The sequence below is a fragment of the Photobacterium sp. GB-50 genome (assembly GCF_003026755.1).
Taxonomy (GTDB): domain Bacteria; phylum Pseudomonadota; class Gammaproteobacteria; order Enterobacterales; family Vibrionaceae; genus Photobacterium.
The window spans coordinates 1-57,671 of record NZ_PYNX01000006.1 but is presented as its reverse complement, the minus strand read 5'-3'; the positions used below and the strand labels follow the sequence as shown (position 1 = coordinate 57,671).

At 37.3% G+C, this 57,671-nt stretch carries 57 protein-coding genes (1 of these 57 running past the window's edge); 33 read left to right on the top strand and 24 right to left on the bottom strand.

What is annotated here, in order from left to right; all coding sequences use genetic code 11:
* Together choW and choV are read left to right on the top strand one after the other, a co-directional pair.
* Positions 1 to 49: the 3' end of a choline ABC transporter permease subunit gene (choW, locus tag C9J41_RS10235; RefSeq protein ID WP_006645056.1), read on the top strand. The gene continues 794 nt to the left of window position 1, outside the view; only the last 49 of its 843 coding nucleotides appear in the window; the start codon falls outside the window, past its left edge; its stop codon occupies positions 47 to 49.
* Positions 50 to 51: 2 nt separating this feature from the next.
* Positions 52 to 1,233, top strand: coding sequence for a choline ABC transporter ATP-binding protein (choV, locus tag C9J41_RS10230; protein WP_107292251.1), 1,182 nt, complete (start codon positions 52 to 54; stop codon positions 1,231 to 1,233).
* Between the two features lie 52 nt (positions 1,234 to 1,285).
* Here choV and C9J41_RS10225 read toward each other — a convergent pair whose 3' ends face one another.
* Both C9J41_RS10225 and C9J41_RS10220 read right to left on the bottom strand, forming a co-directional pair.
* Positions 1,286 to 3,172, bottom strand: a complete 1,887-nt coding sequence (locus C9J41_RS10225; RefSeq protein ID WP_107294523.1) for an FAD-dependent oxidoreductase — start codon at positions 3,170 to 3,172, stop codon at positions 1,286 to 1,288.
* A 311-nt stretch (positions 3,173 to 3,483) separates the two neighbouring features.
* Positions 3,484 to 4,401 carry a LysR family transcriptional regulator gene (locus C9J41_RS10220; RefSeq protein WP_107294522.1) on the bottom strand — a complete coding sequence of 306 codons (918 nt, stop codon included), beginning with the start codon at positions 4,399 to 4,401 and terminating at the stop codon, positions 3,484 to 3,486.
* Positions 4,402 to 4,488: 87 nt separating this feature from the next.
* Between C9J41_RS10220 and C9J41_RS10215 the strand changes: the two genes are divergently transcribed.
* A complete protein-coding gene (locus C9J41_RS10215; protein WP_107208507.1) occupies positions 4,489 to 5,139 on the top strand; it encodes a CatB-related O-acetyltransferase in 651 nt (216 codons plus the stop codon).
* 69 nt (positions 5,140 to 5,208) lie between these two features.
* On the opposite strand, the gene C9J41_RS10210 is transcribed toward C9J41_RS10215, so the two are convergent.
* Positions 5,209 to 6,615 (bottom strand): amidohydrolase, encoded by a 1,407-nt coding sequence (locus C9J41_RS10210; protein WP_107294521.1) that lies wholly within the window; start codon positions 6,613 to 6,615, stop codon positions 5,209 to 5,211.
* A 317-nt stretch (positions 6,616 to 6,932) separates the two neighbouring features.
* Between C9J41_RS10210 and modA the strand changes: the two genes are divergently transcribed.
* The 3 genes from modA (at position 6,933) to modC (ending at position 9,714) form a co-directional block, all read left to right on the top strand.
* Positions 6,933 to 7,703 carry a molybdate ABC transporter substrate-binding protein gene (gene modA / locus C9J41_RS10205; RefSeq protein ID WP_107208509.1) on the top strand — a complete coding sequence of 257 codons (771 nt, stop codon included), beginning with the start codon at positions 6,933 to 6,935 and terminating at the stop codon, positions 7,701 to 7,703.
* Positions 7,704 to 7,933: 230 nt separating this feature from the next.
* On the top strand, positions 7,934 to 8,623 hold the full coding sequence (gene modB, locus C9J41_RS10200; RefSeq protein WP_107208510.1) for a molybdate ABC transporter permease subunit: 690 nt from the start codon (positions 7,934 to 7,936) through the stop codon (positions 8,621 to 8,623).
* Positions 8,623 to 9,714 carry a molybdenum ABC transporter ATP-binding protein ModC gene (modC, locus tag C9J41_RS10195; protein ID WP_107208511.1) on the top strand — a complete coding sequence of 364 codons (1,092 nt, stop codon included), beginning with the start codon at positions 8,623 to 8,625 and terminating at the stop codon, positions 9,712 to 9,714. Before modB ends, modC begins: the two co-directional genes overlap by 1 nt.
* Positions 9,715 to 9,780: 66 nt before the next feature.
* On the opposite strand, the gene C9J41_RS10190 is transcribed toward modC, so the two are convergent.
* Together C9J41_RS10190 and C9J41_RS10185 are read right to left on the bottom strand one after the other, a co-directional pair.
* The gene (locus C9J41_RS10190) at positions 9,781 to 10,791 is read right to left on the bottom strand and encodes a DUF2955 domain-containing protein (RefSeq protein WP_107247153.1); all 1,011 of its coding nucleotides are present in this window, start codon (positions 10,789 to 10,791) and stop codon (positions 9,781 to 9,783) included.
* A gap of 62 nt (positions 10,792 to 10,853) precedes the next feature.
* The gene (locus tag C9J41_RS10185) at positions 10,854 to 11,921 is read right to left on the bottom strand and encodes an HlyD family secretion protein (RefSeq protein ID WP_107294520.1); all 1,068 of its coding nucleotides are present in this window, start codon (positions 11,919 to 11,921) and stop codon (positions 10,854 to 10,856) included.
* Between the two features lie 117 nt (positions 11,922 to 12,038).
* Here C9J41_RS10185 and C9J41_RS10180 point away from each other — a divergent pair, with 117 nt between their 5' ends.
* A complete protein-coding gene (locus tag C9J41_RS10180) occupies positions 12,039 to 12,902 on the top strand; it encodes a LysR family transcriptional regulator (protein WP_107208514.1) in 864 nt (287 codons plus the stop codon).
* A 29-nt stretch (positions 12,903 to 12,931) separates the two neighbouring features.
* Here C9J41_RS10180 and C9J41_RS10175 read toward each other — a convergent pair whose 3' ends face one another.
* From C9J41_RS10175 to C9J41_RS10145, 7 genes are all read right to left on the bottom strand, one after another.
* Positions 12,932 to 13,684, bottom strand: coding sequence for an alpha/beta fold hydrolase (locus tag C9J41_RS10175; protein WP_107294519.1), 753 nt, complete (start codon positions 13,682 to 13,684; stop codon positions 12,932 to 12,934).
* 19 nt (positions 13,685 to 13,703) lie between these two features.
* On the bottom strand, positions 13,704 to 14,780 hold the full coding sequence (locus C9J41_RS10170) for a DUF2817 domain-containing protein (protein WP_107294518.1): 1,077 nt from the start codon (positions 14,778 to 14,780) through the stop codon (positions 13,704 to 13,706).
* Between the two features lie 83 nt (positions 14,781 to 14,863).
* On the bottom strand, positions 14,864 to 15,139 hold the full coding sequence (locus tag C9J41_RS10165) for a hypothetical protein (RefSeq protein WP_107294517.1): 276 nt from the start codon (positions 15,137 to 15,139) through the stop codon (positions 14,864 to 14,866).
* Positions 15,140 to 15,281: 142 nt separating this feature from the next.
* The gene (locus C9J41_RS10160) at positions 15,282 to 15,965 is read right to left on the bottom strand and encodes a DUF4336 domain-containing protein (RefSeq protein ID WP_107208518.1); all 684 of its coding nucleotides are present in this window, start codon (positions 15,963 to 15,965) and stop codon (positions 15,282 to 15,284) included.
* 137 nt (positions 15,966 to 16,102) lie between these two features.
* Entirely contained in the window at positions 16,103 to 17,008 is a 906-nt protein-coding gene (locus C9J41_RS10155; protein WP_107208519.1) for a DMT family transporter, read from the bottom strand.
* 312 nt (positions 17,009 to 17,320) lie between these two features.
* The gene (locus tag C9J41_RS10150) at positions 17,321 to 18,604 is read right to left on the bottom strand and encodes a sodium:proton antiporter (protein ID WP_199187082.1); all 1,284 of its coding nucleotides are present in this window, start codon (positions 18,602 to 18,604) and stop codon (positions 17,321 to 17,323) included.
* 286 nt (positions 18,605 to 18,890) lie between these two features.
* Positions 18,891 to 19,613, bottom strand: coding sequence for a glycerophosphodiester phosphodiesterase family protein (locus C9J41_RS10145; protein WP_107208520.1), 723 nt, complete (start codon positions 19,611 to 19,613; stop codon positions 18,891 to 18,893).
* A gap of 346 nt (positions 19,614 to 19,959) precedes the next feature.
* On the opposite strand from C9J41_RS10145, the gene C9J41_RS10140 reads away from it, so the two are divergent.
* The 3 genes from C9J41_RS10140 to C9J41_RS10130 all read left to right on the top strand — a co-directional run bounded on the left by C9J41_RS10140 (position 19,960) and on the right by C9J41_RS10130 (position 22,827).
* Positions 19,960 to 20,538, top strand: a complete 579-nt coding sequence (locus C9J41_RS10140) for a nucleoside triphosphate pyrophosphohydrolase family protein (RefSeq protein ID WP_107208521.1) — start codon at positions 19,960 to 19,962, stop codon at positions 20,536 to 20,538.
* Between the two features lie 87 nt (positions 20,539 to 20,625).
* On the top strand, positions 20,626 to 21,972 hold the full coding sequence (locus C9J41_RS10135) for an MATE family efflux transporter (RefSeq protein ID WP_107291084.1): 1,347 nt from the start codon (positions 20,626 to 20,628) through the stop codon (positions 21,970 to 21,972).
* Positions 21,973 to 22,008: 36 nt separating this feature from the next.
* Positions 22,009 to 22,827: an alpha/beta fold hydrolase gene (locus tag C9J41_RS10130; RefSeq protein ID WP_107208523.1), complete on the top strand. Its 819-nt coding sequence runs from the start codon at positions 22,009 to 22,011 to the stop codon at positions 22,825 to 22,827.
* Between the two features lie 94 nt (positions 22,828 to 22,921).
* Here C9J41_RS10130 and C9J41_RS10125 read toward each other — a convergent pair whose 3' ends face one another.
* Complete coding sequence (locus C9J41_RS10125) at positions 22,922 to 23,731, bottom strand: alpha/beta fold hydrolase (protein ID WP_107294516.1); 810 nt, start codon at positions 23,729 to 23,731, stop codon at positions 22,922 to 22,924.
* A gap of 380 nt (positions 23,732 to 24,111) precedes the next feature.
* Here C9J41_RS10125 and C9J41_RS10120 point away from each other — a divergent pair, with 380 nt between their 5' ends.
* Positions 24,112 to 24,567 (top strand): helix-hairpin-helix domain-containing protein, encoded by a 456-nt coding sequence (locus tag C9J41_RS10120; RefSeq protein ID WP_107208525.1) that lies wholly within the window; start codon positions 24,112 to 24,114, stop codon positions 24,565 to 24,567.
* A gap of 90 nt (positions 24,568 to 24,657) precedes the next feature.
* On the opposite strand, the gene C9J41_RS10115 is transcribed toward C9J41_RS10120, so the two are convergent.
* On the bottom strand, positions 24,658 to 25,761 hold the full coding sequence (locus C9J41_RS10115) for a nucleotidyltransferase family protein (RefSeq protein ID WP_107294515.1): 1,104 nt from the start codon (positions 25,759 to 25,761) through the stop codon (positions 24,658 to 24,660).
* A 258-nt stretch (positions 25,762 to 26,019) separates the two neighbouring features.
* On the opposite strand from C9J41_RS10115, the gene cobU reads away from it, so the two are divergent.
* The 8 genes from cobU (at position 26,020) to C9J41_RS10075 (ending at position 33,205) form a co-directional block, all read left to right on the top strand.
* Positions 26,020 to 26,574 (top strand): bifunctional adenosylcobinamide kinase/adenosylcobinamide-phosphate guanylyltransferase, encoded by a 555-nt coding sequence (cobU, locus tag C9J41_RS10110; protein ID WP_107208527.1) that lies wholly within the window; start codon positions 26,020 to 26,022, stop codon positions 26,572 to 26,574.
* Positions 26,575 to 26,589: 15 nt separating this feature from the next.
* Positions 26,590 to 27,216: a histidine phosphatase family protein gene (locus C9J41_RS10105; protein WP_107247160.1), complete on the top strand. Its 627-nt coding sequence runs from the start codon at positions 26,590 to 26,592 to the stop codon at positions 27,214 to 27,216.
* A 35-nt stretch (positions 27,217 to 27,251) separates the two neighbouring features.
* Positions 27,252 to 28,718: a cobyric acid synthase gene (locus C9J41_RS10100; protein ID WP_107294514.1), complete on the top strand. Its 1,467-nt coding sequence runs from the start codon at positions 27,252 to 27,254 to the stop codon at positions 28,716 to 28,718.
* Between the two features lie 729 nt (positions 28,719 to 29,447).
* A complete protein-coding gene (locus tag C9J41_RS10095; protein ID WP_107208530.1) occupies positions 29,448 to 29,927 on the top strand; it encodes a hypothetical protein in 480 nt (159 codons plus the stop codon).
* A gap of 325 nt (positions 29,928 to 30,252) precedes the next feature.
* Positions 30,253 to 30,858, top strand: coding sequence for a histidine phosphatase family protein (locus C9J41_RS10090; RefSeq protein WP_107208531.1), 606 nt, complete (start codon positions 30,253 to 30,255; stop codon positions 30,856 to 30,858).
* Between the two features lie 506 nt (positions 30,859 to 31,364).
* A complete protein-coding gene (locus C9J41_RS10085) occupies positions 31,365 to 31,640 on the top strand; it encodes a hypothetical protein (RefSeq protein ID WP_105062330.1) in 276 nt (91 codons plus the stop codon).
* Between the two features lie 189 nt (positions 31,641 to 31,829).
* The gene (locus C9J41_RS10080; RefSeq protein ID WP_107208532.1) at positions 31,830 to 32,759 is read left to right on the top strand and encodes an SPFH domain-containing protein; all 930 of its coding nucleotides are present in this window, start codon (positions 31,830 to 31,832) and stop codon (positions 32,757 to 32,759) included.
* Positions 32,756 to 33,205, top strand: coding sequence for an NfeD family protein (locus tag C9J41_RS10075; protein ID WP_107208533.1), 450 nt, complete (start codon positions 32,756 to 32,758; stop codon positions 33,203 to 33,205). The genes C9J41_RS10080 and C9J41_RS10075 overlap by 4 nt, the downstream gene beginning before the upstream one ends.
* Positions 33,206 to 33,240: 35 nt before the next feature.
* On the opposite strand, the gene C9J41_RS10070 is transcribed toward C9J41_RS10075, so the two are convergent.
* Complete coding sequence (locus C9J41_RS10070) at positions 33,241 to 34,524, bottom strand: winged helix-turn-helix domain-containing protein (RefSeq protein ID WP_107208534.1); 1,284 nt, start codon at positions 34,522 to 34,524, stop codon at positions 33,241 to 33,243.
* Positions 34,525 to 34,843: 319 nt separating this feature from the next.
* A complete protein-coding gene (locus C9J41_RS10065) occupies positions 34,844 to 35,296 on the bottom strand; it encodes a DUF3069 domain-containing protein (RefSeq protein WP_107208535.1) in 453 nt (150 codons plus the stop codon).
* Positions 35,297 to 35,531: 235 nt separating this feature from the next.
* Between C9J41_RS10065 and C9J41_RS10060 the strand changes: the two genes are divergently transcribed.
* The 5 genes from C9J41_RS10060 to C9J41_RS10040 all read left to right on the top strand — a co-directional run bounded on the left by C9J41_RS10060 (position 35,532) and on the right by C9J41_RS10040 (position 39,607).
* Positions 35,532 to 36,506, top strand: coding sequence for a diguanylate cyclase (locus tag C9J41_RS10060; protein ID WP_107208536.1), 975 nt, complete (start codon positions 35,532 to 35,534; stop codon positions 36,504 to 36,506).
* Between the two features lie 187 nt (positions 36,507 to 36,693).
* Positions 36,694 to 37,353, top strand: coding sequence for a YceH family protein (locus C9J41_RS10055; protein WP_199187080.1), 660 nt, complete (start codon positions 36,694 to 36,696; stop codon positions 37,351 to 37,353).
* Positions 37,354 to 37,477: 124 nt separating this feature from the next.
* Positions 37,478 to 37,786: a GIY-YIG nuclease family protein gene (locus tag C9J41_RS10050; RefSeq protein WP_107247164.1), complete on the top strand. Its 309-nt coding sequence runs from the start codon at positions 37,478 to 37,480 to the stop codon at positions 37,784 to 37,786.
* Between the two features lie 179 nt (positions 37,787 to 37,965).
* The gene (locus C9J41_RS10045) at positions 37,966 to 38,505 is read left to right on the top strand and encodes a YaeQ family protein (protein ID WP_199187085.1); all 540 of its coding nucleotides are present in this window, start codon (positions 37,966 to 37,968) and stop codon (positions 38,503 to 38,505) included.
* Between the two features lie 436 nt (positions 38,506 to 38,941).
* The gene (locus tag C9J41_RS10040; protein ID WP_107247165.1) at positions 38,942 to 39,607 is read left to right on the top strand and encodes a YdcF family protein; all 666 of its coding nucleotides are present in this window, start codon (positions 38,942 to 38,944) and stop codon (positions 39,605 to 39,607) included.
* Positions 39,608 to 39,745: 138 nt separating this feature from the next.
* Here the strand turns inward: C9J41_RS10040 and C9J41_RS10035 are convergent, their stop codons facing one another.
* Positions 39,746 to 40,102, bottom strand: a complete 357-nt coding sequence (locus tag C9J41_RS10035) for a YibL family ribosome-associated protein (RefSeq protein WP_006643799.1) — start codon at positions 40,100 to 40,102, stop codon at positions 39,746 to 39,748.
* A 281-nt stretch (positions 40,103 to 40,383) separates the two neighbouring features.
* Here C9J41_RS10035 and C9J41_RS10030 point away from each other — a divergent pair, with 281 nt between their 5' ends.
* Positions 40,384 to 40,701 (top strand): DUF4144 family protein, encoded by a 318-nt coding sequence (locus C9J41_RS10030; RefSeq protein ID WP_107247166.1) that lies wholly within the window; start codon positions 40,384 to 40,386, stop codon positions 40,699 to 40,701.
* Positions 40,702 to 40,775: 74 nt separating this feature from the next.
* On the opposite strand, the gene C9J41_RS10025 is transcribed toward C9J41_RS10030, so the two are convergent.
* The gene (locus C9J41_RS10025) at positions 40,776 to 41,654 is read right to left on the bottom strand and encodes an AraC family transcriptional regulator (protein WP_107208542.1); all 879 of its coding nucleotides are present in this window, start codon (positions 41,652 to 41,654) and stop codon (positions 40,776 to 40,778) included.
* A 283-nt stretch (positions 41,655 to 41,937) separates the two neighbouring features.
* Here C9J41_RS10025 and nagE point away from each other — a divergent pair, with 283 nt between their 5' ends.
* Positions 41,938 to 43,419 (top strand): N-acetylglucosamine-specific PTS transporter subunit IIBC, encoded by a 1,482-nt coding sequence (nagE, locus tag C9J41_RS10020; protein ID WP_107208543.1) that lies wholly within the window; start codon positions 41,938 to 41,940, stop codon positions 43,417 to 43,419.
* A 150-nt stretch (positions 43,420 to 43,569) separates the two neighbouring features.
* On the opposite strand, the gene hemB is transcribed toward nagE, so the two are convergent.
* Complete coding sequence (hemB, locus tag C9J41_RS10015) at positions 43,570 to 44,562, bottom strand: porphobilinogen synthase (protein WP_107208544.1); 993 nt, start codon at positions 44,560 to 44,562, stop codon at positions 43,570 to 43,572.
* Between the two features lie 205 nt (positions 44,563 to 44,767).
* Between hemB and C9J41_RS10010 the strand changes: the two genes are divergently transcribed.
* The 3 genes from C9J41_RS10010 (at position 44,768) to C9J41_RS10000 (ending at position 46,881) form a co-directional block, all read left to right on the top strand.
* On the top strand, positions 44,768 to 44,947 hold the full coding sequence (locus C9J41_RS10010) for a delta-aminolevulinic acid dehydratase (protein ID WP_107247169.1): 180 nt from the start codon (positions 44,768 to 44,770) through the stop codon (positions 44,945 to 44,947).
* Positions 44,944 to 45,789, top strand: a complete 846-nt coding sequence (locus C9J41_RS10005; RefSeq protein ID WP_107294513.1) for an acyltransferase — start codon at positions 44,944 to 44,946, stop codon at positions 45,787 to 45,789. Before C9J41_RS10010 ends, C9J41_RS10005 begins: the two co-directional genes overlap by 4 nt.
* Before the next feature lie 252 nt (positions 45,790 to 46,041).
* Complete coding sequence (locus C9J41_RS10000) at positions 46,042 to 46,881, top strand: hypothetical protein (protein WP_107294512.1); 840 nt, start codon at positions 46,042 to 46,044, stop codon at positions 46,879 to 46,881.
* A gap of 756 nt (positions 46,882 to 47,637) precedes the next feature.
* On the opposite strand, the gene C9J41_RS09995 is transcribed toward C9J41_RS10000, so the two are convergent.
* Both C9J41_RS09995 and C9J41_RS09990 read right to left on the bottom strand, forming a co-directional pair.
* The gene (locus C9J41_RS09995) at positions 47,638 to 47,931 is read right to left on the bottom strand and encodes a hypothetical protein (protein WP_107207234.1); all 294 of its coding nucleotides are present in this window, start codon (positions 47,929 to 47,931) and stop codon (positions 47,638 to 47,640) included.
* Positions 47,932 to 48,081: 150 nt separating this feature from the next.
* Positions 48,082 to 48,987: a DMT family transporter gene (locus C9J41_RS09990; RefSeq protein ID WP_107294511.1), complete on the bottom strand. Its 906-nt coding sequence runs from the start codon at positions 48,985 to 48,987 to the stop codon at positions 48,082 to 48,084.
* Between the two features lie 134 nt (positions 48,988 to 49,121).
* Between C9J41_RS09990 and C9J41_RS09985 the strand changes: the two genes are divergently transcribed.
* Positions 49,122 to 49,532, top strand: a complete 411-nt coding sequence (locus C9J41_RS09985) for a hypothetical protein (protein WP_146144064.1) — start codon at positions 49,122 to 49,124, stop codon at positions 49,530 to 49,532.
* 1,022 nt (positions 49,533 to 50,554) lie between these two features.
* The gene (locus C9J41_RS09980; protein WP_107207231.1) at positions 50,555 to 51,817 is read left to right on the top strand and encodes a dicarboxylate/amino acid:cation symporter; all 1,263 of its coding nucleotides are present in this window, start codon (positions 50,555 to 50,557) and stop codon (positions 51,815 to 51,817) included.
* Between the two features lie 220 nt (positions 51,818 to 52,037).
* Here the strand turns inward: C9J41_RS09980 and C9J41_RS09975 are convergent, their stop codons facing one another.
* Positions 52,038 to 52,877 (bottom strand): SDR family oxidoreductase, encoded by an 840-nt coding sequence (locus C9J41_RS09975; protein ID WP_107287586.1) that lies wholly within the window; start codon positions 52,875 to 52,877, stop codon positions 52,038 to 52,040.
* 345 nt (positions 52,878 to 53,222) lie between these two features.
* Here C9J41_RS09975 and C9J41_RS09970 point away from each other — a divergent pair, with 345 nt between their 5' ends.
* Complete coding sequence (locus C9J41_RS09970) at positions 53,223 to 55,019, top strand: GTP-binding protein (protein ID WP_107294510.1); 1,797 nt, start codon at positions 53,223 to 53,225, stop codon at positions 55,017 to 55,019.
* A 165-nt stretch (positions 55,020 to 55,184) separates the two neighbouring features.
* On the opposite strand, the gene C9J41_RS09965 is transcribed toward C9J41_RS09970, so the two are convergent.
* A complete protein-coding gene (locus C9J41_RS09965; protein WP_107294509.1) occupies positions 55,185 to 55,988 on the bottom strand; it encodes an arylamine N-acetyltransferase in 804 nt (267 codons plus the stop codon).
* A gap of 159 nt (positions 55,989 to 56,147) precedes the next feature.
* Here C9J41_RS09965 and C9J41_RS09960 point away from each other — a divergent pair, with 159 nt between their 5' ends.
* Positions 56,148 to 56,663 (top strand): GNAT family N-acetyltransferase, encoded by a 516-nt coding sequence (locus C9J41_RS09960; protein ID WP_107207227.1) that lies wholly within the window; start codon positions 56,148 to 56,150, stop codon positions 56,661 to 56,663.
* Positions 56,664 to 56,729: 66 nt separating this feature from the next.
* Here C9J41_RS09960 and C9J41_RS09955 read toward each other — a convergent pair whose 3' ends face one another.
* The gene (locus C9J41_RS09955; RefSeq protein WP_107294508.1) at positions 56,730 to 57,581 is read right to left on the bottom strand and encodes an SIS domain-containing protein; all 852 of its coding nucleotides are present in this window, start codon (positions 57,579 to 57,581) and stop codon (positions 56,730 to 56,732) included.
* Positions 57,582 to 57,671: the final 90 nt, after the last annotated feature.

Sequence of the window (57,671 nt, the reverse complement as noted above, 5' to 3'; positions counted from 1 at the left end):
GATCATTTTAGACCGATTATGTAAAACCCCAGCACAGAAGGAGCTGTAATCATGAATGCAATAACGATTAACAATCTGGATGTGGTGTTTGGCGATAAACAGCAACAAGCCTTAGCGTTATTAGATCAAGGAAAAAGCCGTCAACAAATTATTGATGAAACAAACCAGGTGGTTGGAGTAAATAACGTTAGCCTGCAAATCAAAGAAGGCGAGATTTGTGTACTAATGGGCTTGTCTGGTTCGGGGAAATCAAGTCTATTACGCGCAGTTAATGGGTTGAACGATATAAGTCGTGGCGAACTATTGATTAAAGATGGTGAACAAACCGTAGATTTAGCGAACTGCTCAAAAGCCCAGTTACAGCATCTTCGTACTCATCGCGTTTCAATGGTATTTCAAAAATTTGCCTTAATGCCATGGCTAACCGTGTTAGATAACGTTGCTTTTGGACTTGAAATGCAAAATGTCCCGAAGAAAGAACGCCATCAGCGCGCAAGAGAGCAGTTAGAAATGGTGGGGCTGGCTGAATGGGAAGATAAATACCCATCAGAGTTATCGGGCGGGATGCAGCAGCGGGTGGGTCTTGCACGTGCATTTGTTATGGATACCGATATTTTACTGATGGATGAGCCTTTTTCAGCACTTGATCCGTTAATCCGTGCGCAGTTACAAGATGAATTATTAGCACTGCAAAGTAAGCTAAATAAGACGATTTTGTTTGTCAGTCATGATTTAGATGAAGCACTTAAAATCGGTAATAATATCGCGATTATGGAGTCAGGGGAGCTGATTCAACACGGAAAACCGGAAGAAATCGTGCTCAATCCGAAAACAGATTATGTGCGTGATTTTGTCGCACATACTAATCCGTTAAATGTCTTGAAAGGACGCTCATTAATGACGCCATTAACCGCGTTAGAGCAACGGGGAAATACTTATAAAGTGTGTGATGCTGATGAGCTTTGGATCGCCCAAAATGAGGATACGTTGTCTATCGTGAATGAAGGTAATCTTGATTGCCTTTCATGGCAAATTACAGATGCTATTCCAAGCCATATAAATGATTCCACTATAGTGATGGTCAGCCCTGATATTAGTATGCGAGATGCCATTGAGCTGAAGCGACTGAATAATAAACCATTACTTATGGTTGAAAATAATCAATTGATTGGGGTGTTACATAACAAAGATGTTTATAACGCGCTGCTAGGTGATTTTCAGCTAGCGTCTTAATGAAAATCGGTCAACAAAGACGATATAAAACGTCATTGTTGACCGTGATTTTTTAGTTCGCTAAAGGTACGGCACGGTTGATAAACAATTTACGATCAACTTTATAATCTGTTGCATAGTGACGAAGTTTACAGTCGTTGCCTTCATCACAACCACAACTTAAACAACGGTTAGCTTCATCAATAGCGGCTTGCTGTGATAGCCCCGTTTCAACTTCATTGAAGCTCAAATGACGCTGTGCCAGTGTTAGCTCTGGCATTTTAGCGCGTAACACTTTAGCTAGGGCGTGATTTAACATCTGTTCGGTTTGCTTAGCGTTATCTCCAGTGGCAATACTTGCCATAACACGTTTTAACTTTTCAATATGTTCAGGCTGAATAAGATGACTTCTTTCAACATTGCGAGATCGGAATGACTCGGTATAGAGTTTTTCCATGGTGCCACCAAAGAACTCATCAATCCCTTTTGCCGCTTTTCGCCCATCAGCAATCGCTTCAATCGCTGTTGCTGGCCCTCGACGAAAATCACCAATAGCGAAGATATTTTTAACCCCAGAGTGCATCGTTGTTTCATCAACATTGATGGTGTTCCAGCGACTAAATGAAAGTTCGATATCTTCGTTAGCAATAAAGCTGGTATCGGTTTTTTGCGAGACAGCAGCGATAACGGTATCAAAGTCTTCAACAAAATATTCGCCGGTTGCTTTTGGTGAGCAACGACCAGAGGCATCAGGTTCGCCCAATGCCATTTTTTCAAGTTTTATCTGACAAACATGACCATTGTCATCTGCAATATTTTCAGCAGGATTGGTTAGAAAGTGAAATTTAACACCTTCGTGCTCTGCTTCTTCAATTTCATAGGTTTCAGCTGGCATTTCATCACGCGTACGGCGATAAATAAGTGTGGTATCTGCGCCTAAACGTAATGCAGAGCGGGCGCAGTCAATTGCAGTGTTACCACCGCCAATGACCGCGACTTTTTTACCAATAGTATATTGTTTATCGAGTGTCTGATCTTTTAAGAAATCAACACCAAGATAACAGCCTGCTAAATCACTACCGGTATACTTCATCTCACTGGCTTGTGATGCTCCAATCGCTAAACAAACAGCATCAAATTCTTCACTGAGCGAAGAGAGGGTAAAGTCTTCACCTAACTTTTTATTGGTTTCGATACTCATGCCGTTACGACACATAATATCGATTTCTTTATCTAGAATATCTTTAGGTAAACGATACTCAGGAATACCGTAACGTAGCCATCCACCGGCTTGTGGCATCGCTTCATACACAGTGACGTTGTAACCTTCATTGCTAAGGAAATAACCACAACTTAAACCGCCAGGTCCTGCACCCACAATGGCAATACGTTTACCTTTATCGTCTTTTTTGATTGGGGTGTAGCTATTTAGTTTTTCAAGGTCAATGTCAGCGGCGTAACGTTTCAATTGACGGATCGCGAGTGGTTCATCGACTAAGTTACGCTGGCATTTTGCTTCACAGAAAGCAGGGCAAACACGACCAATAGAAAGTGGCATAGGTAATGTTTTCTTTATTACTTCTATGGCTTTTAAGTGTTCATTGTGAGCGATAAAGTATAAATAGGATTGGATATCAACGCTTGCTGGACAGGCAATCTGACAAGGCGGTACGCTGCAGTTGGTATTGGCGCGTTGTAAAATTCGCTCTAAATTGCACTTTCGAATATTTGACAATAATTGCGATGAGGTAGTGACGACCATTCCATCAGTAGGTTTAACTTTGCACGCTTTCACAATCCCTTTACCTGCGATTTCAACATCACAAAGTGCGCATTCATCTGTGAATGTGTCTATGTCGCAGAGTGATGGGATCTCAATACCGCATTGTTTTGCTGCTTCTAATAAGTTTTGATCTTTGTCGACTTGATAGCTATTGCCATCAATATTAATAGTAACCATTAATTGCCTCTATTGTTATTTATTTACTGGGCAGCAAGATTGCTTGGTTATTTGCAGTTAATGATTATGTGAGAAAATTGAATATATTTTTGAAAAGATAAATAAGTAGGGTAAAAGTTATTTATCACTCAGGTGTATTGCGAAGCAACAGCATTGAGCAGCTATTGTATTCACTTTTTATAATCACTATACAAATCTTCTTAATTATATCCTATGCCTTTTTCGAATAGAATATGGGTGATTAAGCGTTGTCAGGCCAATATTAGTATTTTAAAGGCCGTATTCTTCTTTTTATTTCTTTCAATCTATTTTTAATTCTCATTTTTTTTATCAAATTTTTGACGAATAAAATTAACAAATAGACTTGTACGTTGGGCAAGATGTTTACGTTTAGGATAAAGGATATATAAAGGCAAACGATTAGGTGTAAACCAATCAGGTAAGATATTAATAATATGTGTTCGTTTATCACTATCTAAGTGACTGAGCGCCATTTCATCAAGCATAGCAATACCACAGCCTTTGATCATAGCCTCGGTCATGACGGTGACTAGGCTAAAACTCATGGCAGGTTTAAGGATAATATTTGTCTTTTCTTGTGTTGTTTGATTAATAAAGAACCATTTATCGAGCGTGAATTCGCTATTTCTATAAATAATGTGGTGATGATCGCGCAAATCCAATGGATGAGTAATCGCTGGATGATCTGCTAAGTAGCTTTCATGAGCGAAGGGTTGGCACTGAAGGTGGCGGATATAATGACCGACATAGCCTTCTGGTGGCGTCTCGGTGAAATAAATGGCGACATCAAAACCTTGCTCTATTAGATCTAATGGGGTTTCAGTAAAAGCGACTTCTAATTCAATGTTTGGATGACTCAAATTGAAATCGGCAAGATGTTCACTTAATAGCATCGAGCCAAAAGAAGCAGACGCTGCGATACGAAGTTTGCCATAAACCGAATTAGTGACATCTAATCCTTCGTTTATGGCTTCTGCATGAGCAAACAGTGCTTTTACTTGCTTATAAAATTCAAGCCCATCATAGGTGAGGTTAAATTGGCGAGTTGTTCGCTGTATAAGCTGAGTATCGAGTAGTGCTTCGAGTTGGCGCAACTGTCGACTGATATGCGCGCTTGAGCAATTCAATCTTAGCGCTGCTTTTGCAATGCTTTTTTCTTCACATAACGCCAAATAGATGGGTACGTAACTTAGCCACTTTATTTCCATATGGTAATTATTAATCTCTTAATGGTCACTTCTGGTAAGAATAAAGAACAATTAGACTAACTGCAATGAATCAACAGGACGTTTAATATGCAGTTTGAAACATGGCTTGAAAGCCAAAAATTAAAAGACACGATTACTAACCCCAACATAGAAGTTGGTGATTACAGTTATTATTCTGGTTATTACCACGATAAATCTTTTGAAGATCAAGCAGTACGCTATTTGCTTGGCGATAAGCCAACCAAAGAGGTTTGGCAAAGCGGTATGTTTGGCGAAGTGGATAAGCTGATCATTGGTAAATTTTGCTCTATTGCTTCTGGCGCGACTTTTATGATGGCGGGTAATCAAGGACATCGTATCGATTGGATTTCAACCTTTCCCTTTGGTAATGATTTTGGTGAAGATGTGCCCAGTGGTTTTAAGCGAGCAGGCGATACCGTGATTGGCAATGATGTATGGATTGGCTCTGAAGCGATGATCATGCCTGGAGTAAAAATTGGTAATGGTGCTGTAATTGGATCAAGGGCGGTGATCACCAAAGATGTTGAGCCTTATAGCGTGGTTGTAGCGAATAATCATGTGGTGAAACAGCGATTCACGGCAAAGCAAATTGAGATGTTGACTGAAATGCAGTGGTGGAATTGGTCAGAGCAGCAACTGAAACAAGCGATGCAAGTTATGTGTAGCGGTGATGTCGAGCAGCTTTATGGATACTATCTTGAAAACATTAAGCGTTAGCCACTTTTATACTAAGAATTGCAATAGGGCAGCTGATACTGCCCTATAAGATGAGATAAAAGATGTTAATTACTGTACGATTTCACCGCTTTCAATAACGGTTTGACGTACTTTATCTGCAAACTGCAGCGCCTCTTTACGAATGTTATCTTCATTAACAGTCAGTACGTTTCTGTTTTCCATAATCACTTTACCGTCAACAATCGTATGCTTTACGTTCGTTGCGTAAGCAGAGTAAACCAGTGCTGAATATGGATTATAGACAGGTACCATATTTGGCGCTTTGGTATCAATAACGATAACATCTGCCAACTTACCGACTTCTAAAGAACCAACTTTATCTTCAATATGGAGTGCACGAGCAGCACCGATCGTTGCCATTTCAATTACATTTTTAGGTGGCATGGCTGCACGATCTTTATTAACTAACTTATGTACTTTTGCAACTTGGTTAAACTCATCGATAGTACTTAGCGTATTGCCTGACATTGGACCATCAGTGCCTAAGCCTATACGTAAGCCGTCATTAAACATTTGTAATGCTGGTGATACACCTTTTGCTGATTTAATGTTTGCACTCATATTATGTGCAATACCCACATCGTACTTTTTCAAGATAGCGATATCTTCTGCGTTTGCATCAATAACGTGTGCTGCGACTAAGTTCTCGTTTAGTGCGCCAATAGACTCCATGTATTTTACAGGAGATAGGCCACCAGAACGTTTTGCAATAACCTCGCGCTCACGATCTGATTCAGCCAAGTGCATCATCACTGGAACATCGTATTTCATCGAAAGTTTGGCAATAGTTTGCAGAGTTTCTGTTGAGTTGGTGTATGGGCCATGTGGCGCAAATGCCATTGTGATACGTGGGTGATCTTTATATTCATTAATCAGTTTTTCTGCGTATTTAATGCCATCTTCCGGTGTTTTAGCACTTGCTACAGGGAATTGAATAATGGTTTCACCTAAAATCGCACGCATACCAATTTGATCTACGGTTTTAGCTACTTCGTCTTCAAAGTAATACATGTCAGCGTAAGTTGTTACGCCACCTTTCACCATTTCAACGTTACCTAATTGAGCACCGATACGTACCATTTCACGTGATACCAGCTTTTTTTCTAATGGGAAAATGTAACGGTGAAGACGATCTGGTACATCATCTGCTAATGAACGGAAAACAGTCATAGATGCATGAGTATGGGTATTAATAAGACCTGGCATCACAATATCGCCATCAGCATCGATTGTTTTTACTGATTTATACTCATTAATGTCTGAGCCATCAGTAACAGCGACAATTTTATTATCTTTAATTGCAATTAAACCGTTATCAAAAATCGTTTTTTCACGATCCATGGTCAGTATTTGACCATTCTTGATTAATAGATCAACATTTTCGATCGCAAAAGCAGAAGCGCTTGGAAGAGATAAAGTTGCTAATGATGCAGCAAGTAATGTTTTCTTTAACATCGAGTATCACCGAAGGAAGGTATTTTTCGCAGATAATACTGAGTAATTTTTTATTGAAAATAATAATTTAAGTTATTACTTTTAATTGTGATCAAAATCGCTATAGTCGGGGATGTTTATGCCTATAAGCGATAATAAAAGGCATGTAATCGTTTGCTATTGGAAGGTGAGAGAATTAATTACTTTTCATATGACAATAAAAAGTGATGTTGAAGACAGATATATTGTAGTTTAAACACTAAATTTCTATGACACAGATAATACTTGAAATAACCGATATGTAGTTTACTATACATCGAAATATTAGGAGCATCGTCATGACACGTAAATTAGCTTTCGCAACAGCAGCGTTACTCTCAACACTCTCTTTTTCATCTTTTGCTGCTGATAGCAACATTACGGTATTTGCGGCTTCGTCATTAACCAATGCGTTAAATGACATTGCAGCTAAATATCAAAAGGAGACTGGGGTTAAAACCACGCTTTCATTCGCTTCATCTTCAGCGCTAGCGCGGCAAGTTGCACTTGGTGCACCAGCAAATATTTATTTATCAGCTAACGAAAAGTGGATGGATTATGTAGAGCAGCAGGGCGCGGTCATTGATAATAGCCGTGTCGATGTTCTAAAAAACAGTTTAGTGATGGTTGCGCCTACTGATTATCCACAAAATAATATCAAGCTAACAGCAAGCTGGGATTTATCTAAAGCCTTAGACGGTACACGTTTAGCGGTGGGTAATCCGGCAAATGTTCCAGCAGGACGTTACGCTAAGCAATCGTTAGAGTATCTAAAATTATGGCAGCAAGCAGAGCCCTTATTGGCAATGGCGAATAACGTACGCTCGGCATTAGTGTTAGTTGAACGCGGCGAAGCGAAACTTGGAATTGTATATAAAACCGATGCAGAGATTTCTAAAAAAGTAAAAATCGTTGCGACTTTCCCTGCTGATTCACATAAGCCAATTACGTATCCAATGGCATTAGTCAAAGGTAATGCGACGCCTGCGGCAAAAGCGTTTTATGAATACTTACAGCATGACGAAGCCAAAGCTATTTTTAAACAATATGGTTTTGGTTTTGTTAATTAAGACAAAAAGTTAGGTAATAAATCAATCATATTATGGTTAAACGACGTTATAGATAAAACGAGGCACTGAGCACTTCGCTCCGTGCTTTTTTGTTTATTTATAGAGCAACTACGAAGTTTTATACACATCGTTACTGACTATGACGCAATGATTACTTATGCTATCGCTATTATTACGAATCTCATGCAGAAAAGAGCATGGGTTTAGATTGAAACACAGGATTGTTCGCTTTGCTCACTGATTATGAATTACAAGCGTTATTATTAAGCCTTAAAATTTCAAGTGTTGCTGTGCTATTTAGCCTTCCTTTGGGTATTGCTTGTGCTTGGTTATTGGCTCGTCGAGATTTTTGGGGTAAATCATTATTAGATGGTTTCATTCATTTACCCCTTGTTTTACCTCCTGTTGTGATTGGTTATTTATTGTTAATTTCAATGGGAAGACAAGGCGCCATAGGCAAATGGCTTTATGAGTGGTTTGGCTTTAGTTTTAGCTTTAGTTGGCGAGGGGCAGCTTTAGCGGTTGCCGTGGTCTCTTTTCCATTAATGGTGCGTTCTATTCGCCTTGCCTTAGAAGGGGTCGATAAAAAGCTCGAACAAGCTGCTCGTACACTAGGCGCATCCCCCCTACGTGTATTTGTCACCATTACGTTACCATTAACGATCCCTGGTATTTTAACAGGCACAATTTTAGCCTTTGCTCGTGCTCTAGGTGAATTTGGTGCAACGATTACCTTTGTTTCTAATATTCCTGGTCAAACTCAAACGATTCCATTGGCAATGTATTCCTTTATTGAAACTCCAGGGGCTGAAAGTGAAGCGGCCCGTTTATGCGTGGTCGCGATCGTGATTGCCTTGTCTTCATTATTTGCTTCTGAGTGGCTAACACGGCTTGCTAGAAAACGGTTGGAAGTGATGTAATGACAACTAATAAACGATTAAAAATTAAATTTAAACAACAGTTGGGTGATTTGTCGCTAGATGTTGATCTCGATGTGCCCATGAAAGGGATCACTGCGATCTTTGGTCGTTCAGGAGCAGGTAAAACGTCGTTAGTGAATGTTCTTTCGGGCTTAACAAAGCCAGATAACGGGGTTATTAAGCTTGGTGATAGAACCCTTTATAGTAGTGAAGAGCGGATATTTCTTTCGCCAGATAAACGCAAAATTGGTTATGTATTTCAAGATGCGCGTTTATTCCCTCATTACAGCGTCAAAGGTAACTTAAACTACGGTGTGAAAGTGCCTGATGAAACGCATTTTAATGATGTCGTAAAACTGCTTGGTATCGAAGCGTTATTACACCGTTATCCCTCGTCACTCTCCGGTGGCGAAAAGCAGCGGGTCGCGATTGGACGTGCGTTATTAACTAGACCTGATATGTTGCTGATGGATGAGCCATTAGCATCATTAGATATGCCGCGGAAACAAGAGCTAATGCCTTACCTTGAGCGTTTAGCTAAGAGTGTGAACACACCGATTATTTATGTAACCCATAGCCTTGATGAAATCTTACGCCTTGCCGATTCTATGGTGATGCTTAACCAAGGTAAGGTATTAATTTCGGGTCATGTGAATTCAGTGTGGAGTTCACCTGAAATGCGCCCTTGGTTACCTGTTAAAGAGCAAAGTTCATTACTCAGTGCACGGATTAATTATAATCATCCTAAATATGCATTAACGCAGGTAATGTTAAGTCATGATTCATTCTTATGGGTCAGCCGATTAGAGCAGCAGCGAGGTGAATGGGTGAGGGTACGTATTTTTTCAAATGATGTATCTATTGCTCGTGAACAACCCACTCAAACCAGTATTCGTAATATCTTAGCCGCAAGCATTGACAAAATTCATTATGCTGAAGGTGAACGTGTCGAAGTAAAATTGCGTGTTGGTGAAACGCATTTATGGGCAAATATTACTACATGGGCTGCTGATGAATTAGCGTTAAAGATTGGCGATAAAGTCTATGCGCAAATTAAAGGCGTAAGTGTGACTAAAGATGATTTAGCATAGTGATAATCGCAAGATGATAGAGAAAAACCAACGTAGTATTGATACTAGCTGGTCTATTTATCGTTTTTAAAATTGCTCATTAGGGGCTTTGATTACCCGAATTAAAAAGTGGTGGGTGATCCAAATTACGATTGAAGTTGCTATCACTGCAACGAAAATAGAGCTGAAGCGATATAAAATAGAGAAAAAGGCATCTTTTTGCTCGGGTATTAATGATGTTGTAAGCGGTACGGTTAAGGCCGACATCGCAGAAAAAGCAATACTTGATTTTATGGTACCTTGTGCAATCCAGTGACAGAAAAAGCCTGCAGCTATCGCATAAGCCATCAGAAATAATATGCCGTTATTAACCCATGAATAAAGCCCTAACTGGATAATCATACCCGCTAAACACCCCAAAAATGTCCCTGTAATACGTATTTTAGCGACAGCGATGGAGCCTATTAGTGTCATTGGCGCGAGCACAATGAAAATAGAAGCTTGCGCGGATAATGAATCGCGTAAATCCCCAAATTGAAACAAAAGAAAAGCAACCATTGCAACTATCCAACCCAGTGCGGCTTGGCGGATCATCCCGATACGATCAACGCGCTGCGTGTCATTATTTATACTAGGTGCTGTTTGTTCTTTATCAGATTCAGGGAAAAGAAAATACGCAAGGGCGCAAATAGGTGCAGTTATTAATCCACTCATCCACAAGGTGATATTGAATTCTTCAAGATCAAATCCGGTATAACTCGCAAAGTTAAGCGCGATTGAACCAACTAACAAACCAGTGAACCCAAATAAATAGGTTTTAGGGTTTATCATCGCTTTGCATTTTGCCATTAGCATAATACCAACAGCGATAGTCATTAAAACAGGGTAGGGTTGCAAGAAACCTGAAATAAAAGTCACTTGTACTGTAACCCAGATAATTCCTAAAATCAGTTGCACAAGCAATGATAAATTCCAGCGTTCTGCCTTCATTAATACCATTATTGGCAGTAAAGCAGCGAAAAAACCATAAGACCAACCAAAAATCATACTAATAGCGAGCCCTAAAACACATCCAAACCAGATCCGCATTGTTTTCATTATTAGCTCCTTTTTTAAGCGATAAGAAAGGGCGATCAACCATAAGATTGATCGCACTGCGGTTAGTAGATGTAGTGCAACCAACTCGCTAGGTGAATTTGAATACTCGCTAAGGCTTGCCATAACAAGCTGTTATCTGAATAAATAACAACAGTAGCACGTGAGCCAATAAACAATTGATGTGGTAACGGCGTATCACTGGTTAAATTAACGCGCACACGCTGTGCGTCACGTACCCAGCGGTTATTAACCTCAACAGCACTTAATTGACCGTTTGGTGTTTCTTGTGCTGCGGCGACACCAAAGTCTCGATTAGCGATATGGAAATTGAAAACTTGACCGGGTAATGCATCGTAGGTGACATAGGCAACAGAGTCTTTATTAATTAATGCTGTAGACTTTTCACGATAATCAGCTGAAACCCACATAGAACTTGTTGGAATAAATGTAAGCATAGGTTTGTTTGCTGTAGCCATTGTACCTACATCAACTTGTAGATTAGTAATGACGCCGTTACTTGGTGCAATAATTTTAGTATGTTTTAAATCAAGTTCTGCCTGTTGTAGAGCATTTTTCGCGGACATGACTGGTGTTGTTTCACCGACTGTATTTCCTAATTTAGCTTTAACGGCTAACAGTTGCTGTTGTGCTGCATGTAATGTCGATAATGCACTACGATCTTTCGCGAATGCTGAATCACGCATAGACGCAGAGACTAATTTCTTCTGCGCCAGTTTATTTATACGACCATATTCATTTCTTGCGTTGTCATAATTGGCTTGGCTGGTGGCAACATTCGCTTTTGCTGCCTCAACTTGTGCTAACAAAGATTTTTCTTGTTCCAAAGATTGTTGTAATGCCAATTTTGCGCGGTCAACGGCAAGCTCATACTTAGATGGATCTATAGTTAATAACACCTCACCTTTTTTTACTTTCTGATTGTTAGTGATCGAAACTGAGGTGATATTGCCAGAGACTTCTGGAGCAATTTGAACGACATAGCCACGAACACGGCTTTCTGTTGTAAGTGGAATATGCCTATCTGCAACAATGATATACCCCATGAAGAGTAAAAACAGGATGATTAATCCTTTCATCCAGTGACGGAATGTTGTGTCAGCATTTACCATGAGCGTCTCTTTTTATAGTGATCTTTATCACATTATTATAAAGAGTGTGTATTTGATTAAATAGACTAATAAGTATTACACTTGCGTTCTATTTTTAGGACAATGGTTGTATGTGTTATGAAAGCATCGTTAGATGATATTTATTTATTTATGTTAACGGTCAGACATGGTGGGATCAGTGTTGCGGCAAAAGCACATTCATTACAACGTTCTAAAATTAGCAGAAGAATACAACAACTTGAAAAAGATCTTGGTTGTCAGTTATTGATAAGAACAACACGACAAATTGAATTAACTGAAAATGGGCGATTGTTTTATCAATATATCAACCAGCCATTAAGTGAAGTTGACCAAGCGGTGAATTTAGTGAAAAGCCAGCAACAAGCATTCAGTGGTGTGCTTAAAATGGCGATTCCTGCAGCCTTTATTTCATCCTCTGTTTTTCTTGAAATATTGGATCGATACACAGAACAATTTCCAGATGTAACATTAGATATTATTCATCGGTATGAAAGCATCGATTTAAAAAGAGAGAATATCGATTTACAGCTATTGCCAAACATTGTTGATGTGATTAACGAAAACTATGTTCAACAAACGTTTCTGAGTTCAGCGAACCGTTTGTATTGTTCTCCTAAATATCTTGAATCATACCGTTTACCAACAACGATGGAAGCGCTTTATCAACACCCGATTTTAACGAGCCGATATAACTCAACGTTATTGCCAGAAAGAATGAATGTTCGTTTAGTTTCAGAAGATTTTGGTCTAATTAATCACTTAACTGAATCAGGTAGAGGAATCGCTATACTGCCAGTTGTCTTATTTGAAGATAAAGTTGCCAGCGGCGATTTAATTCCAGTACTTCCAGATACCTTTGAAATAGATATTGTTATGACGTTAGTGTATCCATCCCGTCGTTTTATTCCGAAAAAAACACGAGCCATGATTGAATTACTACGTGAGCAATTTTCAAAGTAATTAAACTGATAATGAAAGAATACGTGAGATTATAAGAAACGTTTAGCGTGCTCACAAACCCACAGTGGGTCATCAAGCGGTATATCGTGACCTGCTGTGGGGTGAATATGAACAGGCAAATTCCAATAGTTAGCTAAATCAATACTGCACTGGTAATTTACGAGCTTGTCTTGCTCGCTTGTAAGTAAACTAATTGGCTGAGATAGCTTATTCGGTAATATAAACTCACGACTAGCATTGAGTTGATTAAACATGTTGAGACATGAAATGGGATGTTGTTCTTTCCAGTTAGCCCAGCGATGAGATAAAGCAATAAGTTCAACGCTATCCCATTGTTTATTTGATGTTAAATGAATGATTTTTTCTTCTTGTTTTAAGTTTGGTAACCATAAAATTTGGAAAATATCGATATAGCGCTGCCAACGTAAACGTTGATGAAAGGGAGAAAGGCTTTGGGTACTGGTATTAATCAATATCGCTTTACGAATATCATTTGGAAATAATGTCATCCACTTTAAAGCAATCATTCCTCCCATAGAAATTGCAATAATATCGGCTTGATGATCTGGCTGTAAAGCATGGAAATGTTGGTGCAGATCTCGAGCAATGCCTTCAAGGCTCGATGGTGTTTTTTCGTTATTACGAGTGCCATTGCCTGCAATATCAAGACAAACAATATTTGAGCGGGGAAAGTTTAATTTCAGCGTTTGCCGAAAGTCCCCCCAATGAAATTGGTCTCGGAATAATCCTCGCAATAATATAATAGTGTGTTGTTTGGTCATATTTAAAAGCCACAGTAGTTTATTGTTGTTTTTTATACCAGCGAGATAATGCTTGTTGTTTGTAGTAAGGGTTATCTGCGTGATTGAACCATGATGGGTAGTTTGCAGTCGCATTGATCATGAAATCCATCAGCACAATGTGTTTTTGTAATACGCGTTGTATGCGTTGAGGTTTCATGGGGTTAAAAATACCCAATGCTTGCCGAATTTGAAGTGGATTTTTCTTTATCCAACGCCAAGATCCCATTTCTAATGTTAGTGGTAGTATAGCCTGTTGTTGCCTTAAACATTGTAGGGTGATGTGATCCCATAAATCCCCATGACAGAGATAGTGCAAAGCCTGAGGCTCAAAAATATAATTTTGATTAGGGTAAGTCGTCATAAATCTATGTCGGAGATGGTAAACATCACCAATATAAGGGAAGGCTCGTTTTGCACTATGGGCATAAGGAAACCAAATTCTATCTTTTAAACCAAAGCCGGAGTGACAATCTAACGACAGTGTTACAGGTCGAGATGTTGTTAAGTCGGTAACGTAACGGGTTAATGCATCTGCTTCTAATTCCATTTGTTGACTGTTGTTTCCTCTAAACCAAGGGATGCGAGGAGATAAGCGATGTCCACCGATTAAAAAAGCTGTATTTTCTTGACTGTTTAAAGGTGCATTTCGCATTAAATCAACATGATTACCATTTGAACGGTAATTTTTCGCCATCCCTACAGGGTTTACTAAAGGAATAAAAACGATTTGAATCTGCTGTAAAAGATGATGTAGCGTGGTATCCCATGTTATGCGTTCGATGATTGTATGCAGATATGACAGCAGTACTTGAGTGCCAATCCGTTCCAAACCATGAACACCGCCTACAAATAGCATTAATGGTGTATTTGGATCAGGCGTACCAAGATGAATCGCATAGAGTGGTAAGCTATTTTTATTGTGCTGAGGAAAATGATCATTGCAAGGGATGTGGGCAAATACATTACAGTGAAATGGAACAGGGGATTTGTACTGGCTTAACCTTTCAATTAACGTTTCAAGTTGTAAGAGTTCTGGTAATAACGTTGAAATAGGGGAAGTTTTAGCGTTTAGCAAAAGAGCCTCACACACAAAGATAAAAAAGAAACAATATCAGTGTATGTTGACAATTAGATGTCAGGCTCTTTTTCTATTAAAGCTTATGCAGACTCTTTCTTGGCTTTTACTAAGCGAAACTGTGTTGTTTCCGCTATCCATTTTGGTCGGTTGATAGCATAGCCGAGTAACAATGCTGGGACTAAAAAAACAATGTGGGTCATCGCAAGATGAAGATCTTTAGCAACTAAATCTGTTGCCCCTGTTATATAGTGAATGGCTCCAACAGCCGCAAAAATAATCCCAAGCATTGCTAAGATAAACATACCGACAACACCAAGGCCTAAAATGTCGCGAATATAAATTCTTATTAGATTCATAGTATGGTTCCGAATCAAACTTATCTGAAAAAGTGATAAGCATGGCGATAATAATCAGAATACTATGCGCTTTAGGTTGAATGTATTTATTGATCTGTCTCACAATCACTGTGAGACAGATGAATAAATAAGCATTATTTTGCTAAGCGTGGAATAACCAGTGAAAAGCGGTTGAGAATAACTGTTTGCCGTTTGTCTCAATAACTTTACCTTTTGCAAAAATGATACGGTCAAAAGGCCATGTTAAGATCTCTTGAATTGATTGGCGTAATCTTACGCGGTCGGTAAAACTGAGTCGTAAATAGAAAGGCATGGCTGGGTGAATATAGCAACCGTTTAGAAGCCCATAACCTATACTCAGTGGGTGCTTCTTATCAACCATCCATGCAAGTAAATCACCCAAAATTAATGTTTTTGATAAAGGATCACAAAAGGCGATTTCTTCAAAGTTGTCACTACCCTTAATTAAGGTTTGTAATAGTTGTCCTTGCCATAAAGCGGGAGTGTACTGGCGTAATACGTCGTCAAACGTTAGATCTCCACGTTTTTGTTGTAAACCAGGAGCGGCAAAGAAATAGGCATCTGGATAAGCGAGCCACCACTCTGATAAATAGTGATGATAGCTTTGATTGGGAGTGACAACGGCGACAATTTCACCCAGTTGCTCTATGGTTGATTTCAATGCATTGTCGAGTTCAACAGGGGAGTGAATAAACAAACGATCATCGTCTAATTTTATCACTGTCATTTTACAACCAACCGCAATACCGTTGGTTTTCATGGCAAAATCTTGATACCAAAGTCTATTTTTATAACATTCGATCATACCGCTTCCTGCGTACTACATTGATAGATTATGTTGTAAACGGTCATTCCTTGACCGTAAATCATCATGAAAATTCTTTCATTAGATTATCATTAAGATATTGTTAAAATCCATCACTCTTTATGTTTCTTCAATACTTATACCGTGGTGCGTTTAATCTTTTTCATCATGTTGTGGCCAAACAGATTCACAACAGCTCCCGAAATAATCAGTACACCACCGAGGTAGGTCCAAATAGATGGGACTTCTTTGAAGATTATAAATCCAAGGATGATTGATAAGACAATTTGAACATAAGAATAAGCTGTTGCTTTTCCAGCTGTTTGAGTTTGCATCGCTTTTGTTAAGCCGACTTGTCCTACTTGTGTAAAAATGCCGACTAATATTAGGCAGATAGTGGTAGGTAAATCAGGGACAACGAAGTTATCAGCGATCAAAAGTAGGGCTAATGGTAAGGTGATCAGCGGGAAGTAAAAGATAATGACGGAGCTATCTTCCGTGCTACTGAGTTTTTTCACAATAATATATGAAATAGCACTAACGAAAGCACCGATTAATGCAATCATGACGCTAAATAAGGGCAGGTGAGAACTTCCAGATGTTAATGTTGTTGGATTAACGATAAAAAATAAGCCTAAGATACTCAAAAAAATGCATACTAGCGTTGAAAATTGAACGCGCTCTTTTAAGAAGATGACGGCAAGTAAAGCAGTAAATACGGGATTGGTGTATTGCAAAATGGTAGCTTCGGCAAGGGGAAGTGTAGTAACAGCATAATAAACACATGAGAGTCCAATAGTACCTACAATACCTCGAACAACTAATAATGGCTTATTATTCCCCCAGACCGAAATGCCTTTACGCTTAATATCTAAATAACTAATGATAAGAGAAACAACAGCACGCGCCGCAACAATTTCAAAGACTGGAATGCCTATTTGGTTAACGTATTTAACGGTAGAAGACATTAAGGCAAAACCGAGGGCAGAAAGGAGCATAAAACGTGCGCCTAATGGAATTAAACTCTCATTGCTGGTGGTCATTAATATATGTCTTATTTAAAGTGATTAAAAATATCATAAAGGAAGCGATTTTATTAACAATGGTTGATTGTAAAAATGTAGTTAATTATTCAAAAGTAACGATAAATGCAATACTTGCTCGAATTAGACGTTGATCATAAAAAAAGAGATAAAAACATAACGGTTCTTTATCTCTTTTGTATGGATTTGTCTCTGGTTTGGCTGTTCTTATTTCTGCTTATAAAGCCCAATAAGGCCGGCACCAAAGGCAGCAATTAGACCAACAAATGCAATAATAATGTGATGGTGATGGATCCAATACATGTTCTCTCCTTAGAATGGTTTATTGTCAACCGCTTTTGCTTTCATGATCATTGGGGTAATGGTTGAGCCTTGGATCAATATTGAAAAGATCACAATAGCGTAAGTCATTAAGACAATGATTTCTTTAACACTGACATCCGGATGAGATGGTAAGTAAATATGGGCTGGGATAGCCATCGCCATAGCAAGTGCTAAGCCACCACGTAAGCCGCCCCATGTAAGAATTTTAACAGACTCTGGGTTGTATTGGCGGTAACGTGTAAAACCGATATAAGAGAGACGAATACTTAGATAACGACTTAATAATACGAGTGGGATTGCAATAATTACCGCGATGATATCAATGCGGTGGAAGCTAAAGGTGATCATCACAAAACCGATAAGAAGGAATAATACGGCATTTAAAATTTCATCGACCAATTCCCATAAATGTGCCATTTGGTCTGCCGATTGTTCTGAAATGTATTTACGCGTGATATTGCCAATTAGGATCCCTGAAACAACCATTGCAAGAGGGGCTGAAACTTCTAAATGTTCACCTAATACATAACCAAATGTAGGAATAAGCATGGTTAATATTAAGCGCATCATATTATCGCTTGAACCTTTAATTAGGTAGTGGAATATACCGCCTAACACTGCACCAAAAGCAATACCGCCAAGGGCTTCACGAATGAAAAGTAGTGCAGTACCAGATACCGTTGGCGTTGTTTTTCCAAAAGCGACTTCAAAAATAGTAACGAAAATAACTAAACCTACGCCATCATTAAATAATGATTCACCTTCAATTTGAGTTGAAATACGTTGTGGCGCCTTTAATTTTTTCACAATTGCTAATACAGCAATTGGATCGGTAGGAGAGATAAGTGCGCCGAATAAACAGCAATAAATAAAGTTGAGATCAATACCGATAAGATTGAATATTAACCATATGACAATGCCGATAAAAAAAGTAGAAAATAGCGTGCCGACAAGAGCAAGAAAGGTAATTTCAAATTTTTGGTCTTTTAAATGGTTTAAATCTATATTTAGTGCACCTGCAAATAATAAGAAACCAAGCACACCTTTTAGTAAGAAGTCTTCAAATTTTATATGTTGAATAAGCTCTATTAACGCATTTTCTTTATCTATTGAAATATAACCAAAGCTAGTTAATGCTAAAAGAATAAGCGATATAGCGATAGACCAACCTGTAATCGCAATGGTTGTTTGAAAACGTCCAATCTTATGGTTAATTATTGAAATAAAGACTGCAATTGCCGCCATAATACATATAGTGTCATATACTGACATGAAGAGTTTTCTCCCAATTCTGATTATTTTCTGACAATATTATTCAGTTACGGTTATTTATAATATAGAGCGATTTTTCAAACAGAGAGAATCACTATCAATATATCATTCATATAGTATTAATATTACCCACACATATTGAAACATTTTATACAGATTGCTATTAGAATTATTTGTATTATTTCGGAATATAAATAATCAAAAATATAGCTTGAATTATAATTTAGCCCTTAGCTTGTAAGGGGGAGATAAGCGCTTGCCAATAAGCGCTTATACAGAAAAGATGTTAGTCGTTAAGCACTGAAATGAGTAATGCAGGATCATCTGTGATGATTGTTGATACGCCCCATCGAGTAAATTTAGCTACTTTTTTAGGGTCATTCATTGTCCAAATTTGCAGTACTTTACCGGCTTGGATAATTTCTTTTGCAAGTTTTTCATTGAGAAGATGATGATCGAGATGGATACTGTACAACTTCAATTTTTCATCTAATCGTTCAATATCAGGTACCCAATCTTCAATAATTAACCCTCGGCGTACTTCAGGCCATTGCTCTAAGCATTGATGAACTGCGTTATAAGAAAAACTAGATAAAATAAGACGTTCTGGATCAAAGCCATAATTTTTTATCGCTTCAATTGTTTTTGTTACTTGTAAGGCCACTTCTTCTTCGTAATGTACCTTTATTTCAAGGTTAAGATTAAGGCCATATTCATCACAAGCGGCAAGTAGCTCATGTAACGTAGGGATGGTTTCTCCTGCAAACTCTGGTGAAAACCAACTGCCAGCATCAAGTTGTTTCAATTCCTGTAGCGTTTTATGACGAACACTCCCTGAACCATTCGTACATCGACGTACGCTTTTATCATGGATAATAACAGGCACTAAATCTTCACAAAGTTGAGTATCCGTCTCAATCCACTTTGCACCTGCATCAGCGGCAGCTTTCATGGAAATCAATGTATTTTCTGGTGCAACAGCGCGTGCACCACGGTGTCCTGCAATCATATGAGAGTCCAAAATAAATAACCATGGGTTGTAAATTAACAAACTGATTTTCATCTATTTTAATGAACAATCAAGTGTTAATATCGCAATATCATGATGTCATTTTGTTACATTTGTACACATACATTCAATGATTTTTTCTCTACTCACAAGACATAAGGGTTACGTTGCATATCTTTGAAGTGATGGTTTTAGCAACAAACGAAAACTGATTTCATAATTGGTTTTGTATCTAGTCTCTGATTAGATTAGTATTCTGTGGTTGTCTGATTAAAAATATTTATCGTTACTGTTTACGTCGTATTTTTAATGACTAGACCATTATAATTTGAGACAAGGAAAACGAATGAGACTGTCAGTGCTAGACCAACCTCTTTTTGATCATCTTTACCGCGATATTAGAGAGTTTCGTTCTACATTCGATCTTGATATCGAATCACCTCAAACACTAGATATTAAAGCAGACGCCTTACATACATCACTTGCTGTTGAAGAAATGACAGAACTAGCAGAAGCGGATTCTTTAGTTGAGCAAGCGGATGCGATCGTTGACTCTGTTTATGTGTTAATGGGGCGCTTAGTTCATCTAGGTGATAAACAAGTAGAAGATAATATCGGTATTAGTTATTTGATTGATATTCTGTTGCAAATGTCAGCTCGCCTAGGTATTGATTTTATGGCTTGCTGGAATGAAGTCCATTCTAGCAATATGAGTAAAGTGTGCCGTAATGCTGAGGAATACGCAGACACTGAAGCGTTTTATGCAAAGCAGGGCGTTGCACTAACGGCTAGCACCAAAGGTGATTATATTATTGCTAAGTGTGCTCAAGATGTAGATCTTGATGGGAAAATTATTCGTCAAGGTAAGGTACTAAAATCGGTTTATTATCGACCTGCCGATTTGGTCAAACTTGTTATCCGCTAATTGTTTAATTAGAACAACTATCCTCGCTCATGCGGGGATTTTTTGTTTTTATGTAATAACTATTTATATCAGTAAGAGAAGTGATCTATGAAACTACCTTCTAATACTCGAACTTTAACTCAAGACCTCTTTAAAATGACATGGCCGATGTTATTCGGTGTGTTATCGCTGATGAGTTTTCAACTTGTAGATAGTGCCTTTATCGCTCAGCTTGGTGTACTTCCACTCGCTGCTCAAGGCTTTACACTACCAATGCAAATGGTGGTTATTGGTCTTCAAGTTGGTTTAGGTATCGCGACTACTGCATTGATTTCACGAGTGTTAGGTGCCAATGAAGAAGTAAGAGCGCAACAACTCGGCGGTTTAGTTGTGCTTGTTGGCGGTATTGGTATCGCTTTACTCTGTGGTGTCATTTGGTCACTTCGTGATGTGATCATGCATTTACTTGATGCGCCAGCAAATGTACTTCCTATCATTGATACTTATTGGCCTATTTGGCTAATGAGTGCATGGTGTGGTTCGATGTTGTATTTTGCTTATAGTTTATGTCGATCAAATGGTAATACTTTGTTACCGGGTACCATGATGATGGTAACAAGCTTATTGAATATTGTTTTAGATCCGTTGTTCATCTTTAAATTTGGACTGGGTATTAATGGTGCAGCTTGGGCAACGATTACTGCATTTATTATTGGTATGCTGGTGGTTTTCCCATTAGTGATGAAAAAAAAATGGTTAAGCTTTCATTGGGCTGGCTTGAATATTATTCAGTCGATTAAAGAGCTTGGACATATCATGGCACCGGCCATGATGAGTCAATTATTGCCTCCTGTATCTTCTATGTTAGCGACGAAATTAGTCGCAGGTTTTGGTGCCGCTACAGTCGGCGCTTGGGCTTTGGGGTCGCGAATTGAATTTTTCTCTATCGTCGTTGTATTGGCTTTGACTATGTCTATGCCTCAGATGGTAGGAAAGCGGTTAGGTAAACGAGATATTCAAGGGATCAAAACCTTGATCAACATTGCCGTCTCTTTTGTCCTTGCATGGCAATTTATTATAGCAATCATCATTTTCTTACTGTCGTCACCATTAAGTTCATTATTGTCATCTGATGTCAAAGTACAGCAAGTGCTTTTAATGCACCTAACACGCGTTCCTATTAGTCTAGGCGCATTGGGTGTTTGTATGATTATGGTATCGATTTGTAATGCGCTAGCAATGCCGATGCGCGCATTATTTATTTCAGCGTGGCGTTTGTTTATCTGTTTCCTACCGATTTTATGGATAGGATCGCAACTTGCAGGTCTTCCAGGTCTATTTACTGGAGCAATGCTTGGTAATTTTGCGGCAGGGATCAGCGCATGGATTTTTTATCGAAAGGGACTTGCCTTGATCGATAAAAAATATCAATTTGAAGTAGATGCAGTAAGATAGCGTGTGAAACACGTATAAATGATGACAAGGATATGCATGCAAAGTTATGTAATTGAAGATCGTAAATTAACGTATTTAGATCAAGGTAGAGGCCCTGTACTCGTTTTGGGCCATAGCTATTTGTGGGACAGCAAAATGTGGCAACCACAAATAGAGGCATTGAGTCAGCATTATCGTTGTATCGTGCCTGAGTTATGGGCACATGGTCAGGCTGATGCTGCACCTGAAAAAACACGTACGCTGCGTGATTACGCTGATGATGTTATTGCACTACTTGATCACCTTAAGATAGATAACTTTTCGCTTATTGGTTTATCAGTGGGAGGCATGTGGGGAGCAGAGCTTGCCATAAAAGTACCTCAACGTGTTACAGCATTAGTATTGATGGATACTTTTTTAGGTTACGAGCCTGAAGTATTACATGCTAAATACTTTGCAATGTTAAATACAATTATTGAGCAGCAGGCTATTCCTGAGGCAATTATTGATAGTGTTGTTCCTTTATTTTTCCGTCGTCAAGCCGAGCAATATACGCCAGAGCTTGTTGATAGTTTTAGACAACATTTAGTGTCTCTGAAAGGTGATAAAGCAGTAGCCATTGCACAAGTGGGTAAAATGGTGTTTGGTCGTCGAGATACGTTTGACGATATAGCGCAACTTAAAGCACCTACTTTGATTTTATCAGGTATGGAAGATAATCCACGTCCGCCACTAGAAGCGCAGTTGATGCATGATGAGATCAAAGATAGCGAATATGTATTGATCCCAGAGGCTGGGCATATTAGTAACTTGGAACAACCTGAATTTGTAACCAAGCAACTTGAAGCTTTCTTAGCTAAGCACATTGAACGCTAATTAATAAATAAACATAAAAAAATGGCATAACGTGCACTTAAAGGTCTAGAAAAAGATCATTAAGCAGCGTTATGCCTTTTTTACAATAGAAATGTTAAGCCGTATAACTGGCTTTATGTTGTTTAATAAATTCGATCGAGTGTTGATTAAAATCATCCGGTCTTTCTACGTTGCAAACGTGCCCGCAATCTTTTAATTCAGTCAAAAAACTAAATTTATGTCGTTGAACCATCTCTTTTACTGGCTTGATAAACATATAGTCATTTGCCCCCATCAAATACAATGTCGGTATCGACAGTTCTTTTTCTTTAAAATACTTCATGATGGGGTTTACTTCTGTTGCCAGTTTAAACCATCGCTTAAATTCATTTTGACACAACTTTTTCGCTTCTCTGACGAATAAATGTCGAGACTCGCGTTGATTTTTTTGCGGCATAACAACATAGGCAAATAAACGATATAACCACATATAAGGAATAATGTGCTTACACATATTACCTAGTTTCACTAAAATTTGAGAACGAGTGTTTAAACGTGTTACTGCGCCACCTAAAATCATCGTTTTAACTCTGTCTGGTGCCATCTCTGCTAAGTTACGAATAATGATTGTGCCCAGAGATATTCCGACAAAGTGTGCTGATTGAATCTTCAAGTGATTAAGTACATGAACGATATCTTTCGTCACACTTTTAAAGGTATAGGGATTAGCGATCATGTCTTTGAACATGTTATTGGATTTACCATGACCACGTAGATCGAGAAGTAACAAATTAAAGTGTTGTTTATACGCTTTAATCTGTTTGTACCAAATTGCTGAACTGCCACCGGCACCATGCACAAACACTACCCATTCATTACTGCTTGGGTGCGGGTAGGTTTTATAAAAAAGCATGTTGTCTGTCATCAAAAGTCCTTTATACGCAAGAAGCGTGAATCATAGCATGGTGTTATTTATTAGCTCACCTGACCACAAGATAGCTATCTTATAGCCAAAGGTAGCCACTTAGTAATGAATAATTGTAATAATTCTAACAAGATCGCATAACCCACCACTACATTGAACACAAATTAAACTACATGCTATGTTTTCTTTACTAGATATAAAAATCACTTTAAAAACATATGGATAAATCTATAAATAAAAGAAAGTGAGAGTCTTTACTGATGGTTTAAGCCGTAAAGGTGAATAAAAACGATGGTTTAAACGCTTTATGATGTTTTATTTTATTTTTTTGTATCAATCGTCTTTAATCTACACTGGATTATCTATAAAGGAGTTTTCTAATGTTTAAAAAATTATTATTAACACTTGCGTTCATTGTGCCATTTGCATCTCAGGCTGCTACAACCGATACCACTAAGCTTATCAAGAAATGTGAAACCAAATATAAGGCAGATAAGCAGAAAAAAATGGATTGTATTACCAAGGTGAAGAAGTCTGCGAAAAAAGAAGCAGATAAAGCAAAAAAGATATCTTCATCTAAAGTAACTGATAGTAAAAAAGCGTCCACGACAAAGTCAAAAACAGAAGTTAAAAAGCAACTTAAAGCCGTTAATGTGAACACTGCTTCAGCCTCAGAGCTTGCAGCATCACTTCCTGGTATTGGTGAAGCAAAAGCAAAAGCGATTGTTGACTACCGCAAAAAGAATGGAAAATTCAAAAGTAGTAAAGATTTAGAAAAGGTCACAGGGCTTGGCGAAAAAAGCGTCGGTAAAATGAAGAAATACTTAAAGTTCTAAAGTAGATCTTCGCTATAAAGCCTCTTAAACACACTAGGCTACTTATTGGTTGAAAGTGCTTAAGAGGTTTTTTGATTAAAGAGAAATGCATTAGTAAATGATTTCTTCATCTTCCTCATGTGGCATCAAATTAAGCACACTCCGTTTAATAATGTGCGGCACAATTGCATAAATAGGCATACGTTTTAAACGGCCACGAAAGCGTAATGATTTAACTGCAAAATGGTAATTAGAGTTTTGGTGTTTTGGAAAAGCATGATTGATAACTTCAGTAAATCTATCTTTATAAAGCCAGAAAATTGTACGCTGGGATTGTGATTGATTTAAATATTGCTGCATGTTGCTAGGAATCGGTAAATCGAATAATTTTTGACATAATGAAAGTGCAAGATACAGGCTGTTATCTTTTCCAATTTGCTGGTGAAGTTGAATTAAGTTATGCCAGAATAATCGCTGTTGTCCATAATGCTGAAATTGTAAATTTAAGTCGTATATATCACGTAAGCCATGATGAAAATCAACTTGATTAAAGAGCATAATAGCCTGATGAAGTACCATAGCCTCAGGAGATAAAAGCGTTGCTGGTAGGGCAATACTGGGAGATATATGATGGTGAAGTAAAGGTGCTTCTTTTAATTTATGGGTTAGTGTTTTAGGTAATAAATGATAATGAATAGCTAACTCAGTTCGTCTTTCTTTATGAACTAACGGCGTCGTTTGCTGAGACCAACGACAATAGAAAGTTTCCTCGTAGTCGGTTATATATTTATAACGCCATCCATTATATAACAACCGTTGTAAAACAGCTTCTACAAATGACTTAGAAATTAATATCTCAATATTGTTTTTAATCCTACCCGAAAATGCCTCAACTTCAGAAAGTTGTAATGCGCTACCGCGAATATAGCGCCATGACGGTAATATACCTTGAAACTGTTTGGTTAACTCCTGATGTTCAAATTCTAATGATTGCTTTTGTTTTTCATAACTATGAAAGCCTGAAATTAGCTGTTGCTGGAAGAAAAGAGGAAGATCTTGCCAAATTTCATTACGTTCACAGGTTTTTTTTAATTGTCCTAGTAATGATAAATATCGAGCTTCCGTAATAATTTGGTAGAGAGATCTTGAATCTAAGGAAAGCAAAACCGTTGGAAGTCTCAACACATCAACCAGTCGTACTTGTTGAGAAGCCATAATTTCTTCCTAATAGATTGTTTAATTCATAGTCTAAGTATTAGTCTTTAATAATAAAAATCAAATTTACTCATAATGAAAGAGAATTTTTATTGCTAGGCAATCTTGAAATTAAGACACTTTTGGCTTCTATTGCTGCCGTTTGAAATTTGGTGACTGTAAATATTTTCTATCCATGTTCATAACTGTGAAATGCCACAATACAGCATGGTATTAATAAGTTAACATTCTGTATTTTATATAATTAATAGGTTTATTATGCATGTAAAGCCGTTGCTGGGTACAGAATTGATCTTGGGTGGCGCACGTTCTGGTAAGAGTCGTTTAGCGGAACAGCTCGCAGAACAATCTGGCTTGGTTGTTAAATATGTAGCAACAGCAACCGCTTGTGATAATGAAATGGCTGAACGCATTCTAATTCATAAACAGCAACGTCCTTCTAAGTGGATGCTGATTGAAGAGCCTTATGATTTGGCAAATATTATTCGTGAACATAGTAACAATCAGACATGCTTACTGATCGATTGTTTAACGTTATGGTTAAATAACTGCTTATTTCAACCTATTGGTAACCATTCATGGCAACAGGCAAAAACAGACTTTCTACACGCTATTAGTGAAGCAAAAGGGCATATCATTTTAGTGAGTAATGAAGTAGGGCAAGGAATAGTGCCGCTAGGTGAAGTTTCTCGTCGATTTGTCGATGAGAGTGGTTGGCTGCATCAAGCGATTGCGAAACAATCTGCACGGGTAATATTTGTAACTGCTGGTATACCACAAGTATTAAAAGGCCCGACGTTAAGCGTTGTATAAAAGGATGAGGATCTAATGGCAAAGATAACCCAAATAGATATTCTACGGCATGGTTTACCTGAAGGTGATAATTGTTTACGAGGCCACACTGATTTTGTACTAACTGAACAAGGTTTTGAGCAAATGAAGGTGGCCATCGAAAATCTCAAAGACCTTGATTGTATTGTAAGCTCCTCATTACAACGTTGCTCTTCATTTGCTGATTTTATGGCACATAAATTCATGATTAATGTTTTGCATAGTGATAGTTGGCGAGAAATGGATTTTGGAGATTGGGATGGGTTAACGCGTCAGCAGTTAGTTGAACAACTTGGGGATAATATTGACCATTATTGGCACGATCCCTGGCACGTTTGTGAAGACGGAACAGCGCCACATAATGGCGAAACGCTAGAGCAGTTTGATATTCGGATAAAGCGAGCTTGGCAAGATTTATTAACACAGCATAAAGGAAAAAAAATCTTATTGGTTACGCATTCTGGCGTTATGCGTCAGCTGTTACGTCTGTTACTAGAAATGCCACGTAATAACACCTACCTTCATCGCATTCATTTACCTTATGCCGCCAGAATGCGCATTACTGTCTATCATGATAATCAACAAGATTGGCCTCAGCTACAATGGCCGCCATTTTGTGATTAATTGCAATATCTTTATAGGATTTAATAAAACAAAACATGGATAAAATAGCGAATACAACACGGACATTAATGGTTCAAGGCACAACATCAGATGCAGGGAAAAGTGTGCTTGTCGCTGGAATATGTCGTGTACTTGCGCGTAAAGGCATTCGTGTTGCGCCATTTAAATCACAAAATATGGCGCTTAATAGTGCTGTAACGAAAGATGGCGGCGAAATTGGTCGAGCACAAGCCGTACAAGCTTTCGCTTGTGGCATTGAGCCCACCGTTCATATGAATCCAGTGTTATTAAAACCCAATACGGATATTGGAGCCCAAGTAATCGTTCAGGGTAAGGTGTTGGAAAATATGAATGCGATTGGCTATAACAGCTATAAGAAAGTTGTTATGAAGCCTATATTAGAATCTTTCCAGCGGCTGACGGAAGAATATGATGCGGTAATCATAGAAGGCGCTGGTAGTCCTGCTGAAATAAATCTTCGTGAAAATGATGTTGCCAACATGGGCTTTGCTGAAGAAGCGGATGTCCCTGTGATTATTGTTGCTGATATAGACAGAGGAGGAGTATTTGCGCATCTCTATGGCACATTAGCTCTGTTATCTAAATCTGAACAAGCGCGAGTGAAAGGCTTTGTTATAAATAGATTTAGAGGAGACATTAAATTATTAGAATCAGGGCTTGATTGGCTTGAGAAAAAAACAGGTAAACCAGTTATTGGTGTGTTGCCTTATCTGCATGGTTTAATGTTAGAGGCTGAAGATGCCATTAACGTTCAACAAATCGATGCAGAAGATAATGCTATTACGGTTATAGTGCCCGTGTTTCCACGTATAAGTAATCATACCGATTTTGATCCGTTGCGGATGCACCCACAGGTTAACCTACAATTTATTGGTAAAGGACAAGCGATCCCCCCTGCTGATTTAATTATTTTACCGGGTTCTAAAAGTGTGCGCAGCGATCTAGATTATCTACGATCTCAACATTGGGATAAACAGATACAACGTCATTTGCGTTTCGGTGGCAAAGTGATGGGAATATGTGGCGGGTATCAAATGCTTGGAGAGTCAATTTCAGATCCTTATGGTATTGAAGGGGAAAGTGGAAATACACAAGGGCTTGGGTATTTACCTATAACGACTGAAATTAAGCAGCATAAGCAACTTAAGCAAGTTTCTGGCTCCTTAACATTAACCGCGAATAATACCGTTGCTGTCACAGGCTACGAGATCCATGCGGGGGTTACGTCTGTTGAAACAGAGCAAGATGCGCCTATTAAACTCACCGATGGAGTGGATGGTATGTTAGGTGTAGATAATCAAGTTTTTGGTACGTATTTACATGGGATCTTTGAGCTGCAATCGGCTTGTAATGAAATCTTAGCTTGGGCTGGTTTAACAGATATCCGAACTTCTGATTTTCAACAAACGAAAGAAGATGGGATTAACATAATTGCAGATGCAGTAGAGCAGTATTTAGACTTAAATAACTTAGGGTTTTAGTTAGTCGAATCCAAAAGATAGTTATTAATATATTATATTGGTTTTCTATTACTGGAATACGCGGTATATACAAACGCTATCATTAAGTTATATCAAGTAATGTACGTATTTATAATATTTAATACGTACTTTTTTTATTCTATTGACATAAAAAATGGAAAAGCTAAATATGTAGTTTATTGACAGGCGTGGTACTTATTGGATATATGTAAAAATATAACATCAAGTAGTGGTTTAACTGCGGTATTAAATCCCTTCATTTAAAGGCAGTGGAGTTGACAATAATTATTTTTATAGAGAATTTAGTATTATCTTTGTCAATATATTACTAGTCTTAACATGGGGTTATACTATTGAGAAATCTGAAAAGGATTCACAATTAAGCAAGTAATTTGATTACTTAGTTGTTATTTTGTGCGGTTAATCTCTCATAAATTAAATGAAATTTTAATTGACCATTTTGCGATAAGGGGCAAATTTAAGTATGTAATAGTAATATTGACTGAAGATTAAAGTGATATAAATCCCAGATTTATACAGTTCAATGTCTATTCATAATATTAATTACCTTACAGGTTGGTAATAAAATACAGAAAGTATGTATAAAAATTTCATGTTTAGCTTTAATGGGGCCAATGATTCTTTTGATGACGCATAACATTGCTGTTAAACTGATTAAAAAGAACGTTCTTCTTTTATTGTGGCTGTTATTGATGTTAAAGGAATAATATGAGTAAGCTGTTATGTATCGCATCTTTATTAATGATGATGTGTTCATTAAATGTGAAAGCAGAGGATTGGAACTCATCAAGTATTGACGGACATTACGTTTTATCTGCATTGATCACGCCACCAGAACTCGGTGGAAAAAAGTTATTCTTTAAACTCTACAAAGCGAAGTATAACAATAATGGCTTTGAGCGTTTTTTAAGTCAATGCAATATTCAAGGTCTTAATGGTACCGTATCCATGCTCATTAATGGCAAGAAAATTGAGATGGAAAAGCATTGTAAGAGAAATGAAGACAATTTGAATTACTGGGCTTATACACCTAAAACTAATAATGATTTAACCTTTGTTGTATCTCAATTTAGAAATACAGAATTTGTAGATATAGAAAAAACATTTGTTAATGTTTATAAGCAAAAAGATGATTTGTTTTTTCATATATCAACACAGCGCTTCAGTGATATTTGGATGAGCCGCTAAATATATAGCTATACCATATGTATGGGAGAAGGTTTACTCACTTTTCTCCCTCTCTTTCTTTTCTCCTTCTGCACACATGCACGTAGTCGATTTAGCAATCTGCGTTGTGACTATCCTCAAGGAGGAGTTGTCTTGAGCTATATAGACGATACTTTTAATTTAGAACAGTTAGACTATTGATTCGTTCTTGTTCCTGTAAACCAAGCCATTCCCATTGTGTTCATTATGTTAAGGCTTGATGTATGCCTTTTTGACATTAAAAGGCTATTCAACTTGTCGTAAGGTAGTAAGTGGTGTAATTTCTTCTTATCGCAAGGGGAATACAATGTCAAAAAGCATTTATCTATTACGCCATGGTCAAACAACGTTTAACGCTCAACAACGCTTACAAGGACATTGTAACTCAGGCTTGACGGAATTAGGAAAAGAACAAGCATCTATGATTGGCTCATCTATCAATCTAAAAATTGGTAATAAAAAGCATTGGGCTGTTTATTGCAGTCCACTTGGCAGAGCGATAGAAACAGCCAAAATAGTCTGTGAAGAGTTAGGAATAGATAGCAATTTAATAACGACTGATGAGCGCTTAAAAGAGTTTAGTTTAGGTGACTGGGAAAAATGTTTTATTCCTGATTTAGTTCAGAATAATCCGAAGCTATTGAATCATCGTGATTGGTATCTCTCAGCACCAAATTGTGAATCATATGAATCAGTTGTTCATCGAATTAAAGATTTTTTACATGATGACTTAATTCCTGATCATCTTATCGTTGTTTCACATGGTCTAACAGGTGCAGTGTTCAGAGGGGTATATGCTGCCATGAGCTACAGTGAAACCTTTGAGCAAGATTTACCACAAAATGCATTTTTTTTATTAGCAGATCATAAGATTAGCCGCATACAGTGTGAAGTATCAGTGGAAGCTGTGTAAAACAACACGTACTCGCTGTTTATTATTGCTTTTATAAATTTTAAAGTGTTATAGTTTTAAAGCTTTAGGCGACGGCTTGAAGCAGGGAGTGCAGAGAATAATAGTAATCAGCGACTATAATCTGGCTTATCACGGGTTGTGCCGACCTAACTTGCGGTGACGTTAAGTTAGGACATCGCCGACATGGCGGGATTAAGGTTCGATGAGATCGGAGCTGACTCATTGTTGTAGGTATTCCATAGTCCTACCTCCCACCTTATATAGAAACAGGCTCTTTATAGTTTGTATTATCACTAACGGTCTTTTGTAAGTTTCAGTTTTCGTTAGAGAATACGTAGATTGTGAACAATAGGTTATATGTTCATCTTCGGTTCATCTTCAGTCAGTTAATTTAGTTGTAAGCTAAAAATAACTGCTACGAGAGAGTGCAGATCAGTTTAGAAAGAAAATAGTAACAAGTGAGTTAACTATTGTTCTATCTAAATTTTATAGAGAGAGGCTTAGCCATGAAAAATTTACTTACTGGTTTTGTTGCTGTAGTTATTGGATTATTTACTGTTTCTTTTGCTGCGATAATGGCTCTTTTAATGGGCGTCGTGGCATTAATTGCAAAACCATTTATTAAACGCAAATTAGCATCAGAAGGTGTTCAATTTGAAGAGCGTACTTTTAGTGAAGGTTTTGCTGGACGAGATCGCAAAGTTGACACGGATTACCGTCAACAATCAGCACATACAGTGATTGATGGTGAGTTTGAAGATGTAACTATGCGTAAATGCTAATTATGTAGCAATCACCAATACACAATAAGTACTTAATTAAACGCCAAATGTTTATTCATTTGGCGTTTTCTTTTTCTGGTCAACTACGATTTACTGTTCTGTTTTAACTATGTCTCATTTCTTGTGTGTTGATGCATATTTACTTACCCCGATGGTACAATGCTTTAACGCTTATTAGGGAGAGACGCTATGCCATACGATTCGTTAATCACCATTGCTATATTTATTTTTGTTGCGATAGTCATTATTGCATCCTGTGTTAAAACTGTTACTCAGGGATCTGAATGGACAGTAGAACGTTTTGGACGCTATACCAAAACACTTCGTCCAGGTCTAAATTTGATTATTCCTTTTATTGATAAAGTCGGTAATAAAGTGAATATGATGGAGCGAGTGTTAGATATTCCTGCGCAAGAAGTTATTTCTCGTGATAATGCTTCAGTAACAATTGATGCAGTTTGTTTTATTCAAGTGTTCGATGCGGCAAAAGCAGCATATGAAGTATCAGATCTTGAACTCGCTATTCGTAATCTAACGTTAACGAATATGCGTACGGTGTTGGGCTCTATGGAGCTTGATGAAATGTTATCGCAACGAGATACCATTAATAGCCGCCTACTCACAATTGTCGATCAAGCAACCAATCCGTGGGGTATTAAGATCACTCGTATTGAAATAAAAGACGTACAACCGCCTACAGATTTAACCGCAGCAATGAACGCGCAGATGAAAGCTGAACGAAACAAACGTGCTGAAATTTTGGAAGCTGAAGGTGTGCGCCAAGCTCAAATTCTCCGTGCTGAAGGACAAAAGCAATCAGAAATTTTAAAAGCTGAAGGTGAAAAACAGTCAGTGATTCTGCAAGCAGAAGCGAGAGAACGTGAAGCCGAAGCTGAAGCCAAAGCAACGAAAATGGTATCAGATGCAATAGCGAATGGTGATGTTAAAGCAATTAATTACTTTGTCGCGCAAGGCTATACGGAAGCACTAAAAGCGATAGGGCAGTCTGAGAATGGTAAAGTCATCATGATGCCATTAGAAACCACGGGCTTGATGGGTTCTGTTGCCGGTATTGCCGAGTTATGGGGTAATAAAACAGATAAAGGTGGGAATGCATGATCGACTTACTAGAACAAATGAATTTCTGGCATTGGATAGCATTAGGCTTAGTGTTATTGCTACTTGAACTACTTGGCACTGCTGGGTATTTATTATGGCTTGGTATTTCAGCTGTTCTAGTCGGCGTCTTATTAATAATGTTACCTGTTTCATGGCCCTTACAGTGGGTTTGTTTTGCAGTATTTGCGCTATTTACCACTTGGTTATGGTGGAGATACCAGCATAAAAAAGACAAAACGGATGCCTCTGTTTCAAAATTAAATCAACGTGGCGCTCAATTGATTGGTCAAATTATTACAGTAGAAAAAGCAATGAATGCTGGAAATGGCCGATTGCAACTTGGTGATACCACATGGAGTGTTAAAACAGACGTTGATTTAGTTGAAGGGCAGAAGGTTGTGGTCGTTGATGTAGAAGGAATAACCTTAATTGTAAAACCTTCATAATAAAAAATGCGCAGTACAGAGTACTGCGCATTTAATTATTTATTTGTTGAGCTTGATGAAGAGTATGAAAAAATCGCATAAGGATTTGCTTCACTGGTGTTATTCCAGACAAATCCTGTTGTATTATCAAGCATTAATACTAGATGAGGTTGCTCGTACACTAAGTAACTAAAAAAAGGTTTATTATTTTGAAAACCTTGTTCAACTAAACTACTATGCTTTAAAGCGAGTGATTTCTTTTCATCAAAATTTACACTTGGTTGATAAGACCAGTGAAACATTTCAGGTTCAATTTTCACCGTTTTCAAAAACTGAGAACCTTTATCATACAATATTGCTTTGGCTGCGCTGATAGAGAGAGGGTGAAACATGCCACTCTCTTTCTCTTGAATAAAAGACATCATTGAATAATTAAAGATGCCGTTTTTATTTGTTGGAGTAAGAAAGAGATGCGTAACCTTTGATTGAATACCTGATTTATCAATATATGACGTGTAGGCAATTGACGTTGGTTCTTGCGTATTCTCAGTATGAATAATCGGTGTACCGTGATAGTTCTTTTTATTGTTAACGACAATATCAGCAAATGTCGACCACTCATTTGGTACTATTTTATAGCTAAAATCACTATTCTTTTTACAAACTTTATTGCTGTCTACCGTGCACCATGCCGCAGAATAAAAACTATCTGTCTTATAAAGATAGACTCGTTGATTTTTAGTCGTAATTGAGCCGAACTTATTAACTTGTTGATTAATAATCTCTTTTACTTTACCCCGTAGATCTGCGAGATCTTCAGCATTTGACGCTATATAAGTAAAATCATTGCTACCAACTCGATCTTTATCAATTAAATAGTATTTTGGCGATCCAGAATAAGGATATTTCATCCAAGCGATTCCACTGATAATCACCACTAAACTAATGGCGGAAAGAGCGATTGTTTTTTTTCCGATTTTCTTTAATGGAGATAAACGTTGAGAGTCTGATAAATCAACCGTCTCTCGAGTGAATTCTCGAATTTGATAACCGACACGTGGCAATGTTTCTATTACATCACCTTTTTTTTCTTCATTCAGCTTCACACGTAGAGCGCGAATGACTTGAAATAAAGAAGCTTCAGTTACAATGCGATCGGGCCAACCTACATTTAAGAGTTCATTTTTTGTTACGGGTTTACCATAATTATCTATGAGATACGATAAAATGTATTGCTCAGATAAGTTTAACTTGAGCGTAGATTCTGGTGTTTTAAGAACGCCTTGGCTCTCTACATAACACACATTTGTCTGGAATCTTATCTGCTCAGTATTTGGCATCCATGAACCTCTAACTATTGAAATCATTCAATTTTGTATAATATCACGAAGTTATGTAAAACTGCTGCATTAAGTTTGCATTGAGCATTTTAAATTGTTGCAACTTTTTAATTAAGAGGGGATTTAACCGTAGAGTATGATTAGTAAAATGAAAACAATATCAGCAGTCAAAAAGACAAATTGAGGCGTTGAATATCATTTTATAAATTGATGTTATGCTTATTCCTTTGTTATCTTGATTACATTCGCACTTCATTTTTCCAACAAAAAAAGGAGCAGCAAATGCTACTCCTTATGTTCTATAGTTATAAAAATATAACTACTTTTGAAAGATCATATTGAATTCACGTTTCATTGGTGGATTTTGACGTGCTTTCTTAAGTTGCTTACACATATCTTTCACACAGCTATGAAGAACTTTATCAAGTGCAGATGCTTTGTATTCTGCTTGCTCTTCAGCACTCATGTCTTCAGGGAACGTTGTACCTTGCATTTCACTTAGGAAATCAACACCTGAGTAGCTTTGGCTTAGTGCAACTAGAGCATGAAATTGCTCGAAGTTATCTAATACATTTTGCGCACTTGCAGGCAGTGAATTCCATGCTTCGCGTGTACTTGGCTCAGAAACTTTGTAGACATTAACTAGCATATCAATAAGTTCTGCTGGTACTTTCTCAAATTTTACAACTTGACGAAGTTCTGGTGAACAGTCTTCTAGCGTTAACGTTTCTTCTTCAACGATTTGATCATCGTTTTTGTTCATCTCAGACATGGCTTTTTCCTACAGCATAAGTTTAAGGAGGAGAATCCTATATTTCTAACGTCAAATGTCAATATATCATGTAGAGAACAGTAATAAATCGATGTTTTACCTTGATGTGATTATTGTCCCATCATGCTTAAAAAGCTTGTTTTCATCTCAACTATTGATCCATTGTAAGCCTAAATTAAATTAGGCATGTAAAATGCTTAATAACTTAGACTAAAAATACTCTTAAGGTATCTTGATGAAGCCGATGAACATTTTATTAGTTGATGATGTCTTATCTGAACGACTGTATCTTGAACTAAGGTTGAAAAATCTGGGTCATATGGTTAAAGCTTTTTCTTCAGGACAGGATGCACTTAACAGTTATGCTAGCTTTGATCCCGATTTAGTGCTTTTAGATATCTGTATGCCAGATATGCAAGGTACAGAACTTGCACAGAAAATACGTGCGTGTTTTCCTGAATGGGTACCAATTATATTTCTGAGTGCGCATTCAGAGCCTGAACTCATCGCAGAGGCGATTGATAAAGGTGGCGATGATTATCTGATCAAGCCTGTTAATAGCATGGTGCTATCGGCTAAAATTAAAGCTATGCAACGTATATCGGTCATGAGACGCCAATTAAAACAAACCTCAATTCAGCTACAGCAAGCAAATGATCTATTGTCACAGCAAGTCAATGAAGATGGCCTTACTACTTTAGCCAATCGTCGTTATCTCGATCAAAAATTGAGTGAGCTAGTGTCGCTACATGGCCGAAATGGTTTGCCGCTAACGATTATTATGCTTGATGTCGATCACTTCAAATCATTCAATGATCATTATGGTCATATTGAAGGAGATACTATCTTAAAGCTGTTGGCATATCAGTTGAAAACTAAATTCAGCCGTGCGGGAGAAATTTGTGCACGATATGGTGGTGAAGAGTTCGTTATCCTTCTAAGTAATTGTAATAGTCAACAAGCTATCAAAGAGTGTGAACGCTTGAAAGAAGGGATTATCTCTTTAGCAATTAAACATGAATATTCTGATACAGCGAAAATTTTAACCGTGAGCCAAGGTGCTATTTCTTGGATACCTACAGGTTTAGAAAGTATTGAGAATTTATATCAGGAAGTAGATAAGTTGCTTTATCAAGCGAAAGCAAAAGGGCGTAATCATTATGTTGCTGCGGATTACCTTAATCTACCTGTTGATCAAAGTGAAAACTAATATTGTGAGTTAATAGAGTAAGTTATTGTTGTCTGAAAAGCAGACAAACTGTAATTTTACAGCTTGCTGTTGGCATATAACGTGATAATCTCTTGTTAAGAACAAAAATAAAGCTTCAATGTAGTCGTTAATATATCGATATTATCTAATTTTAATGAGTTAGTTTTATAAAGGGTGAAAGATGGGCATGGAAATTAATTTAACGCAAAATCAAGCTCGCGTAATTGGTTGTATGCTTGAAAAAGAAATCACAACTCCAGATCAATACCCATTGACACTTAATGCGTTAACCACGGCATGTAATCAAAAAAGTAGCCGTGAACCTGTTATGTCACTTGATGAAGCAACAGTACTCGACACTGTTGAGGAATTAAAAGCAAAACGTATGGTTGCCGATGTCAGCAGTTTTGGTAGTCGAGTATCGAAATTTCAACATCGCTTCTGTAATACCGAGTTTGGTAGTTTACAATTTACAAAACAAGAGCTCGGAGCAATGATAGTGTTATTACTTCGAGGGCCGCAAACTGCCGGTGAAATTCGTACTCGTACTAATCGGTTGTGTGAATTTACTGACGTACGTGAAGCTGAAGCTGTGTTAACTAAGCTATCAAGTGATGAGAAAGGCCCATATGTTGTAAAACTACCTCGAGAGCCAGGTAAACGTGATTGTCGTTACATGCATTTGCTAAGTGGTCAGATTGATATTTCAGCATATGAAAGTGCAGTACAAGCTGTAACAAGTGGTTCAGGCAATAATGAACGTATTAGCCAACTTGAAAACGATGTAGAAGAATTAAAACAAAAAGTGGCAGAGTTACAGGCAATCATTACTTCATTAACTGAATAGATCTGATTAAATGGATACGTTTAGCATTGTTTTATTGCGCTATTAAACCATCCATGATTGAATACCCACACGAACAGGTTCAGCATTGCTGAACCTGTTTTTGTTTTCATGAGATGAGTATTGGATGAGTAAAGAAACGACAAAAGACGTAACATCTTGGTATGTCTATTTAATCAGAACTTCCTCTAATACGTTATATTGCGGTGTAACGACCGATATAGAGCGTCGGTTTGCAGAGCATCAACACGGTAAAAAAGGTGCAAAGTACCTTAAAGGAAAAGGACCACTCACATTGGCTTGGTCGCAAAAAGTACTCAATAAGCGTGATGCGATGGTGTTTGAATATAAAATAAAAAAAACACTGACTAGAGCACGCAAAGAACAGTTAATAAAAATAAACACTGATCTTTATCTGTTATTTCCGCAAAATTAAGCCGCAGTAACATACAATCCTCATCCGCTGTAAAGCATATTGATAACTAATTGTTTTTAAACAGTTAGCCGAAAGGACAAAAATTTTACTGTTATGCGCGCCAGAAATGGCACTAATTATGTAAGACATAACCTCAACGGAGGGCGTATAACATGCAACAGAATAATAAGGTTTACTATATGGCTACCAATGCCACTATTTACAAAGTACAAATGAACGTGGCAGACATGGATCGACATGTCTATTTAGATCAGCAACATACTATTGCTTGTCATCCATCAGAAACTTTACAACGTTTCATGTTACGCGTCATTGCTTGGGGCTTAAATGCGGATCACAACTTGCAGTTTACAAAAGGTGTAAGTAGTACGGAAGAGCCTGATTTATGGACGAAAAGTTTAATTGACGATATTGAATTATGGGTTGAGCTTGGCTTGCCTGATGAGAAACGTATCCGTAAAGCGTCACATAAATCAGAGAAGGTGATTATTTTTGCTTATGGTGATAATGCAGCTTCTATTTGGTGGCAAGCAAATGAAAGTAAAATCAATGCATTAGATAATGTTTCTGTGGTCTATATTCGCGATGAAGTGTTGAAACAGCTAGAAAGTGTGGTGGAACGTACCATGCAATTACAGCTAACAATCGAAGGTGAACAGGCTTGGTTGAGTGCGGCGAATGCGAACGTAACAATCATCCCTGAATGGTGGAAGCGCTAATTTTAATTATTAAATGTTTCGCTTAACATTGGTTGTATACGAATAATTTACGACATAACCCCGAAGTGGATTAGTAGCGAGTTAAACGTGTCATACCGTAAGTTATAATGTTAAGACCAAACATACTAGGTGACGTAGACGAGTCTATGTCACCTTTTTTTTGCTTGTTTTATGATTTGATTCAGTTTTTATTAGTCGGTGCCTTATATAATAAAGCAGTAACAGCTTTACGTTTTTGTGAGTTGTGATTAATTATGATTATCAATATTGAAACAGTTTTATCAGTATTAAGTGAGTTTCTTATCTTTGTCATTATGCAATCATAACTAAGACGCATTATGCCACTTATCCCTTATTAAAAAACAATATAGGGCTGTATCAACAGCGTGAAATATCAGAGAGTATTCATTCATCTTGCTGCGAATAAGGACGATTTATGCCTAAACGAATTTATGAACTAGCAACCATAATTTGGGATTATCACCAGTTGAGTCATGAGATAGTAAAGAGTGATTGTATCTTTGTGCTAGGAAGTAACGATGAACGTGTCGCTGAGCGAGCGGTAGAACTTTATAAGCAAGGACTTGCACCTTGTATCATTTTCTCTGGTGGCGTCGGTGAGCTAACCGAAGGCTTATTTAACACTTCAGAAGCCGAACATTTTGCAAAAATAGCGCTAGATATGGGGGTGCCAAAAGAGGCGATTTTGATTGAGCCTGAGTCAACCAATACAGGTGAGAATGTCCTTTTTACCCGTCGTTTATTACAGCAAAAAGGGCTGACACCGAGCAGCTTTATTCTCGTTCAAAAGCCTTTTATGGAGCGACGTACACTGGCGACGTTTGAACAACAATGGCCTAACATGAAAGCTATCGTGACATCTCCGGTAATTCGTTTTGATGATTATGCAAATGATACAATCAGTTTTGGTGATTTGATTAACGTGATGGTTGGTGATTTACAGCGTATCCGTTTTTACCCAGAGTTAGGATTCTCAACACCACAACCAATACCTAATGAAGTATGGGATGCGTTTGAGCGTTTAGTCAGTTACGGTTTTGATCAGCATTTATCAGCAGAATTAACAGCAAAAGCGTCTTAATGCTTTTATCGTATAGTATTGGTTAAAGAAGATGAGCTGAGTTGATTTTTATTTAATAACTTATAGTTTAGAAAGTCGTTTAGAAAGCAAAAAGGCGAACAATGAATGTTCGCCTTTTTCTTTGACACTTAAAGTCTATTAAAATGCTTTAGGTGCGTAACCTGTAACTTCTTTTAAACCCATGCTGCGGCCTAAAGCCGTCATAGGGTGAACAACAACTAGGCCTTTAACTGTTTTCTTCAGTTTGCCCATATCTGCTTGTTCAGCTTTAGTTAGTACACGGTTAAAAGCAAGAGACTTAACATCTTTACCTTTGCTACTCACTTCAGATGATTTACGGTGTTTAACGTTTTGAGCTTTTTTATTTAGCTTGGTAAGCTCATCTTTAAACTGTTTGATGATAACTTTGTCATCTCGTTGAATAGCAGCAGCAAGTTTACGCTGGCACTTGTCCATACGGTTATTAAGATTTTGAAGCTCTTGGTTTAAATTCATGTGTTTTCATTACCTTCGTATTTACGCTCGCAATACACCAAATCGCAGTGTTTTCAGCGAGTAGGGTATTGAGTTCTGAATATTATACCTTATATATGCTAAATCGTGAGCAATATCATGAAAGTATTTTTAGTTCTGATAGGGAAACAGACTTAAAAGCAGCACGACTCATCTTTGGTGACATGGTATAGCGCTTATTTTAGCCACTTATCGGACAGTAAACCGTGTTTGTATTGTGGTTCTTTTTTGATAAATATCGACTTACTTAAGAGGTAAGAGTGATGATTAATTGGCCGTGTTTCTTTAAGTTAGAAGGTGATGATGAACTCATTTACCTAGGCTCAGAAAGTGACTTAATGGATGAATGCCAGTCACTTATTTGGAGTGATGCAGATGTTATCGTCGATAGTGATGGTCAACAGTTTACGTTTACTCTTTCCAAAAACAATACGTTTTGCTTTCAAATGCAAGGTGATCCTCTATCATTAGAGGCCGTGACAGCTTTGATTCAAGCCCATGAATTTTCAAAAGCAGAAATGTGTTTAACCAAAATTCAGTTTAGAGCAATAGATGATGCGATTGAATCATTGTCATTTTAACAATAAAAGGTTTGTTTATTTATCAACGCTTAATCGGCCTAATCATTTCTAACCAGAAAGTTAAAACACACCTTTTAGACCTTAGCATCAAGTTTATAAGTACGCCGATATTCACGCGGAGTCATACTCTTATATTGTTTAAACTGGCGGTTAAAATTGGCTTGATTTCGATAACCGACTTGCTCTGCAACATGAGAAATCGGGTCACGGCTTGATACCAATAATTCAGATGCATGGTTTAAGCGAAGTTTCTTCAGATATTGGATAAAGGTTTCATTAAAATGCTGTTCAAATAAGCGATGAATAGTGCTTTCACTGGTACAGATAAAGTTAGCCACATCTTCTAACGTTATAGGTTCAGCGTAATGTTGATCGATAAATGCACACAGACGCTCAATTTTCTCTTTATTACATTGGTCGTGGTTTTTGCTTTCAACATTATGGGAGAGCAAGGTTTGACTGGCTTTATCTTGGCAAAGCGCTTCAAATATATGAATCAAGGCAGCCAATAAGTTAATCGGATCAAAATGTTTTTCATCGATAGCCTCGACGATAGTGATCACCTTTTGAGTCGTCTCTGGGCTAAAAAGTAAGCCTTTCTCTGCGCGTTTTAGTAGCGAGTCAACTTTCCTTAACTCCTGACAACTGAACATCATATTCGCGATCCAGTCTTGCTTAAACCACACCACCAAAGTTTCATAGTCTTTGCTATCAGGAGGGCTAATTGACTCGATACCATGCGGCACATTAGGTGCAATTAAGATCATCGTGGCTTGATCGAAGTCACCTTGGTAATGACCAATATGACAGCGTGAGCGGAAGTTACGGTGGATCAGTAACTCAAATTCTTTCTGGTGATAATGCCAACTGAAATCTTTTACTGGCTCGAGAATTTTTTTAAATCGCCATGAGCAGCCTATACGTTGTGGTACCTTTTCTAATGTCGCTTTCAAATTCCGATCTCCTAAGATTATTTTATCTAAAAAATAAGACCTGATTGAAAAGTATTATTTTCTAGCAATATAGTATCGAAATTATCGCTAAAAATACGTTTGTGATGAAAAAGTACTACTAACTGATAAAAAAGTATCAAAGCTTGTTTGGTGAAAGGATTATTGTATGGCTAAAGGCAAGGTAGGGATAAACAATGAATGTTATCCGTATACTTCATGGTGAAATATAAATTCCCCCTTATATTTCACCTGCCTTATCTATCCTCTAAAAAGGCATACATATATGGTTAATTTCGCTTATTTTCAGCGATTAGGTAAAGCACTGATGCTGCCTATCGCGACATTACCGATAGCAGCGTTATTGCTGCGCTTTGGACAACCCGATTTGTTAGACATCTCTTTTATTGCCAAAGCGGGTAGCAGTATTTTTGATAATCTTCCTTTAATCTTTGCTTTAGGTATTTCGGTAGGTTTATCAAAAGACGGTTCAGGTGCTGCAGCATTAGCTGGGGTTGTGGGTTATTTTATTTTGACGCAAGCGACAACTGCGATTAACCCTGACGTAAAACTAGGATTTTTTGCTGGCATTATCGCCGGTATTATTTCAGGGCATGCTTATAATTATTCCTATCAAGCAAAAATGCCTGATTTCTTAGCGTTTTTCTCAGGGAAGCGATTAACCCCGATTGTTGCTGGATTGTGCTGTTTAATTATGGCTGTCGTATGCGGTGAAGTATGGGTATATGTGCAGCAAGGCATTGATAATTTCAGTGGGTGGATAGCTCATAGTGGCTATATCGGTGAATTTATTTATGGCGTATTAAATCGTGCGTTAATACCTTTAGGTCTACATTACTTCCTACATTCTGTGTTCTGGTTCAGTCTTGGCGAATGTACCAAAGTGTCGTATGAACTCGGTTCATCACTGCATCAGATTTGTTTAAACCCAAGTATTGTTTCACATTTATCAATAGGGCAAATGGTGCCGAATATTGATGGTTCAGTTATTACTAAGATTGCTGATATTACAACCCGTGGTGATTTAAATCGTTTCTTTGCTGGCGACCCAACTGCTGGTGTTTATATGGCGTGGGCATATCCAGTAATGATGGGCGGTTTACCTGGAGCGGCTCTAGCCTTAACGCTAGCATCTCCGAAAAACAAACGTAAGTTAGTCGGTGGAATGTTGTTATCACTTGCTTTTACAGCATTTTTAACCGGTATTACAGAGCCGATTGAATTTAGCTTCCTATTTATCGCGCCAGTTTTATACGGTATTCATGCACTGTTATCTGGTGTATCGATGGTGATTTGTAACTCACTGGGTATCTTACATGGTTTTGGATTCTCAGCTGGATTGATTGATTTTGTTCTCAACTGGGGACTAGCAACGAAGCCATGGTTACTGGTGCCATTAATTGGTGCTTATTTTGTGATTTATTTTGTGATTTTCTACTTTGTTATCAAGGTATTTAAATTACCTACACCTTCAGTTGATGATGACGAAAGTAAAGTATCACAAGAAGTCGGGCTTAATCCTGTGGCTTATATTGAAGCGTTGGGTGGCGAAAGTAATATTATCTCTGTTGATGCGTGTATTACACGACTTCGTTTAGGTGTGAATGACTGTAGTTTATTTGATGAAGAAGCACTTAAAGCCCTTGGTTCAAAAGGTGTAGTGCGGATTGGTAAGAAAAGTGCACAGGTAATTTTAGGTCCTAAAGCGGAATCTATAGCCAATAGTATTAAGGCGACGATGAGTTAAAATTTTGAGTTAATTTTTAAGCTAAAAGGAGTAACTGTCCAACCAGTTACTCCTTTTTTGTTTACTTTTTTCGATTAAATATTCATTTAAATGTCGTCTTAACCATTTGTAGATTGCACAAGGTTTAAGATGGAAGTAGAAATAAGTTTCTTACGCGTTGTCTTGCGCCATCCACTCAGCCACTTGCTTGGTATAGTAACTGACAATTAAATCAGCACCTGCACGTTTGAAGCCTGTTAATGTTTCGTATACCACACGTTTTTCATCAAGCGCACCTGCTAACGCTGCAAATTTGATCCCAGCGTACTCGCCACCGACTTGGTAAACAGCAAGAGGAAGGTGAGTTTCGCGACGAAGATTCGCAACAACATCAAGGTAAGGTGTTCCCGGTTTCACCATTAAAATATCTGCGCCTTCTTCTTCGTCAAGTAATGCTTCTTGTAATGCTTGACGACCATTAGCACAATCCATTTGGTATTCTTTGCGATCACCTGTTAATTCACAATCAACCGCAGTACGGAATGGGCCATAAAATGATGAGGCGAACTTAACCGCATGAGCAAGAATAGCCACATGCTCAAAACCTGCGGCATCTAACCCTTCGCGAATAGCTTTAACTTGACCATCCATCATGGCTGATGGCGCAAGCATATCTGCACCAGCACGGGCTGCCGTAACACTTTGTTTAACTAATAGTTCTAATGTTTCATCGTTTAAAACATGTTCGTTATGGTAAACACCACAGTGACCATGCGTAGTGTATTCACAGAAACAAATATCAGGGATCACCATCATATCTGGGCATGCTGCTTTAATGGTTTTCACCATACGTGCCAGTAAGCCATCATCATTCCATGTATCGCTACCAATCTCATCTTTGGTGTGCGAAATACCAAAAGGCATAACATAACGCACACCCAGTTTATAAAGCGTTTTCACTTCATCTGCCAACAGAGTTTCAGGAATACGTGAGATCCCTGGCATCGTGCTGATAGGCACTTCTTCAGTTAACGTTTCTTCAATAAAGATAGGGTGGATCAGATCGGCTAATTTGAATTCGTGTTCACGAACAAGATCACGCATATTTGCACTGCGACGCATACGACGGATACGTTTTAATGGGGAAGTTAGTGTAGTAGTCATTGGATTATGTCTTTTAATAATAATTAGACATATATCATACAAATATTACAACGCAGATCAAATTTTTATGCAAAGAAAGTAGCTATTACAGCAATGGGAAGGTGAGTAGTTAGAGCGGTCATACTGGATATTTATAACTATTATTATAAAGTTAGAATTTATACTTTTAAGGTACAATTTAGAGAGAAAAAGAAGACATATAGCGATGTTAAATATAAAGAAAGCGAAAATTAGCTTATTCATCTTGTTGGTTTTATGTTTCTTAGTAGCCGGTTTTTTTGCAGGTCAAGCCTATCGTGAACACGCCGATCTTGCGAAAGAAAAATCAGAAGAAGCCGCTATAATAAAAGCGAGACTTGAACGATGGATTGACAATGATAATTGAACCATATAACACAAGTTTGTTTTTTCTTCATATCAGCTTACTTTGTAACATCTTCTCAAGAACGTAAAGGCCAACGATTATTTATAAAAGATAAATGTATTCGATTAGGTATCCCGGTTTTAATCTCATTAGTCGTTATTAATCCATTTATTGATAATGGTTTTATCAATAATTTCACCATTTTTATTAAAACTGGAAATATAGATCTTGGTGTAACATGGTTTTGTTGGACACTAATTGTTTTTTCTATTGTTTACTCAATTGTTGTAAATAATAAAGCTATGGTAGAAGAGCGTATAGATTCACCATTCCCTGCTGTTTTGATAATTATTGTCTTTGCATTTATTTTGATACCTTTAAATAACATATTCTTATACTTACAAAACGTGGGTGGATATAATTTAATGGGCTTCCGTAGCTTGGGTAATTCCCCTGCTTATATAGCCATGTTTTGTTTAGGTATTCAAGCCTATAGATATCAATGGTTAGATAAGCTAACCGTTAAACATGCAAGTGTCGGTATTTGTATATGGCTGTTCGCATTTATTACTATGTTTTACTTACACGCAATTAATAGCGAATACGCTTCATCTTCATATGTGTTGATTAGGGGCTTTACCGCTATCGGTATGTCAATGTGTGTACTTTATGTATTTAAAACTTTTTTCAATAAAAATAATGACTGGACTAAATGGTTATCTAGAACTGCTTTTGCAGCCTATGTTTTTCAAGATATCGCTTTATATTCTGTCGCTAAGATTTATCAGCCCTTGATGACACAAACCCCATTGATTAACTTTGTTGTCGTAGGTATACCAAGCGTGATCATTGCGTTCGCTTAAGCTGGTGTGATTTATAAAAACACCGAAGCTTAAAGAGATATTTTAACTGTCATATTTATGATAAATATACGTATTTCCTTAAATGATTTTCTAAAATTCACTTGATAATTTTCAGACATTTTCATCTGCTTTTGAGACTGAAAATGTTGAAAATCCATATTGTGACATTCGTCATTAGGATTTAATTGCAAGTGGTAATTTGCTTTTGTATTTATTAACAATAAATAAATTATAAATCAAAAGGAAGTGAATATGAAACATAGGATCGGCTTATTATCTTTAGTCCTACTGGTGGGTTGTGGTGGCGGCGGCAGTGGAAGTGATAAAGAAGCAGAGCAGGTAACTGCTGATAAAGTAGAAGTATCAGAACCTGAAAATACAACCTGTGGTAATTTGCCCGAAATGTCGTGTTACCACGATCCGAAAAATTTAACATTAAACTTACACCTTAACCTTATAGAAGCAGAGAATGGAGCTTTAGCATTTAATAAGCTTAATGCGGCAGTTGGGATGCATAGCTCATCGGGGCCAGTGCTAATATCAGGACCTGATAATATTGAAATACGTGTTGGCGGTGCGACTTATACTCCTGAAGCTTCGCACTCTGGATCATCAGCACTTAATTTCAATAATTTACCAATAGAGAAGGCGTATGAGATCTTCTGGTATCGTAACGGCGACATTATCTCGCATACCTATGTTGATGATTTACCGAACGGTATCTATTCTTTTGAATCCACATCTGATGAACAAGCAGATACTCTCACTTTTAAATGGCTTAATTTAGCGAGTGAAGCCAGTAATGCCGGACATATAAATTATTTATCCTGTAATAATGACAATAAAAATAGGGAACTTATCTTTTCATTAAATTCTAACTATGAGAAAAAAATGTCTTCACCATATTCGATAACAGTCAAAGATATGTTTGGTAAAACACTTACTGAATTAAAAAATGAATATGATAAATGTGAAGTATTATTTAAAACATTTACCTCAGATAAATCAATTCAGATTGTTAATTATACCAATGAGGAAATGATTACTCATATTACATATAATCAAGAACATACAGGTGATATTTTTCATTAGCCTTAACTTGAGAGTTATAGGTAGATTGGGGGACGTAATTATCGTTGCCCAATACCAGTAAACAGAATCAACAAAAAACTCTGGCAATTGACAAAGTTGATGAGTTAAAACTACAGGTGCTTTGATCGGGAATGTAATGCACACCATATCAAGATTTTATGAAATATAAATACCTATCGGATCAATAGATAATGTGTTAATGCGAAATCTAGTAAGACTAACAACTACTATTAATAAAGGTGTTTATTTTCAGTGATATAAGAAGAACAGTAAACAAAACCGAACACTGAGGTTAATCTTAATTTTACTTATTATTGCAATATGTTTTCTGGTGTTTTTTCTGGTAAACATTACCGTGAAAAAAATAAGCCGCTATTCAGAAGGTGAGGCTAGAAAAATGGATTGATAACAGTGAGTAAATTGGGTGGGAAATAAACCTATTTATCTTATTGGTATTATAGAATTTATCGAGGATTCAACTTCTACACATAACATGGCGTGATGTTATACATAACATATTATTTATATATGATTACAATTGATTCCAATAAAATACCTGTAATGACAATGTCATAAAACTTTATCATTATATTAATATTGTCAAGCTAAATAATAATTTTCTATTGGGTGTTCGAAGTGGTGATATTTGTTTTAATATTCTTAATTATATTGTTAACTGTATATTAAACTCTGAAGTACTTATATGAACGTTATAAACTTTATTATAAAGGGGTTATGTATCTAACCCCAATATTTTTATAAATCGCGCATAATAATTTCATAATATTCATCGGCTTCATTCATCATTTTACTTACGGTTTCTGCATCCTGTTGAGTAAGGATAATATCCCAAGAACTTTTTTTTGAACGTGTTTTATATATCAAATCAACTCCTGTATTTATTATCTTGAATGAAAGATGATGAAAATCGCCTTTTAGAACTTGTTGATTACCTTCTATCATTACTTCAATATCGCCTGTTGGACTAATGAAAACGTCAACCTCTGAGGTATTATTAGGTAGTTTAAAATGTTTATGTTCAATATACATATTCACTCCTTATATATCTGCCACAAAATTAAATCCAAAATCTATACCAATATTTAATCCTTTTATAACAATAAGTTATTTGTCACATATGTATGGATCCTATGATCTTGCACTTAAAGGGTGAGCTTTTGAACTATTCTGGTGCAGAATTTAAATTTTATTGGACTGCTTTAGGGCTTTTCCACAACCAGGTTTATAGTTAGCGTAAGTTATAATTAAGCCTGATATTACAATGAAAATTGCACCAATGATGGTATATGTTGTTGGAATTTCATTGAAAAGCCAGTAACCAAAAACGCATGAAAACAATATCTGAAAATAGAAGAATGGCGCTACGTGAGAGGCTTCAGCCACGTTCATGGCTTTGATTAAACACAATTGTGACACGATAGTCACAATTGGAATTGTGAGAAAATAGGGTAATGCTGTTAATGTCGGTGTTTTCCAAATATCAGGCTGAGCAATGAGTAGTATTGTTGCAACTGAACCTAAAACAAAAAACGAGTTAATTAAAACAGAAATAAGAGATATTTTTGAGTCGATAGTCTTGGTTATCAGGTTATAGCCAGAGGTCGTTGCTGCAATAAGTAACGGCAATAAATAGACCCAATGCAAGCCATCGACATTAGTGGGATTGATAACAACAACTACGCCAATAAAGCCTAAGATTGTTGCGATAATTTTTGGTAAGGTTAGGGTTTCTTTAAAAAAAATGGCACCACCGAGCATATACGCTACACTGCTCATTTGTACAATAACGATATAGATTTCTAAAGGGATATATTTTAAAGAGATCACCGAAACTACAGCACAGGTTAGGAACATCGCAGCACGGATCAATAATTTACCGTTGGTGGCCAGTATTGCGGTTTTCGTCTGTTTTGGCATAAAAAGCAGCATAAATACAAACGGGATCGCAAAGCGGAAAAATACCATTTGAACGGGATGGTAACCATGCTGTATCAAATACTTATCAGCGCTGTCTTTAATAGTAAGTGATAGTGTCGCAATAATGATTAAGAGTGCGCCAAGCATATTATTGTATTGAGGTTTCATGATGTTCTAGCCATTTTGCTAAACGTTCTGTATACATATCAAAAAGTAATTATAAAGAGGTATGCTGAACCAGAAAGAAACCAGATGTGAAAATACTTGGATAAAAGCGAGATTTTAACTATTAGGTTACGCCATTGAAAAAAATTGATCAGTTAAAGCTATTACTATCTGTTGTCTATATCAGTATAGCGCCTAAGAATTTAACTCATTCTAATAGGAGAATGAAATCTTGGGAGACGGTTCTCGCTCTCACTATACCCTTTCAGATGGTACTTTTAACCATTAACATCATCCTAGAGAGTTTTTTTAGCGTTCATATTCCTATTGAATTGATGTTTGTTTTGATAGGGGCTGCTACTATTGGACCTGCATTGATGATTAATCATATTGTCAGTAAAATCGATAATGTAAAAAAAGCATGGAACTACATCGAAATAGATAAAGCAGACCGCAAAGAGACAGTCTTTTTTATCGGTGCGTTTTACTTTATTACTCCAATCATTTCGTTATTGCTTATCGTAGGGCTGGTAATTTGGCTTAAATGATCAATCCATAAACGTGCCTTTTACTTTATAAAAAGATAAAGTGTCAGCGATATTTTCACTACTCCCTAATATGCCTATAATTATACAGAACATGGTAATGATTTTACTTATGGTGTAACACTTGTTGGTACACTAGTACCAAATTCTCACATGACAAATAAAACAGTCATTTATCAAACATTCAGTAAAAATGCGATTGATGTAATAACCCAATAAATTAATGGTTGGAACGCGCCAACTGTTGTTGAAGTAAATGATATTGGAAAAGATTATAATATTACGGTTCAGAATTTAACGGTAAATAATATTACCTTAAACTCTGATTCGGACTGTAATCGATTAATAAAACCATTTAATGTTTGTCAATTAAGCTTTAGCGTTAATAATGAAAAAGATGCTTTTATTGAGTTAGGCTCTTTAGGTAATTCACTAAAAGTGAATGTTGTTAATAAGACCAAATCTGATGATTTGATTCCATATGATAATGATAAGAAAAATGATTCAAGAGAACGGGCGACTTAATTCCATATCATCATGACAATAACGATAATTATAATGGTGGCGGTGGCGGCAGTCTTAATTTTATAGTTCTTTTTCTGCTATTTGGTACAGTTTTTAGTGCGTAAACGTAGAGTTAGTAGGCAACTAAAAATAATTTAAAGGTCACTTAGGTGGCCTTTTTTAATGGCTACATAATACAAAATTAATTCTCACCAAGATATTGCATGTAACACACTCAGTAAAACCTTGTATGAAAAATAGCCAGTGGTGTTTTTTGTTGCTCGCAAGATAATATCCTTTTTTGGAGGTGAAACAGGTGATTTACACATTATCTCTCAATGTGTTATGCGATAAATGGATGTAAATTTAGTTGTTTACTCTAAATGATCGATGTTGCACTTTTGTAAATAAATGCTTTGAATTGTTATGTTGTTGTGTATTATGCACTGGCTCGGCAGCAAAATAGTGTTATTAGTCACTATCAAATTATAAAAATACAACATAACAATCGGAGATGAGCAATGGATAAATCGCTCTCAAAAAAGATCTTTGTCGGTCTTTTTGCAGGTCTAATAATCGGCACAGCAATCCAATATATTTTTAATGATATCGCACTCTTTGATACTTACTTATTAGGGGCAGCAGAAGGGGCTGGGGGGATGTTTGTATCCCTAATCAAATTGCTTGTTGTACCTTTAGTTTTTGTGTCTATTGTCTGCGGTATCGTGGAGCTAAAAGATGTTAAAGCTTTTGGTCGTCTTGGTGGTAAAACTTTTGCGCTTTACATTATTAATACCATTATTGCGATCAGTGCTGCGTTAGCTGTAGGTATGATTTTCCAACCGGGTAAAGGCGCGAATTTAGCAGGAAGCGTGTCTGAATCCGTTAAACTTACAACAACAGAAACGCCTAATATCTTTGATTTAGTGGTGAATATCGTACCAAGTAACCCAGTTCAAGCTTTTGCTAATGGTGACATGTTACAAATCATCTTTATGGCAATTTTAACGGGGCTTGCGATTCAAGCATTAGATTCACGTGGTGGTCCAGCTATTCGTACCTTTAAAGTAGCTAACGAAATTATGATGAAGCTGGTTGGCTTAGTGATGAGTCTTGCGCCATACGGTGTATTCGCGCTAATGATCCAATTAGGGGCAACACTGGATTCACATACGCTGTTATCTGTTGCAGGTTACGTAGCGTTAGTTGTTAGCATGTTGGTGTTCTGGATCTTCATTTTCTATCCAATGGCTGTAAGCATTGCAACGGGTACATCACCTAAGACATTTTTGCGTGCAACACGTGAGCAGGTTTTATTCTCGCTATCAACAGCAAGTTCAAATGCAACCATCCCAGTTACCATGCGAACCCTAACGGAAAAGTTAAACGTTTCGAAATCTGTTGCAGGTTTTGGTGTACCACTAGGCGCCACAATGAACATGTCAGGCGTATCTATTTATATTGCACTAGCAACCATCTTTGTGGCTAACGCATTTGGTCAACCTATTAACTCTTCAGATATTGTGACATTAGGTTTAACTATCTTGCTACTGTCTGTGGGCGCGGGTGGTGTACCGGGTGGCGGTATCGTGATGGTAGGTGTATTGCTTAACCAATTAGGACTACCTGCAGAAGGTTTAGCTATTGTTGCAGCTGTTGACCGTATTAACGATATGTTCTGTACGTCATCTAATGTAGTTGGGGATACGGCAGTAAATACCATTGTTGCTAAAACCGAAGGTGCTATTGAAGAGCCAGTAAATGCAGAAGTAAATCCTGCTTAAACGAAATTAACACAATGATAAAGCGGAGCTTAGGCTCCGCTTTTTTATAGTTGATGATTGATAATTCGGATTTTATAACTACTTACTGTTTATCTTTCCGTTCCCGTAAATCAATTTTTTCAACTTATTACATCGATTATTCAACTAAAATCAATCCAAGCGACTCTGAATAAAGCTGTAAAACAACTTGGTAATAAAATAGGCTACTGTGTTGAATTCGTTATAGTGAAAGTGCGTTTTTAACTGTGGTTTCAAATTCTTCTTGGGTTTGCTTATTCAATGTATCACTGAAGTAAACCGAGTCTTCACCAACAGGAACTCGTGCATCTGTAATTTTACCTTCGGCGACTGACAGTATGGCATCAGCGACTAAATCTGGTGAAGGTCCATTGTTGATCATATCTACAAGTTGAGGGAGAAGGGCGCTCGCTTGAGTGGCATAAGGCGTATCTTCACTTGTTGTTTTAGTGTTCGCTTTAAGCCCATTTTTTACAAATCCAGTTTTGAATAGACCTGGCGCGACCGTATGAACCTTAATACCAAATGGATTTAGTTCATAGCGTAACGAATCAGTAATACCCTCAACCGCATACTTGCTTGAGTTGTAATGAGTTAACAGTGGAAGACCCATCTTACCTAAGAACGAGCCAACGTTAATGATCATACCGCTTTCGGCTTCACGCATGAATGGAATTACTGCACGACAAGTTCTGAACACACCAAATACGTTTACATTGTATTGGAGTATGAGTTCTTCATCAGTCCCTTCTTCAACACTAGAAACGAGGCCATAACCCGCATTATTAACGAGAATATCAATTTTACCGCTATCTTTGACAATAGATTCAATAGCCGAATTGACGCTATCAGTATTTGTTACATCACAGATAACCGGCGTAATAGTTAGGTCATTAACAGTAAAATCATTTTTTAATGTCTCTCCAGTTTCAGCATTACGAACTCCTCCGTAAACTTTATATCCTTTTGCCGCAAAAAGTTTTGCTGTAGATAAGCCCATACCTGAATTTGAACCTGTAATAAATACCGTTTTCTTATTCATTTTAATATTTCCTTAATCTAGGTCAATAAAGTTGCATTTAAAATACACCTTTAAATTTACAGGTGTCAACAGTTTTGAGGTTTGCAGTGATATGGAATGCTGAATAGCGTTGAAAATCATGGTTTAGCCAAAGTCGAGTGAAGCTTTGTTGAATGTATACGGGGGAATAAATTTTACTGTCGTTGCAAAGTCTCTGTGGATTACAAATAAAATATATAACCCATAACTCCCAATAGTTAATTTAATAAATGTCCTTAAATTGATACTTATAGTCTAAATGTCGTTATTGGGTGCTCATTAAACCCATGTAAGATGTTGCTATCACATCGATATGGGGATAACAAAATGTTAAATACTAAAGACATTCGTAATATTGCGATTGTTGCTCATGTTGATCACGGCAAAACGTCACTTGTCGATCAACTATTAAGACAAGCTGATGCATTAACACGTAGAGAAAGCACACAACGATTAGTGATGGACTGTAATGCTCAAGAACAAGAAAGAGGCATCACTATTTTATCGAAAGTCACGGCAATCGACTGGAAAGGGGTAAGAATAAATATTATCGATACGCCTGGACATGCTGATTTCGGTGGCGAAGTTGAACGTGTTATAGATATGGCAAATGCGGTACTTGTTATTGTTGATGCAGTTGAAGGACCGATGCCACAAACACGATTTGTTGCTCAAAAAGCGATAAATAAAGGTTTGAAACTATTGGTTGCAGTGAATAAAGTCGATCGTCCAGAGGCACAGCCAGAAAAGGCAATTGATCAACTTTATGATTTGTTTGTAACGCTAGGTGCTGATTGCGAGCAGCTCGATTTTCCAGCAGTATCATGTTCAGCGAAAGAAGCATTTGCCTATGACACCTTTGGTGAGGCTGATACTGAAAATGGCATGGCGCCATTGTTAGATATGTTAGTTGAAAACGTCGCTTCACCAACGGTAACCGTTGAACAAGAACCAGTTATTCAAATTCATCAACTTGATTACTCAGAATATCTTGGTTTGATTGGGATAGGGCGTGTTATCTCAGGATCCTTTTATCGAGGTCAGAAAGTTGCGGTTAATGCGCCCGGTGAAGATGCACGTTTCTGTCAGATCAAAGAAGTCTATCATCAACAAGGATTAAGTCGTGTTGCCGTTGATTACGGTGTGGCTGGCGATATTATAGCCTTAACAGGGATATCTGATATTGCGATTTCAGATATTGTTACTTCACGTGGCAATGATGTTGAGCTTGAAGCACTAGAAATTGATACGCCGACTGTTTCTGTGAAATTTAGCGTGAATGATTCTCCTTTTTCAGGTCAAGAAGGTAAGGTATTACAATCTCGAGAATTAGCAGAACGCTTGTATCTCGAAGCTTCACACAATGTATCTCTGCATGTTACTGAGGCAGAAGAGGCAGGCGTCTATGAAGTTTCAGGTCGTGGTGAATTACACCTTGGGGTCTTAATTGAGAGTATGCGTCGAGAAGGGTACGAGTTTTCTGTATCTCGCCCGACGATCTTGTTGAAATCCGATGCAGGTAAGACGCAAGAGCCTTACGAGAAATGTTACGTTGATTGCGCCAATGAATTTATGGGCAAGGTTATTGAAGAGATGGCTTACCGTAAAGCACAATTCGAGCATAGTCAGCCATTGGATAATAGTCATCAACGATTATTATTCTTAGGGCCTAAACGTGGATTGTTAGGTATTAGACATACTTTACTAAGTTTGACTGAAGGTTCAGCAAGTATTCATAAGGAAGATGTTGGCTACGGTAAAAAAATCGTGGGAGATATCGGTTGTAGACGTGAAGGCGTACTGGTTTCAAATGGTATTGGCAAAGCTTTAATTTACTCTTTATCTTCGTTACAAGAGCGAGGAAGGTTGATGATTAACCATGGTGATCAGGTTTATCAGGGGCAAATTATTGGAGCAGCCTCTAATGACACCGATTTGTGGGTGAACTGCCGCCAAGGTAAGAACCTCGTTCGGATGTGGAGAACAGTGGCAGATAAAAATTATGCCATGAAAGCCATTATGAATTTCAGTTTAGAGCAAGCGCTAACGTGGATTAATAGTGATGAACTGATTGAGGTAACGCCAAAAGCTATTCGTCTTAGAAAAGCGATGTACAGCTATTAGTTTGTAACAAAACAGGTTTAACCGTTATTGTGCATAAGCATATGTTTTAAAAATAATTCCACTTTAAGCCCAGCGAGTTTTGCTGGGCTTTTTTGTGTCTAACATTTATAGCAATGATTTATTTAATTGTAGAGATAATGCATTGCTTGTTAGGCTATTAATTATTTATTTATCAATGAGTAAGTATTGTTCGAATTTTTCTAATTGCACTGGATTATCGATACCAAAGTGCTGTTTTAATATTTGATGAAAAGACGCGACATCATTGATAAAAGTTTCTGTAACGGCATCGGCGTGAGCTAACTTCAAACGATTATTTAAGAGAATATTATTGCCATGCTCTGTTCTTGCTACGGCAACTACTTGAGTTGTAAATCGTGAGTTGCTATGAGTGGATGCATAATGATTGGCATATTCAATGTCGCCATCACAGACATAACTCATATCTAAGCTATATTGGTTTATCCATTGCTCTTGAACTTTACATTGCAACATCATTCCAAAGAACGCATCTTCGATAAATCGAAAGGTTTGTTTCTCTTCTTTAAGCTCTTGATTAAACGTAATTGGTAGTGGTGCTCTGGGGGTATTTGAGCCAAAACCAGTATCAACAAGCCATTGTTGTTCATTGAAAGTCACAATATTGACTAAATGCCCGCGACCTGATGGATTTTCAGTTAAGTGGACTCTAGCTAACTTTTTCTCCACATTAAATTGAAGCGTTTTAAGTACGCGATTCATTAAGCTATTTAATTCAAAGCAATAGCCACCTCTATTAGAATAAACGAGCTTATTAAAGATTTTATCTTCATCAAGTTCGACAGTACGACCATTGACGATATCAAGATTTTCAAAAGGGATACTGCTATGTTGGTGTTGATGCAGAGCGAATAGAGTCGTTAAATCAGGGGATGTGTTTCCTTGAAAACCGATTTTTTCTAAATAAGCTGATAGCATTTCTTTATTCATATTGGATCTCTAAACTTGTTCTTGCTGAGGGAATGCTTCAATACATTCATTTGTTAAAGCGACTTTGCACCCTCAAGTTAAGTTGAGGTCAAGGGGGAGCTGAATATTATTTACACTTAAGCCATATATTTCATCATTAAGGAAACGGAGCCAAATGTGATGCAGCAAACAATAGAAAGCCAACGCTTAATTTTGAGACCATTTACGCTAACAGATGCTGAACGAGTAGCTAACTTGCTAAGTGATCAAAGAATTTCTGACATGACAGCAAATATACCTTATCCATACTCTGTATCGGATGCACACACTTGGATTCAGGGACATAGCAACATGTTCTTAAGCGGTACAGGTATTGTTTACGCCATCGTTTTAAAACAAACAATGGAAGTCATTGGTACGGTTAGTTTCCCGAAAATAGAAAATGGCGTAGGTGTGCTTGGGTACTGGCTGGGTGTTCCTTTTTGGGGAAATGGTTATGCGACTGAAGCGTCAAGCTTATTAATTTCGTACATGAAAGAGCACTGTGGCTTAACGCAGTTACAAGTAACCCATTTAGCTGATAACGCACGTTCAAGATCGGTTATCAACAAGCTTGGCGTAACCTATAAAGGTAATCAGATAAACCATATGCAAGGAAAAGAGCGTGAGGTTTGTGTTTACCTTTCTACATTATAAGCTCACTTTAATGACACGGTCTGACATTAAAATACATTTGCAAATGTTGTATTGGTAATTATTAAGCTAAATTCTATCAATGACTGATGATATATCACTTAAAAGTAGTTTTGCATCATCGCTTTTCAGCTGTAATAAGGCCATAAAAAGGAGATCAGTGATAACATTCTGTGCGGTTCGCGAAGAAATTGAAGAGCTTCGAAATTGTTTTTCATCGGCAATAGTGTCAATCGTATAGTGGGCTAATTGCCGTAAGGGGCTCTTTTTTATATTTGTTAACGCAATGACTGTCGCGCCTTTGTCGTAAGCTGATTGTGCTGCCATTATTATCTCACGCCGTTTTCCTGAAAATGAAATAGCGATGAGTATGTCGTTTTTCGTTAATGTATTCGCTGTTGCGATTTGCACATGTGTATCTTGTTCAGTGAGTGCAGTAATACCTAATTTTAACAGCTTAAAAGTGAGATCTTTGGCGGTTAATGCTGAACCCCCAATGCCTACAATTTGTATGCGATGCGCTTGATTTAGCCGCTTTACGATAGTTTCAAATTCTGAAAAGTTGATAGCGTTGGTTGTCGCAATCATAGCGTGTGTTTTCTCTTGTATTAACTTTTGTGCAATCGTTATTGAAGAATCATCGCTATGGATCTTGTTATGAATAGGTCTTTTGGGTTCTAGAATGGCATTTTGTTGAGCAAGATCTTCAATAATGGCAAGTTTTAGTGCTGTAAACCCCTTAAAACCAAGCCGTTGAGAAAATTTGATCACACCAGATTGTGAAACACCTACCTTTTTCGCTATATCTTGGCTGACATAGGCACTTAACGAAGCTGGGTCTTCAAGAATAAAGTCTAATATCTTTACTCCATTACTCGATAAGCTACTTCTTTGGTTTTGCATTCTCTCTAAAATACTCATATTTTCCTAATTTTATTGAATTAATTATTCAACGGGACCTAAACATTATTCATTTAACCTGAGTAGAATTAACTATCTGAATAAATAAGT

Excerpts from the sequence above, each read along its gene's own strand:
- C9J41_RS10210 (WP_107294521.1), bottom strand. The coding sequence starts at position 6,615 with ATGTTAAAGAAAACATTACTTGCTGCATCATTAGCAACTTTATCTCTT.
- C9J41_RS10215 (WP_107208507.1), top strand. The coding sequence starts at position 4,489 with ATGCAGTTTGAAACATGGCTTGAAAGCCAAAAATTAAAAGACACGATT.
- C9J41_RS10115 (WP_107294515.1), bottom strand. The coding sequence starts at position 25,761 with ATGGCTTCTCAACAAGTACGACTGGTTGATGTGTTGAGACTTCCAACG.
- C9J41_RS09970 (WP_107294510.1), top strand. The coding sequence starts at position 53,223 with ATGTTAAATACTAAAGACATTCGTAATATTGCGATTGTTGCTCATGTT.
- C9J41_RS09960 (WP_107207227.1), top strand. The coding sequence starts at position 56,148 with ATGCAGCAAACAATAGAAAGCCAACGCTTAATTTTGAGACCATTTACG.
- cobU (WP_107208527.1), top strand. The coding sequence starts at position 26,020 with ATGCATGTAAAGCCGTTGCTGGGTACAGAATTGATCTTGGGTGGCGCA.
- C9J41_RS10180 (WP_107208514.1), top strand. The coding sequence starts at position 12,039 with ATGAAAGCATCGTTAGATGATATTTATTTATTTATGTTAACGGTCAGA.
- C9J41_RS10140 (WP_107208521.1), top strand. The coding sequence starts at position 19,960 with ATGAGACTGTCAGTGCTAGACCAACCTCTTTTTGATCATCTTTACCGC.
- C9J41_RS10150 (WP_199187082.1), bottom strand. The coding sequence starts at position 18,604 with ATGTCAGTATATGACACTATATGTATTATGGCGGCAATTGCAGTCTTT.
- C9J41_RS10120 (WP_107208525.1), top strand. The coding sequence starts at position 24,112 with ATGTTTAAAAAATTATTATTAACACTTGCGTTCATTGTGCCATTTGCA.
- C9J41_RS10010 (WP_107247169.1), top strand. The coding sequence starts at position 44,768 with ATGTTAAATATAAAGAAAGCGAAAATTAGCTTATTCATCTTGTTGGTT.
- C9J41_RS10090 (WP_107208531.1), top strand. The coding sequence starts at position 30,253 with ATGTCAAAAAGCATTTATCTATTACGCCATGGTCAAACAACGTTTAAC.
- C9J41_RS10160 (WP_107208518.1), bottom strand. The coding sequence starts at position 15,965 with ATGATCGAATGTTATAAAAATAGACTTTGGTATCAAGATTTTGCCATG.
- C9J41_RS10065 (WP_107208535.1), bottom strand. The coding sequence starts at position 35,296 with ATGTCTGAGATGAACAAAAACGATGATCAAATCGTTGAAGAAGAAACG.
- C9J41_RS09990 (WP_107294511.1), bottom strand. The coding sequence starts at position 48,987 with ATGAAACCTCAATACAATAATATGCTTGGCGCACTCTTAATCATTATT.
- C9J41_RS10085 (WP_105062330.1), top strand. The coding sequence starts at position 31,365 with ATGAAAAATTTACTTACTGGTTTTGTTGCTGTAGTTATTGGATTATTT.
- C9J41_RS10035 (WP_006643799.1), bottom strand. The coding sequence starts at position 40,102 with ATGAATTTAAACCAAGAGCTTCAAAATCTTAATAACCGTATGGACAAG.
- C9J41_RS10125 (WP_107294516.1), bottom strand. The coding sequence starts at position 23,731 with ATGACAGACAACATGCTTTTTTATAAAACCTACCCGCACCCAAGCAGT.
- C9J41_RS09965 (WP_107294509.1), bottom strand. The coding sequence starts at position 55,988 with ATGAATAAAGAAATGCTATCAGCTTATTTAGAAAAAATCGGTTTTCAA.
- C9J41_RS10130 (WP_107208523.1), top strand. The coding sequence starts at position 22,009 with ATGCAAAGTTATGTAATTGAAGATCGTAAATTAACGTATTTAGATCAA.
- C9J41_RS09995 (WP_107207234.1), bottom strand. The coding sequence starts at position 47,931 with ATGTATATTGAACATAAACATTTTAAACTACCTAATAATACCTCAGAG.
- C9J41_RS10190 (WP_107247153.1), bottom strand. The coding sequence starts at position 10,791 with ATGAAAACAATGCGGATCTGGTTTGGATGTGTTTTAGGGCTCGCTATT.
- C9J41_RS10070 (WP_107208534.1), bottom strand. The coding sequence starts at position 34,524 with ATGCCAAATACTGAGCAGATAAGATTCCAGACAAATGTGTGTTATGTA.
- C9J41_RS10030 (WP_107247166.1), top strand. The coding sequence starts at position 40,384 with ATGATTAATTGGCCGTGTTTCTTTAAGTTAGAAGGTGATGATGAACTC.
- C9J41_RS10080 (WP_107208532.1), top strand. The coding sequence starts at position 31,830 with ATGCCATACGATTCGTTAATCACCATTGCTATATTTATTTTTGTTGCG.
- C9J41_RS10220 (WP_107294522.1), bottom strand. The coding sequence starts at position 4,401 with ATGGAAATAAAGTGGCTAAGTTACGTACCCATCTATTTGGCGTTATGT.
- C9J41_RS10100 (WP_107294514.1), top strand. The coding sequence starts at position 27,252 with ATGGATAAAATAGCGAATACAACACGGACATTAATGGTTCAAGGCACA.
- choV (WP_107292251.1), top strand. The coding sequence starts at position 52 with ATGAATGCAATAACGATTAACAATCTGGATGTGGTGTTTGGCGATAAA.
- C9J41_RS10225 (WP_107294523.1), bottom strand. The coding sequence starts at position 3,172 with ATGGTTACTATTAATATTGATGGCAATAGCTATCAAGTCGACAAAGAT.
- C9J41_RS10175 (WP_107294519.1), bottom strand. The coding sequence starts at position 13,684 with ATGACCAAACAACACACTATTATATTATTGCGAGGATTATTCCGAGAC.
- C9J41_RS09975 (WP_107287586.1), bottom strand. The coding sequence starts at position 52,877 with ATGAATAAGAAAACGGTATTTATTACAGGTTCAAATTCAGGTATGGGC.
- C9J41_RS10075 (WP_107208533.1), top strand. The coding sequence starts at position 32,756 with ATGATCGACTTACTAGAACAAATGAATTTCTGGCATTGGATAGCATTA.
- C9J41_RS10105 (WP_107247160.1), top strand. The coding sequence starts at position 26,590 with ATGGCAAAGATAACCCAAATAGATATTCTACGGCATGGTTTACCTGAA.
- C9J41_RS10060 (WP_107208536.1), top strand. The coding sequence starts at position 35,532 with ATGAAGCCGATGAACATTTTATTAGTTGATGATGTCTTATCTGAACGA.
- C9J41_RS10000 (WP_107294512.1), top strand. The coding sequence starts at position 46,042 with ATGAAACATAGGATCGGCTTATTATCTTTAGTCCTACTGGTGGGTTGT.
- C9J41_RS09955 (WP_107294508.1), bottom strand. The coding sequence starts at position 57,581 with ATGAGTATTTTAGAGAGAATGCAAAACCAAAGAAGTAGCTTATCGAGT.
- C9J41_RS10050 (WP_107247164.1), top strand. The coding sequence starts at position 37,478 with ATGAGTAAAGAAACGACAAAAGACGTAACATCTTGGTATGTCTATTTA.
- C9J41_RS10135 (WP_107291084.1), top strand. The coding sequence starts at position 20,626 with ATGAAACTACCTTCTAATACTCGAACTTTAACTCAAGACCTCTTTAAA.
- nagE (WP_107208543.1), top strand. The coding sequence starts at position 41,938 with ATGGTTAATTTCGCTTATTTTCAGCGATTAGGTAAAGCACTGATGCTG.
- C9J41_RS10095 (WP_107208530.1), top strand. The coding sequence starts at position 29,448 with ATGAGTAAGCTGTTATGTATCGCATCTTTATTAATGATGATGTGTTCA.
- C9J41_RS10045 (WP_199187085.1), top strand. The coding sequence starts at position 37,966 with ATGGCTACCAATGCCACTATTTACAAAGTACAAATGAACGTGGCAGAC.
- C9J41_RS10040 (WP_107247165.1), top strand. The coding sequence starts at position 38,942 with ATGCCTAAACGAATTTATGAACTAGCAACCATAATTTGGGATTATCAC.
- C9J41_RS10185 (WP_107294520.1), bottom strand. The coding sequence starts at position 11,921 with ATGGTAAATGCTGACACAACATTCCGTCACTGGATGAAAGGATTAATC.
- C9J41_RS10145 (WP_107208520.1), bottom strand. The coding sequence starts at position 19,613 with ATGATTGCAGGACACCGTGGTGCACGCGCTGTTGCACCAGAAAATACA.
- C9J41_RS10155 (WP_107208519.1), bottom strand. The coding sequence starts at position 17,008 with ATGACCACCAGCAATGAGAGTTTAATTCCATTAGGCGCACGTTTTATG.
- C9J41_RS10055 (WP_199187080.1), top strand. The coding sequence starts at position 36,694 with ATGGAAATTAATTTAACGCAAAATCAAGCTCGCGTAATTGGTTGTATG.
- modA (WP_107208509.1), top strand. The coding sequence starts at position 6,933 with ATGACACGTAAATTAGCTTTCGCAACAGCAGCGTTACTCTCAACACTC.
- C9J41_RS09980 (WP_107207231.1), top strand. The coding sequence starts at position 50,555 with ATGGATAAATCGCTCTCAAAAAAGATCTTTGTCGGTCTTTTTGCAGGT.
- modC (WP_107208511.1), top strand. The coding sequence starts at position 8,623 with ATGACAACTAATAAACGATTAAAAATTAAATTTAAACAACAGTTGGGT.
- C9J41_RS10165 (WP_107294517.1), bottom strand. The coding sequence starts at position 15,139 with ATGAATCTAATAAGAATTTATATTCGCGACATTTTAGGCCTTGGTGTT.
- hemB (WP_107208544.1), bottom strand. The coding sequence starts at position 44,562 with ATGACTACTACACTAACTTCCCCATTAAAACGTATCCGTCGTATGCGT.